Source organism: Pseudomonas sp. GW821-FHT03C07 (genome assembly GCF_059420925.1).
Genome location: NZ_JBWKUQ010000003.1, coordinates 508,967 through 564,300 on the forward strand (window position 1 = coordinate 508,967; position 55,334 = coordinate 564,300).

Annotated in this window: 57 protein-coding genes and 3 pseudogenes (2 of these 60 running past the window's edge); 27 read left to right on the plus strand and 33 right to left on the minus strand. The window is 61.1% G+C overall.

Translation table 11 applies throughout. The annotated features are described in order from the left end of the window. The 3 genes from AC07VG_RS08680 to AC07VG_RS08690 all read left to right on the plus strand — a co-directional run. Positions 1-476: the 3' portion of an efflux RND transporter permease subunit gene (locus AC07VG_RS08680; protein ID WP_494999511.1), read on the plus strand. 2,677 nt of this gene lie to the left of the window's left edge; only the last 476 of its 3,153 coding nucleotides appear in the window; its start codon lies beyond the left edge, outside the window; its stop codon occupies positions 474-476. After that, positions 473-1,924, plus strand: a complete 1,452-nt coding sequence (gene adeC, locus AC07VG_RS08685; protein ID WP_495020873.1) for an AdeC/AdeK/OprM family multidrug efflux complex outer membrane factor — start codon at positions 473-475, stop codon at positions 1,922-1,924. Before AC07VG_RS08680 ends, adeC begins: the two co-directional genes overlap by 4 nt. A 290-nt stretch (positions 1,925-2,214) precedes the next feature. Next, positions 2,215-3,477, plus strand: coding sequence for an OprD family porin (locus AC07VG_RS08690; RefSeq protein ID WP_494999509.1), 1,263 nt, complete (start codon positions 2,215-2,217; stop codon positions 3,475-3,477). Positions 3,478-3,489: 12 nt separating this feature from the next. Here AC07VG_RS08690 and AC07VG_RS08695 read toward each other — a convergent pair whose 3' ends face one another. The 7 genes from AC07VG_RS08695 to pcaR form a co-directional block, all read right to left on the minus strand. Then, on the minus strand, positions 3,490-4,389 hold the full coding sequence (locus AC07VG_RS08695) for a polysaccharide deacetylase family protein (protein ID WP_494999508.1): 900 nt from the start codon (positions 4,387-4,389) through the stop codon (positions 3,490-3,492). Positions 4,390-4,518: 129 nt separating this feature from the next. Continuing rightward, positions 4,519-5,313, minus strand: coding sequence for a 3-oxoadipate enol-lactonase (gene pcaD / locus AC07VG_RS08700; protein WP_495020874.1), 795 nt, complete (start codon positions 5,311-5,313; stop codon positions 4,519-4,521). Between the two features lie 83 nt (positions 5,314-5,396). Beyond that, positions 5,397-6,692, minus strand: coding sequence for an MFS family transporter (locus AC07VG_RS08705; protein ID WP_494999506.1), 1,296 nt, complete (start codon positions 6,690-6,692; stop codon positions 5,397-5,399). A 128-nt stretch (positions 6,693-6,820) separates the two neighbouring features. Next, positions 6,821-8,026: a 3-oxoadipyl-CoA thiolase gene (pcaF, locus tag AC07VG_RS08710; RefSeq protein ID WP_494999505.1), complete on the minus strand. Its 1,206-nt coding sequence runs from the start codon at positions 8,024-8,026 to the stop codon at positions 6,821-6,823. Then, on the minus strand, positions 8,023-8,802 hold the full coding sequence (locus AC07VG_RS08715) for a CoA-transferase subunit beta (RefSeq protein ID WP_494999504.1): 780 nt from the start codon (positions 8,800-8,802) through the stop codon (positions 8,023-8,025). Before AC07VG_RS08715 ends, pcaF begins: the two co-directional genes overlap by 4 nt. Next, positions 8,802-9,659 carry a CoA transferase subunit A gene (locus tag AC07VG_RS08720; RefSeq protein WP_494999503.1) on the minus strand — a complete coding sequence of 286 codons (858 nt, stop codon included), beginning with the start codon at positions 9,657-9,659 and terminating at the stop codon, positions 8,802-8,804. The genes AC07VG_RS08715 and AC07VG_RS08720 overlap by 1 nt, the downstream gene beginning before the upstream one ends. A gap of 195 nt (positions 9,660-9,854) precedes the next feature. Continuing rightward, positions 9,855-10,697: a pca regulon transcriptional regulator PcaR gene (pcaR, locus tag AC07VG_RS08725; protein WP_494999502.1), complete on the minus strand. Its 843-nt coding sequence runs from the start codon at positions 10,695-10,697 to the stop codon at positions 9,855-9,857. A 625-nt stretch (positions 10,698-11,322) separates the two neighbouring features. Here pcaR and AC07VG_RS08730 point away from each other — a divergent pair. Together AC07VG_RS08730 and AC07VG_RS08735 are read left to right on the plus strand one after the other, a co-directional pair. Next, the gene (locus tag AC07VG_RS08730) at positions 11,323-11,523 is read left to right on the plus strand and encodes a hypothetical protein (RefSeq protein WP_494999501.1); all 201 of its coding nucleotides are present in this window, start codon (positions 11,323-11,325) and stop codon (positions 11,521-11,523) included. Between the two features lie 215 nt (positions 11,524-11,738). Further along, on the plus strand, positions 11,739-13,214 hold the full coding sequence (locus tag AC07VG_RS08735; RefSeq protein WP_494999500.1) for an inorganic phosphate transporter: 1,476 nt from the start codon (positions 11,739-11,741) through the stop codon (positions 13,212-13,214). Between the two features lie 172 nt (positions 13,215-13,386). Here AC07VG_RS08735 and ccoM read toward each other — a convergent pair whose 3' ends face one another. After that, entirely contained in the window at positions 13,387-13,503 is a 117-nt protein-coding gene (gene ccoM / locus AC07VG_RS08740) for a cytochrome c oxidase subunit CcoM (RefSeq protein WP_017127681.1), read from the minus strand. A 143-nt stretch (positions 13,504-13,646) separates the two neighbouring features. Further along, complete coding sequence (locus AC07VG_RS08745) at positions 13,647-13,808, minus strand: hypothetical protein (RefSeq protein WP_494999499.1); 162 nt, start codon at positions 13,806-13,808, stop codon at positions 13,647-13,649. 190 nt (positions 13,809-13,998) lie between these two features. Between AC07VG_RS08745 and AC07VG_RS08750 the strand changes: the two genes are divergently transcribed. From AC07VG_RS08750 to AC07VG_RS08760, 3 genes are all read left to right on the plus strand, one after another. Further along, positions 13,999-14,877 carry a LysR substrate-binding domain-containing protein gene (locus AC07VG_RS08750; RefSeq protein ID WP_495020875.1) on the plus strand — a complete coding sequence of 293 codons (879 nt, stop codon included), beginning with the start codon at positions 13,999-14,001 and terminating at the stop codon, positions 14,875-14,877. 88 nt (positions 14,878-14,965) lie between these two features. After that, positions 14,966-15,436 carry a RidA family protein gene (locus AC07VG_RS08755; RefSeq protein WP_495020876.1) on the plus strand — a complete coding sequence of 157 codons (471 nt, stop codon included), beginning with the start codon at positions 14,966-14,968 and terminating at the stop codon, positions 15,434-15,436. Beyond that, entirely contained in the window at positions 15,433-16,662 is a 1,230-nt protein-coding gene (locus AC07VG_RS08760) for an aminotransferase class V-fold PLP-dependent enzyme (protein ID WP_495020877.1), read from the plus strand. The genes AC07VG_RS08755 and AC07VG_RS08760 overlap by 4 nt, the downstream gene beginning before the upstream one ends. On the opposite strand, the gene AC07VG_RS08765 is transcribed toward AC07VG_RS08760, so the two are convergent. Beyond that, positions 16,632-16,973: an aspartate-semialdehyde dehydrogenase gene (locus tag AC07VG_RS08765; RefSeq protein ID WP_494999495.1), complete on the minus strand. Its 342-nt coding sequence runs from the start codon at positions 16,971-16,973 to the stop codon at positions 16,632-16,634. The two genes, AC07VG_RS08760 and AC07VG_RS08765, sit on opposite strands and share 31 nt — an antisense overlap. 245 nt (positions 16,974-17,218) lie before the next feature. On the opposite strand from AC07VG_RS08765, the gene rapA reads away from it, so the two are divergent. Then, complete coding sequence (rapA, locus tag AC07VG_RS08770) at positions 17,219-20,065, plus strand: RNA polymerase-associated protein RapA (protein WP_494999494.1); 2,847 nt, start codon at positions 17,219-17,221, stop codon at positions 20,063-20,065. A gap of 147 nt (positions 20,066-20,212) precedes the next feature. On the opposite strand, the gene AC07VG_RS08775 is transcribed toward rapA, so the two are convergent. Beyond that, the gene (locus AC07VG_RS08775; protein WP_495020878.1) at positions 20,213-21,559 is read right to left on the minus strand and encodes a spinster family MFS transporter; all 1,347 of its coding nucleotides are present in this window, start codon (positions 21,557-21,559) and stop codon (positions 20,213-20,215) included. A gap of 256 nt (positions 21,560-21,815) precedes the next feature. Between AC07VG_RS08775 and AC07VG_RS08780 the strand changes: the two genes are divergently transcribed. Together AC07VG_RS08780 and AC07VG_RS08785 are read left to right on the plus strand one after the other, a co-directional pair. Further along, a complete protein-coding gene (locus tag AC07VG_RS08780; RefSeq protein WP_494999492.1) occupies positions 21,816-22,184 on the plus strand; it encodes a YkgJ family cysteine cluster protein in 369 nt (122 codons plus the stop codon). Positions 22,185-22,515: 331 nt separating this feature from the next. Then, a complete protein-coding gene (locus AC07VG_RS08785; RefSeq protein WP_494999491.1) occupies positions 22,516-24,690 on the plus strand; it encodes a hypothetical protein in 2,175 nt (724 codons plus the stop codon). A gap of 237 nt (positions 24,691-24,927) precedes the next feature. Here AC07VG_RS08785 and AC07VG_RS08790 read toward each other — a convergent pair whose 3' ends face one another. Beyond that, positions 24,928-25,233: a DUF2288 domain-containing protein gene (locus AC07VG_RS08790; protein WP_494999490.1), complete on the minus strand. Its 306-nt coding sequence runs from the start codon at positions 25,231-25,233 to the stop codon at positions 24,928-24,930. 361 nt (positions 25,234-25,594) lie between these two features. On the opposite strand from AC07VG_RS08790, the gene AC07VG_RS08795 reads away from it, so the two are divergent. The 9 genes from AC07VG_RS08795 (at position 25,595) to AC07VG_RS08835 (ending at position 33,271) form a co-directional block, all read left to right on the plus strand. Next, positions 25,595-26,713: a branched-chain amino acid ABC transporter substrate-binding protein gene (locus tag AC07VG_RS08795; protein ID WP_494999489.1), complete on the plus strand. Its 1,119-nt coding sequence runs from the start codon at positions 25,595-25,597 to the stop codon at positions 26,711-26,713. Between the two features lie 227 nt (positions 26,714-26,940). Next, positions 26,941-27,864, plus strand: coding sequence for a high-affinity branched-chain amino acid ABC transporter permease LivH (gene livH, locus AC07VG_RS08800; RefSeq protein ID WP_495020879.1), 924 nt, complete (start codon positions 26,941-26,943; stop codon positions 27,862-27,864). Next, positions 27,861-29,114 carry a high-affinity branched-chain amino acid ABC transporter permease LivM gene (locus tag AC07VG_RS08805; RefSeq protein WP_494999487.1) on the plus strand — a complete coding sequence of 418 codons (1,254 nt, stop codon included), beginning with the start codon at positions 27,861-27,863 and terminating at the stop codon, positions 29,112-29,114. Before livH ends, AC07VG_RS08805 begins: the two co-directional genes overlap by 4 nt. Next, positions 29,111-29,878 (plus strand): high-affinity branched-chain amino acid ABC transporter ATP-binding protein LivG, encoded by a 768-nt coding sequence (gene livG / locus AC07VG_RS08810; RefSeq protein WP_494999486.1) that lies wholly within the window; start codon positions 29,111-29,113, stop codon positions 29,876-29,878. Before AC07VG_RS08805 ends, livG begins: the two co-directional genes overlap by 4 nt. Next, complete coding sequence (locus AC07VG_RS08815; RefSeq protein WP_494999485.1) at positions 29,879-30,580, plus strand: ABC transporter ATP-binding protein; 702 nt, start codon at positions 29,879-29,881, stop codon at positions 30,578-30,580. A 181-nt stretch (positions 30,581-30,761) separates the two neighbouring features. Further along, positions 30,762-31,067, plus strand: a complete 306-nt coding sequence (locus AC07VG_RS08820) for a BufA1 family periplasmic bufferin-type metallophore (protein WP_494999484.1) — start codon at positions 30,762-30,764, stop codon at positions 31,065-31,067. Positions 31,068-31,113: 46 nt separating this feature from the next. Next, entirely contained in the window at positions 31,114-31,998 is an 885-nt protein-coding gene (gene bufB / locus AC07VG_RS08825) for an MNIO family bufferin maturase (protein ID WP_495020880.1), read from the plus strand. After that, positions 31,995-32,771, plus strand: a complete 777-nt coding sequence (locus AC07VG_RS08830) for an HvfC/BufC N-terminal domain-containing protein (RefSeq protein WP_495020881.1) — start codon at positions 31,995-31,997, stop codon at positions 32,769-32,771. Before bufB ends, AC07VG_RS08830 begins: the two co-directional genes overlap by 4 nt. Then, entirely contained in the window at positions 32,768-33,271 is a 504-nt protein-coding gene (locus AC07VG_RS08835; protein WP_495020882.1) for a DoxX family protein, read from the plus strand. Before AC07VG_RS08830 ends, AC07VG_RS08835 begins: the two co-directional genes overlap by 4 nt. On the opposite strand, the gene AC07VG_RS08840 is transcribed toward AC07VG_RS08835, so the two are convergent. Then, on the minus strand, positions 33,262-34,176 hold the full coding sequence (locus tag AC07VG_RS08840; protein ID WP_494999480.1) for a LysR family transcriptional regulator: 915 nt from the start codon (positions 34,174-34,176) through the stop codon (positions 33,262-33,264). The two genes, AC07VG_RS08835 and AC07VG_RS08840, sit on opposite strands and share 10 nt — an antisense overlap. A 104-nt stretch (positions 34,177-34,280) precedes the next feature. On the opposite strand from AC07VG_RS08840, the gene AC07VG_RS08845 reads away from it, so the two are divergent. From AC07VG_RS08845 to tsaA, 4 genes are all read left to right on the plus strand, one after another. Then, the gene (locus AC07VG_RS08845; protein WP_494999479.1) at positions 34,281-34,880 is read left to right on the plus strand and encodes a short chain dehydrogenase; all 600 of its coding nucleotides are present in this window, start codon (positions 34,281-34,283) and stop codon (positions 34,878-34,880) included. A gap of 223 nt (positions 34,881-35,103) precedes the next feature. After that, positions 35,104-35,778, plus strand: coding sequence for a COG3650 family protein (locus AC07VG_RS08850; protein WP_494999478.1), 675 nt, complete (start codon positions 35,104-35,106; stop codon positions 35,776-35,778). A gap of 108 nt (positions 35,779-35,886) precedes the next feature. Continuing rightward, a complete protein-coding gene (locus AC07VG_RS08855; RefSeq protein WP_494999477.1) occupies positions 35,887-37,500 on the plus strand; it encodes an NAD(P)/FAD-dependent oxidoreductase in 1,614 nt (537 codons plus the stop codon). Positions 37,501-37,511: 11 nt separating this feature from the next. Beyond that, complete coding sequence (gene tsaA / locus AC07VG_RS08860) at positions 37,512-38,207, plus strand: tRNA (N6-threonylcarbamoyladenosine(37)-N6)-methyltransferase TrmO (protein WP_494999476.1); 696 nt, start codon at positions 37,512-37,514, stop codon at positions 38,205-38,207. A gap of 178 nt (positions 38,208-38,385) precedes the next feature. Here tsaA and fpr read toward each other — a convergent pair whose 3' ends face one another. Further along, the gene (gene fpr, locus AC07VG_RS08865) at positions 38,386-39,165 is read right to left on the minus strand and encodes a ferredoxin-NADP reductase (RefSeq protein ID WP_019827846.1); all 780 of its coding nucleotides are present in this window, start codon (positions 39,163-39,165) and stop codon (positions 38,386-38,388) included. A gap of 122 nt (positions 39,166-39,287) precedes the next feature. Here fpr and AC07VG_RS08870 point away from each other — a divergent pair, with 122 nt between their 5' ends. Continuing rightward, positions 39,288-40,214 (plus strand): LysR family transcriptional regulator, encoded by a 927-nt coding sequence (locus AC07VG_RS08870; protein WP_494999475.1) that lies wholly within the window; start codon positions 39,288-39,290, stop codon positions 40,212-40,214. A 12-nt stretch (positions 40,215-40,226) separates the two neighbouring features. Here AC07VG_RS08870 and AC07VG_RS08875 read toward each other — a convergent pair whose 3' ends face one another. The 3 genes from AC07VG_RS08875 to AC07VG_RS08885 form a co-directional block, all read right to left on the minus strand. Then, positions 40,227-40,592 (minus strand): diacylglycerol kinase, encoded by a 366-nt coding sequence (locus AC07VG_RS08875; protein WP_494999474.1) that lies wholly within the window; start codon positions 40,590-40,592, stop codon positions 40,227-40,229. A 74-nt stretch (positions 40,593-40,666) separates the two neighbouring features. Continuing rightward, positions 40,667-41,317 (minus strand): response regulator transcription factor ErdR, encoded by a 651-nt coding sequence (gene erdR / locus AC07VG_RS08880; protein ID WP_494999473.1) that lies wholly within the window; start codon positions 41,315-41,317, stop codon positions 40,667-40,669. A 53-nt stretch (positions 41,318-41,370) separates the two neighbouring features. Continuing rightward, positions 41,371-42,081, minus strand: coding sequence for a tRNA-uridine aminocarboxypropyltransferase (locus AC07VG_RS08885; RefSeq protein ID WP_494999472.1), 711 nt, complete (start codon positions 42,079-42,081; stop codon positions 41,371-41,373). Positions 42,082-42,310: 229 nt separating this feature from the next. On the opposite strand from AC07VG_RS08885, the gene AC07VG_RS08890 reads away from it, so the two are divergent. Then, positions 42,311-42,736, plus strand: a complete 426-nt coding sequence (locus AC07VG_RS08890; RefSeq protein WP_494999471.1) for a PA3611 family quorum-sensing-regulated virulence factor — start codon at positions 42,311-42,313, stop codon at positions 42,734-42,736. 240 nt (positions 42,737-42,976) lie between these two features. Further along, entirely contained in the window at positions 42,977-44,092 is a 1,116-nt protein-coding gene (locus AC07VG_RS08895) for an LOG family protein (protein ID WP_494999470.1), read from the plus strand. 13 nt (positions 44,093-44,105) lie between these two features. On the opposite strand, the gene recX is transcribed toward AC07VG_RS08895, so the two are convergent. From recX to AC07VG_RS08975, 16 genes and pseudogenes are all read right to left on the minus strand, one after another. After that, entirely contained in the window at positions 44,106-44,573 is a 468-nt protein-coding gene (recX, locus tag AC07VG_RS08900) for a recombination regulator RecX (protein ID WP_494999469.1), read from the minus strand. A gap of 8 nt (positions 44,574-44,581) precedes the next feature. Continuing rightward, the gene (gene recA, locus AC07VG_RS08905) at positions 44,582-45,646 is read right to left on the minus strand and encodes a recombinase RecA (protein ID WP_103499726.1); all 1,065 of its coding nucleotides are present in this window, start codon (positions 45,644-45,646) and stop codon (positions 44,582-44,584) included. A gap of 83 nt (positions 45,647-45,729) precedes the next feature. After that, the gene (locus AC07VG_RS08910; RefSeq protein WP_494999468.1) at positions 45,730-46,230 is read right to left on the minus strand and encodes a CinA family protein; all 501 of its coding nucleotides are present in this window, start codon (positions 46,228-46,230) and stop codon (positions 45,730-45,732) included. Positions 46,231-46,453: 223 nt separating this feature from the next. Then, on the minus strand, positions 46,454-46,990 hold the full coding sequence (locus tag AC07VG_RS08915) for a lysis system i-spanin subunit Rz (protein WP_495020883.1): 537 nt from the start codon (positions 46,988-46,990) through the stop codon (positions 46,454-46,456). Further along, complete coding sequence (locus tag AC07VG_RS08920; protein ID WP_495020884.1) at positions 46,972-47,601, minus strand: glycoside hydrolase family 19 protein; 630 nt, start codon at positions 47,599-47,601, stop codon at positions 46,972-46,974. The genes AC07VG_RS08915 and AC07VG_RS08920 overlap by 19 nt, the downstream gene beginning before the upstream one ends. A 114-nt stretch (positions 47,602-47,715) precedes the next feature. After that, on the minus strand, positions 47,716-48,303 hold the full coding sequence (locus AC07VG_RS08925) for a DUF4376 domain-containing protein (RefSeq protein ID WP_495020885.1): 588 nt from the start codon (positions 48,301-48,303) through the stop codon (positions 47,716-47,718). A 9-nt stretch (positions 48,304-48,312) separates the two neighbouring features. Further along, positions 48,313-49,914 (minus strand): tail fiber protein, encoded by a 1,602-nt coding sequence (locus tag AC07VG_RS08930; RefSeq protein ID WP_495020886.1) that lies wholly within the window; start codon positions 49,912-49,914, stop codon positions 48,313-48,315. A gap of 11 nt (positions 49,915-49,925) precedes the next feature. Next, positions 49,926-50,212: pseudogene (locus AC07VG_RS08935) on the minus strand (phage tail protein); the annotation flags it as partial. Positions 50,213-50,257: 45 nt separating this feature from the next. Beyond that, positions 50,258-50,528: pseudogene (locus AC07VG_RS08940) on the minus strand (IS66 family transposase zinc-finger binding domain-containing protein); the annotation flags it as partial. A gap of 1 nt (position 50,529) precedes the next feature. After that, positions 50,530-50,695, minus strand: a pseudogene (locus tag AC07VG_RS08945) (glycoside hydrolase family 19 protein); the annotation flags it as partial. A 160-nt stretch (positions 50,696-50,855) separates the two neighbouring features. After that, positions 50,856-52,412: a hypothetical protein gene (locus AC07VG_RS08950; RefSeq protein ID WP_495020887.1), complete on the minus strand. Its 1,557-nt coding sequence runs from the start codon at positions 52,410-52,412 to the stop codon at positions 50,856-50,858. Positions 52,413-52,423: 11 nt separating this feature from the next. Beyond that, complete coding sequence (locus AC07VG_RS08955; protein ID WP_494999463.1) at positions 52,424-53,023, minus strand: YmfQ family protein; 600 nt, start codon at positions 53,021-53,023, stop codon at positions 52,424-52,426. Continuing rightward, positions 53,011-54,051 (minus strand): baseplate J/gp47 family protein, encoded by a 1,041-nt coding sequence (locus tag AC07VG_RS08960; protein ID WP_495020888.1) that lies wholly within the window; start codon positions 54,049-54,051, stop codon positions 53,011-53,013. The genes AC07VG_RS08955 and AC07VG_RS08960 overlap by 13 nt, the downstream gene beginning before the upstream one ends. Then, entirely contained in the window at positions 54,041-54,439 is a 399-nt protein-coding gene (locus AC07VG_RS08965) for a phage GP46 family protein (protein WP_494999461.1), read from the minus strand. Before AC07VG_RS08965 ends, AC07VG_RS08960 begins: the two co-directional genes overlap by 11 nt. Continuing rightward, entirely contained in the window at positions 54,439-54,948 is a 510-nt protein-coding gene (locus tag AC07VG_RS08970) for a phage baseplate assembly protein V (RefSeq protein WP_494999460.1), read from the minus strand. The genes AC07VG_RS08965 and AC07VG_RS08970 overlap by 1 nt, the downstream gene beginning before the upstream one ends. A gap of 166 nt (positions 54,949-55,114) precedes the next feature. Next, positions 55,115-55,334, minus strand: the end of a protein-coding gene (locus AC07VG_RS08975) for a phage baseplate assembly protein (protein ID WP_494999459.1). It continues 827 nt past the right edge of the window; only the last 220 of its 1,047 coding nucleotides appear in the window; the start codon falls outside the window, past its right edge; the stop codon is at positions 55,115-55,117.

Consider the following 55,334-nt stretch of genomic DNA (forward strand, 5'->3'; position numbering starts at 1 on the left):
GGTCGATTCCAATCGCCGTGGTCCTGGTGGTACCGCTGGGGATCATCGGTGCGCTGTTGGCGACGACCTTCCGCGGGCTGTCCAACGACGTGTACTTCCAGGTGGGCTTGCTGACGACCATCGGCCTGGCGGCGAAGAACGCTATCCTGATCGTCGAGTTCGCCAAGGAACTGCATGAACAGGGTCGCAGCCTGATCGACGCCGCCGTCGAGGCGTGCCGGATGCGTCTGCGGCCGATCATCATGACCTCCCTGGCATTCATCCTCGGCGTGGTGCCGCTGGCGATTTCCACCGGTGCCGGCTCAGGTAGCCAGCACGCCATCGGTACGGGCGTGATTGGCGGTATGATCACCGCAACGATTCTGGCGATTTTCTGGGTTCCGCTGTTCTTCGTGTCGGTGTCGTCCATCGGCGGTGAGAAAAAGCACAAGAAGTCAGACACTACTGAAACTCCAAGCAACGAGGCTGGCCAATGAGCAAGTCCCTTCTCAGTGTAGCGGTCGCGGCCTTCGTGCTCAGCGGTTGCTCGTTGATCCCCGACTACCAGCGCCCCGCAGCCCCGGTAGCGGCGCAGTACCCGCAAGGACCGGCCTACTCGCCGGCCCAGTCGGCGAACGTCGCGGCCGCCGAACAGGGCTGGCGCCAGTTCTTCAACGACCCGGCGCTGCAACAGCTGATCCAGGTGGCCCTGGAAAACAACCGCGACCTGCGGGTCGCGGCGCTGAACATCGACGCCTACCGCGCCCAGTACCAGATCCAGCGCGCCGACCTGTTCCCGGCGGTCAGCGCCACGGGCAGCGGCAGTCGTCAACGGGTGCCGGCCAACGTCTCGAGTACCGGCAAAGCAACGATCAATAGTCAGTACTCGGCGACCCTCGGGGTCAGCGCCTATGAGCTGGATCTGTTCGGCCGTGTCCGCAGCCTCAGCGAAAAAGCGCTGCAGACCTATTTCGCCAGCGAAGAAGCGCGCCGTACCACCCAGATCAGCCTGGTGGCCAGTGTGGCCAACGCCTACCTGACCTGGCAGGCCGACAAGGAACTGCTCAAGCTGACCCAGGACACCCTGACGGCCTACGAGGAAAGCTACAAGCTGACCGCCCGCAGCAATGAAGTCGGCGTGGCGTCCGCCCTGGACCTGAGCCAGTCGCGGACCTCGGTGGAAGGTGCGCGGGTCAAACTGGCACAGTTCACCCGCCAGGTGGCCGAAGACCAGAACAGCCTGACCTTGCTGCTCGGTAGCGGTTTGCCGGCCAACCTGCCGGCAGCCCAACCGCTGTCGGCCAAGCTGCTCAGCGAGATGCCGGCCGGCCTGCCGTCCGAGTTGCTGCAACGGCGTCCGGACATTCTCGGCGCCGAGCACCAACTGCTGGCGGCCAATGCCAATATCGGCGCCGCCCGCGCGGCGTTCTTCCCGAGCATCAGCCTGACCGCCAATGCCGGGACCTTGAGCCCGGACATGGGAGGTCTGTTCAAGGGCGGTTCGGGAACCTGGTCGTTCGCGCCGAGCATCAACATTCCGATCTTCAACGCCGGTAGCCTGAAAGCCAGCCTGGATTACTCGAAAATCCAGAAAGACATCAGCGTCGCCAACTACGAGAAAGCCATTCAGACCGGCTTCCAGGAAGTCTCCGATGGCCTGGCGGCACGCCAGACTTTCAACCAGCAGCTGCAGGCCCAGCGTGACCTGGTCGCCGCCAACCAGGATTACTACCGCCTGGCCGAGCGTCGCTATCGCATTGGTGTCGACAGCAACCTGACCTTCCTCGATGCTCAACGCTCGTTGTTCAGTGCTCAGCAATCGCTGATCAGCGATCGCCTGTCGCAGCTCACCAGCGAGGTCAACCTGTACAAGGCCCTCGGCGGCGGCTGGTACGAGCAGAGCGGTCAGGCCCATCCGATCGACGAAACACCACCGAAGGGCTGAGACCTTTCACGCACCACGAAAAACCCGCCGCTGGCGGGTTTTTTTATGCTGGCATTGTTCTGTTCGATAATCGCCCAAAACCCACAAACGTCAATTGAACTACCTGGTTAATTCACCGCACCATTCTCCGCACTGACCCATAGCCATAACAACAGGTTCGCCCACCATGTCTCGATACCCCGCGCTCAGCGGCTGATCACACTCGCCCGTTCCTCGTTCGAATCGCTTGTCTGCAACCAACGGTTGCAGCTGCGCCCTGCTTCACCCCTAACAATTAGAGAGACCGATCCATGAAGCCACTGAACCCGAGCAAGCTGTCCTCCCACGCCCTGCTGGCCATCGCCATGGCCAGCGCGACCCTGCCGGTGCTGGCCGAAGAGCATGGTTTTGTGGAAGATGCCCAGGCCAACCTGAACCTGCGTAACTTTTTCATCAACCGCAACTTCATCAATCCAGCCTTCCCTCAGAGCAAGGCTCAGGAATGGACGCAGAGTTTTATCCTGGATGCCCGATCGGGTTTCACCCAGGGCACCGTAGGCTTCGGCGCCGATGTGCTCGGCACATTCTCGGAGAAGCTCGACGGCGGTAAAGGCACCGGCGGTACCCAGTTGCTGCCGCTGGACGGCAACGGACGCCCGGCCAGCAACTTCGGGCGCCTGGATGTGGCCTTGAAAGCGAGGATTTCCAAGACGGAATTGAAAGTCGGCGAATGGATGCCGGTGCTGCCGATCCTGCGCTCGGACGATGGTCGTTCGCTGCCGCAGACCTTTCGTGGCGGCCAGATCACCTCGAAGGAAATCGATGGCCTGACCCTTTACGGCGGCCAGTTCCAGAACAACAGCCCACGCAACGACTCGAGCATGACGGCCATGTTCATGAACGGTAAGCCGGGCATCACCTCCGACCGCTTCAACTTCCAGGGCGGCGAATACAGCTTCAACGACAAGCGCACCCTGATCGGGGTGTGGAATGCCCAGCTCAAGGATATCTACAGCCAGCAGTACCTCAACCTGGTGCACAGCCAACCGCTGGGCGACTGGACCCTGGGCGCCAACCTCGGCTACTTCTACGGCAAGGACGACGGCAGCGCCAAGGCCGGCGAGCTGGACAACAAGACCTGGTCCGGACTGTTCTCAGCCAAATATGGTGGCAACACCTTCTATGTCGGCTTGCAGAAACTCACCGGCAACAGCGTCTGGATGCGCGTCAACGGCACCAGCGGCGGCACCCTGGCCAACGATAGCTACAACAACAGTTACGACAATGCCCGCGAGAAGTCCTGGCAGTTGCGCCATGACTACAACTTCGCCGCGCTCGGCATTCCGGGGCTGACCCTGATGAACCGCTATATCAGCGGCGACAACGTGCACACCGGGGCCATTACCAACGGCAAGGAGTGGGGTCGCGAATCGGAACTGGGCTACACCCTGCAAAGCGGCACCTTCAAAAATCTCAGCGTGCGCTGGCGCAATTCGAGTATCCGCAAAAGCTTCAGCACCAATGAGTTCGATGAGAACCGGCTGATCGTCAGCTATCCGATTTCGTTGCTATAGGCGTCCGCCGCCTTAGTGTGAATTCTTATCCCACCACCAGTTCCAGAACCCGGGCAACTGCACGGGCATGGAACTGTCCTGAACCGTACGGGCCATCACGGCCCGCAACAATGCCGAGCGATCCGTATAGAAGGGTTGCTCGGCCGTCGGCACGCCGGTGTCCCGTGCGCAGTCCATCAGGATCTGCAAATACTCCTGCATATGCCGGGCGGTGTAGCGGTTGAGGTCGTGGAAAGTCACCACCACCGGAATTACTCCATCGACCACCGGCATCTTCCCCTGGGCAATCTGCTCACGCACTTCGGCCAGGTGCTTGAGCAGGTTGGCCCGCCGTTGTGGACTGGCGGTGATGCCCCAGACCTTGCCGTCATTGGCACTCAGGTCCGTCAACAAAACGTGCATATCATGACGCTGGTAGGCGGCGAAGGTGCGCTTGTCGTAATTCCAGAACGGTGGGCGCAGGATCGTCGGTGGCGCGCCAGTGATCGCCGCAATATCCGCGCTACCGTCGGTGAGCGACTGTTCCAGCTCCTCCGGGCTCAGCGAGCGGTGATTGGTGTGCCAGGGAGTCGCGGTATGAAAGCCGAGGATATGTCCCTCGGCATACTCACGGCGCATCAGCGCACGACCTATGTCACTGTTGCCGGCTCGGGGGGCACGGGTCTGGACAAAGAACACGGCCTTGATACCCGGCTGGATCGGGTTGTGGGCCAGGTCATCGAGCACCGATGCCGTCGGGTTCCAGAAACTCGAGGCGCTGGGTCCGTCATCGTAGGTCAGCAGGAAACGAATCGGTGGTTGCGAGCGCAGGGCTTGCTCGGTCTTCGGGGTCAGGGGCATCGGCGGACCGATGCAGCCGCCAAGGCTCGCGACAATCACGAGCCCTGACAACAGTGCGGCAAACGACTTCATGGGATTGGGCAAGTCCGGATCAAGGTAATGGCAAAAGGGTCATCACGTTAATCAGAGCACAACCGCAAGGCAGCGTTCAGGCCATCGCGAAAGTTTCATCTAAAAGAGAAAAGTTTCACTCGCACTGCCTTACACACTGGCGGACAGGAAATCCAGCACCCGCAGGCTGAAATCATCGCCAGCCTGCACATTGGACAGGTGCGCGGCATGGAATTCGGCGTATTCGGCACCCTCGACATGCTGCTGGATAAAGATCCCTCCCGAAGGCGGTGTCACCGCATCCTCGGTGCCGGAAATCACCAGCAGCGGCAGCTGAATCTGCGCCAACTGCTCACGGAAATCCGCATCGCGCACCGCGCAGCAGTTGGCCGCGTAGCCCTCGGGCGAGGTGGCGGCGAGCATCTCGGTAATCGGCTTGACCCGATCCGGGTGCGCCTCGGCGAACGCCGGGGTGAACCAGCGGGAAACCGCCCCATCGCGTAGCGCCAGCATGGCCGTCTGGCCGCCCGTCGAAACGGCTTCGATCCGCGGATTCCAGCCAGCCGCATCACCGATCTTCGCCGCCGTGTTGCAGACAATCAGCCGGTGCAGACGATGACCGGCATGGATGCCCAGCCACTGACCGATCAGCCCGCCCATGGACAGGCCGCAGAAGTGCGCCCGATCAATCTCCAGCGCATCGAGCAACGCCAGGACGTCGCGCCCCAGTTGCTCGATGCTGTAAGGCCCCGGTGTCACCAGCGAACGGCCATGACCGCGGGTGTCGTAACGCAATACTCGAAAGTGCTCGGCAAACGCCGGTATCTGGGTGTCCCACATCCCCAGGTCGGTGCCCAACGAGTTGGACAACACCAGTACCGGAGCCCCTGGCGGACCCTCCAGTTGGTAATGCAGTTCACCTTCGGCAAGTCGTACGAAACCCACGTTCATCCCCTTCAAGTAAAAAACCCATGTATTGCCCGCTGGTTACAGCGCTCAGGCGCGCCCCTCAAGGGCGCGCGAAGCGATCAATGATCGTGCTGCAGGTAGGCCGCTTCTTTCGGCAGGCGCAAGCTGAACAGGAAGGCGACGGCCATCATCACCGTCACATACCAGTAGAAGACGTTTTCCATCCCGACCGACTTCAGGTTCAGGGCCACATATTCCGCCGAGCCACCAAAGAGCGCATTCGCCACCGCGTAGGCCAGGCCCACGCCCAGTGCCCGCACATGGACCGGGAACATCTCGGCTTTGACCAGGCCGCTGATGGAGGTGTAGAAACTGACGATCGCCAGCGCCAGGGTGATCAGCACGAAGGCCAGGAACGGGCTGGTCACGGTCTTCAGGGTCAGCAGGATCGGCACGGTGCACAGGGTCCCCAGAGCGCCGAACCAGAGCATGCTGTTACGCCGGCCGATGCGGTCCGAGAGCATGCCGAACAACGGCTGCATGCACATATAAAGGAACAGCACGGCGGTCATGATGAAACTGGCGGTCTTGGCCGTCATGCCGGCGGTATTCACCAGGTATTTCTGCATGTAGGTGGTGAAGGTGTAGAAAATCAGCGAGCCGCCGGCGGTATAGCCGAGCACGGTGATAAAGGCGGCCTTGTGATCGCGAAACAACGCCCGCATGCTGCCGGCGTCCTTGTCCTGGCGGGTTTCCTTGCTGGTGGTTTCCTTCAGGGCCCGGCGCAGGAACAGCGAAATCAGTGCCGCGATGGCGCCGATCACGAACGGAATCCGCCAGCCCCAGGCCTTGAGCTCCGGTTCGCTGAGGAACTGCTGCAGGATCACTACCACCAACACCGCCAGCAACTGGCCGCCGATCAGGGTCACGTACTGGAACGAAGCGAAGAAACCGCGCTGGCCGCGCAGGGCCACTTCACTCATGTAGGTCGCGGTGGTGCCATATTCACCGCCCACCGACACGCCCTGAAACAGTCGTGCCACCAGCAACAGCGCCGGCGCCCAGGCGCCGATAGTCGCGTAGCCAGGCAGGAAGGCAATGACCAGGGAGCCGCCGCACATCATCAGCACCGAGATCATCATGGAGTTCTTGCGGCCGTGCTTGTCGGCCACGCGACCGAACAACCAGCCACCGATGGGACGCATCAGGAAGCCGGCGGCGAATACCCCGGCAGTGTTGAGCAACTGCACCGTGGGGTCGTCGGAGGGAAAAAACGCCGGGGCGAAGTAGATGGCGCAGAAGGCATAGACGTAGAAGTCGAACCACTCGACCAGGTTGCCGGAAGAGGCACCGACAATCGCAAAAATTCTCTTGTTACGTTCTTCGGAGGTGTACGGCATCGTTGTTGTTGTCATGTCTCATCACTCGAAGGAGGTAAGTTGCAGTCTAGACATACTTTGCAACAGGCCTGTTTTGCAAGAACAATCGCCCGAATGACCGTGCGTGGCAGTCATCCGGGCGCCTGTTTTGTTGCCTGTGGTTCTCAGACGCGCTCAATCGCCAGTGCCAGCCCCTGCCCGACGCCGACACACATAGTCGCCAGGCCCTTGCCGCCGCCGGTTTTTTCCAACTGGTGGAGCGCTGTCAGCACCAGGCGTGCGCCACTCATGCCCAGCGGATGACCGAGGGCGATGGCGCCACCGTTCGGGTTGACCTGCGGCGCATCGTCAGCGATGCCCAGTTCACGCAGTACCGCCAGACCCTGGCTGGCGAAGGCTTCGTTCAGTTCGATGACGTCGAAGTCGCTGACCGCCAGCCCCAGACGCTCGATCAACTTGCGCACCGCCGGTACCGGGCCGATCCCCATGACCCGGGGCTCGACACCCGCACTGGCCATGCCGAGCACCCGGGCACGGGCGGTCAGGCCATGTTTCTTCACCGCCTCGGCAGACGCCAGGATCAGCGCAGCGGCACCATCGTTGACACCGGAGGCATTGCCGGCGGTCACGGTCTTGTCCGGGCCGTTGACCGGTTTGAGCCTGGCCAGAGTCTCCAGCGTCGTGTCCGCTCGAGGATGTTCATCGTGCTCGACCACGGTTTCGCCTTTTTTGTGGGCGATACGCACCGGCACGATTTCTTCAGTGAAAAAACCGCCGGCCTGGGCCGCTGCCGCCCGTTGCTGGCTGCGCAGGGCAAAAGCATCCTGGTCGGCGCGGGACACCTGATAATCGTCCGCCACGTTGTCAGCGGTCTGCGGCATCGCATCGACACCGTACTGGGCCTTCATCAGCGGGTTGATAAAGCGCCAGCCGATGGTGGTGTCTTCCAGTTTCATGTTGCGGGAAAACGCCGCGTCCGCCTTGCCCATCACGAACGGAGCACGGGACATGGACTCCACGCCGCCAGCAATCGCCAGCTCCATCTCGCCGCTGGCGATGGCCCGGAACGCGGTGCCGATTGCGTCCATGCCCGAGGCGCAGAGACGGTTGAGGGTTACCCCGGGAATACTCGAAGGCAATCCCGCCAACAACAGCGCCATGCGTGCGACGTTGCGGTTGTCTTCACCGGCCTGGTTGGCGCAGCCAAAAAACACTTCATCGACCTCGCCCCAGTTCACCGACGGATTGCGCTCCATCAGCGCCTTGATCGGCACGGCCGCCAGGTCATCGGCGCGCACACCGGCCAGGCCACCGCCGAAGCGACCGATGGGGGTACGAATGGCATCACAGATAAAGACGTCGCGCATCATGCTTCTCCGGGGGCTTGGCCGTGGGCCGCGGCGGTACGAGCTTCGAGGTCACGCAGGGCAGTCAGTTCAAGCTCGGTCGGCGCCGCCGTGCTGTCCACCTGCTCGGCGAAGCGCACGGCCCAGCCAGTGGCGGCGATCACTTGCTCACGGGTTACCCCCGGGTGCAGCGCGGTGACGATAAATTCGTTGCTGTGCGCTTCCGGCTCCATGATGCACAAGTCGGTGATGATCCCCACGGGACCGGCACCCGGCAGGCCCAGGCGCTTGCGCGAATCGCCGCCTTCGCCGTGACCGACCGAGGTGATGAAGTCCAGCTTGTCGACGAAGGAGCGCGCCGACTGCTTGAGGATGATCAGCACGCTTTTCGCCGAACCGGCGATTTCCGGGGCACCACCGGCACCGGGCAGGCGGACCTTGGGCGAGAAATAGTCGCCGACCACGGTGGTGTTGATATTGCCGAAACGGTCGACCTGGGCCGCGCCGAGAAAGCCGACATCAATACGCCCGCCTTGCAACCAGTAGCGGAAGATCTCGCCGGTGGGCACCACGCTGTCAGCGGTTTCCGCCAGTTCGCCGTCACCGATGGACAGCGGCAACACACTGGGCTTGGCGCCAATCGGGCCCGACTCGTAGATCAGTACCACGTCCGGCGAAGAGGTCAGCCGTGCCAGATTGGCGGCCTTGGACGGCAGGCCGATGCCGACGAAGCAGACCGAACCGTTCTTCAGCCGACGGGCGGCGGCCACCGTCATCATTTCATTGGTGGTGTAGGTCATTACTTAACCTCCGAAGCGTGGGCCAGTTTGCTCTGGAACTCGGCAAAGTTCGCGGTGCCATGGATGTACTCGTCGATCCAGGCGGTGAAGGTCGCGCGGTCGCGGGCAATCGGATCCCAGGCCTGGTAGAAGCGGTTATCGCGCTCGTTATAGCCATGGGCGTAGGACGGATGGGCACCGCCAGGGACATGACACACCGCGCTCAGGGCCCAGGTCGGCAAGACGCAGGCGTTCATTGGCGCCTGCAAGTCGTCGACAATTTCCTCGACCGTGACAATGCAGCGTTTCGCCGCCAGGGCCGCTTCCTTCTGCACACCGAGAATGCCCCAAAGCAGCACATTGCCCTTGCGGTCGGCTTTCTGCGCATGGATCACGGTGACATCCGGGCGTACCGAAGGCACGGCGGCCAGCACTTCACCGGTGAAGGGACAGGTGACCGTCTTGATCAGCGGATTGACCTTCGGCAGGTCGGAGCCGGCGTAGGCCCGCAGGACCGCGAACGGCAAGCCGGAGGCACCGGCCACATAGGCGTTGGCCAGGTCGGCATGGCTGTGTTCTTCGATTTCCAGGGGGTGTGGCCAGTGTTTCTCGACGGCATCGCGCAGACGGTGCAACGAACCTACACCGGGGTTTCCGCCCCAGGAAAAAATCAGTTTGCGGGCGCAACCGGCACCGATGAGCTGGTCATAGACCAGGTCGGGGGTCATGCGCACCAGCGTCAGGTCTTTCTTGCCCTGACGAATGATTTCATGACCCGCCGCGGTCGGAATCAGATGGGTAAAGCCTTCGAGCGCGACGGTATCGCCGTCGTTGACGAACTGCTTCACCGCTTCATGCAGCGAAAGGATTTCAGCCATGGGTGCAGACTCCCGGGTTCAACCTGCCTGAGGGGCGGCGCGAAGTTCAGCGCCGTGATGAGCTCAGGGTAAGCCGGGGATCGGCGGCCAAACAATCCGATAATCGATTAACTGTTCGATAATCGAACGAATTGTTTGCAAGCTACCGTTTTATCCGACAAGCATTTTGCCCTGGAAAGCAGCGCCGCGTGTGGCTCAGGAAAACAACTGCGCACTCAGCTCGCGACTGGCCTTGAGCATGCTCGGCAGGAAACGCTGCTCCAGCTCGGTACAACTGACACGTCCGGCATGGGCACTGACGTTCAACGCCGCCAGCACTTGCCCGGAGGCGTCATAGACCGGCACGGCAATCGAGCGCAAGCCTTGCTCCAGTTCCTGGTCGACAATGCACCAGCCCTGCTGGCGCACCTGCTGCAGACATTCGAGCAGCGCTTCGGGGGTATGCAGGGTCCGGCTGGTCTTGGCGTGCAGGTCGGCGTGTTCGAGGTACTCATGCAAGGAAGCATCGTCCAGCGCCGCCAAGAGGATTCGGCCCATGGACGTGCAATAGGCCGGCAACCGGCCGCCTACCGAGAGATCAACCGAGATCAGCCGCCGGGTGGTGGCGGAACGGGCGATATAGAGGATGTCGTCACCTTCCAGGGTCGCCATGTTGCAGGCTTCGTGCAGTTGCTCGCTCATGCGGTCGAGATAGGGTTGCGCCGACACCGCCAGGGGCGTGGATGACAGGTAGGCGTGGCCCAGGGTCAGTACCTTGGGCAGCAGCGAATAGGTCCGTCCGTCGGTGGTGGCGTAGCCGAGCTTGATCAGGGTATGCAGGCAACGGCGCACCGCCGCGCGGGGAATTTCCGTGCGGTGGCTGATCTGCGCAATGGTCAGGTGCCGCTTGCGCTCCTGGAACGCCTGCACCACCGCCAGGCCACGGGCCAGCGACGTCATGAAGTCAGGGTCGCCGGTCAACGCCTGGATACGTTTGGCCGGCGAGGCCACGATGGGCGGCGCCACGGAGGCGAAGGCATCACGCAATTGGTCGTTCATTACAAATTCCTTGTCTGCCGTGGAAACCCATTACAAGCCGGGCCCAGGCGATTAGACAAGCCAGGGCCGCGCGACTTTGTGCGATTATCGAACCAACGACCGATAATCGCAATTGACCCTGATCGTCGTAGCTTATACCTTGGCGCGCCGCTGCGGTTTTCCCGGGATACTGGTCAGGTACCCACCGGGAACTCCGTCGGTCCGGCCTCACCCACGAAGTGAGGCCGTTTTTTTTACCTCCTTGCAGGGTGGTCATCGCAAGGCGTGCCGATCCAGAAGTTGAACAGCCATTCTGCAACTGCATCAGCAGACCACTTCCAAGTATCAGGCTTATTGCAATGCAACTTGAGTTGATAACTGTCGTCAAAAAACAGGCAGCGGTTAGCCCGCCCTCAAGTTACAGTTAAAAACTCCTACATCACAAAACTCACCGACAAAGTTGACGAACTCCCTTATCTTCGCGATAGTGTCAGTCAAACCGACCGCTATAATTCCCTGTGCGACCTCAAGGCCGTCTGGCCCGACTGGGGTTCCGACTGTCAGCGCTCAATCACGAAATTGAACGTCTCGTCAGGGCGGTTGTGTTTAATGGAATACAATCACTCAACTCAAATTAGGTAGTACTGTGACGAAAGACGAACTGCGCGCGGAACTTGAGCGCCAGGAGCAACGTTACAAGGATGTTTACGGCGGGGCTGTCACCACCTACGCCGCCCAACCCGATCCAGAACGCAAACCCTGGCGCAAACGAGCCAGTCTTCTGGACCAGGCGTTTACCCAGGAACTGCAAAAGATGGAAAAGGAACTCAAGACCGAAGAGCCTTAGGCTTATCGGTATTGAACCTTGCCGAGCCCTGCCCTTCGCCACCAGACCTTTCCTACCCGGATAACGCCTGGCCCGCTGGACGCCAAGACCTACGCCATCCGCGTGTCAACCGTCGGCCCTGAGCACCTGCTCAGGTCAAATGGCGTCAGGCAGGCCCTCACCTGAAAGTTTTCTGGCATAATCGCGCCCCCTTATGACCGGGTCAGAAAACCTTCATGATCGATTTATTCAGCGGACTGGATGCCTGGGTGCTTGTGAGCCTGGTGCTCGCCCTGGCCTTTGTCCTCAGCTTCGAGTTCATCAACGGCTTTCATGACACCGCTAACGCGGTGGCCACTGTGATCTACACCAAAGCCATGCCGCCGCACCTGGCGGTATTCTTTTCCGGGGTGTTCAACTTCCTCGGCGTGCTGCTGGGCGGGGTCGGGGTTGCCTACGCCATCGTTCACCTGTTGCCGGTCGAGCTGCTGATCAACGTCAACACCGGACATGGTCTGGCCATGGTGTTTTCGCTGCTGGCGGCGGCCATCGCCTGGAACCTGGGCACCTGGTATTTCGGCATTCCGGCCTCCAGTTCCCACACCCTGATCGGCTCGATCCTCGGTGTCGGCCTGGCCAACGCCCTGCTCAATGGCATTCCCGTGAGCGAAGGCGTGAACTGGCAGAAAGCGGTCGATATCGGCGCCTCGCTGATCTTCTCGCCGATTGCCGGCCTGGTGCTGGCGGGCCTGATACTGGTTGGCCTGAAATGGTGGCGTCCGGAGTCCAAGATGCACAAGACCCCGGAACAACGGCGCAAGATCGACGACAAGAAGCACCCGCCGTTCTGGAACCGTCTGGTGCTGGTGCTCTCCGCCATGGCCGTGAGCTTCGTGCACGGTTCCAACGATGGCCAGAAAGGTATCGGCCTGATCATGCTGGTGCTGATCGGTATCGTCCCGGCGCAGTTCGTCCTTGACCTGAGCACCACCACGTACCAGATCGAACGCACCCGCGACGCGACCCTGCACCTGAGCCAGTTCTATCAGCGTAATAACGCCACCCTGAGCGAATTCCTCGCCCTGGGTAAAAACGTGGCCGACGATATGCCGGGCAAATTCCGCTGCAACCCGCAACGGACCGAACCCACCATCAACGCCTTGATGAGCAACCTCACGGGCGTGACCGACTACCATTCGCTGTCGGCGGAAAAACGCATTGAAGTGCGTCGCGGCCTGCTCTGCCTGGATGACACCGCCAAGCAGGTCAGCAAGTTGCCAGGCCTGGATTCCCGTGAAAAGGCCGACCTGGAAAAACTGCGCAAGGACCTGACCGCCACCACCGAATACGCGCCGTTCTGGGTGATCATCGCGGTGGCGCTGGCCCTCGGCCTGGGCACCATGATCGGCTGGAAACGCGTGGTCCTGACCATCGGCGAGAAGATCGGCAAGCAGGGCATGACCTATGCCCAGGGCATGTCGGCACAAATCACCACCGCCGGCTTGATCGCCCTGGCGAACATCGTCGCCCTGCCCGTCTCGACCACCCACGTCTTGTCGTCGGGTGTGGCCGGGACCATGATTGCCAGCAAAAGCGGCCTGCAAGGCAGCACCATCAAGACCATCCTGCTGGCCTGGCTGCTGACCCTGCCAATGACCATCGGCTTGTCCGCCGGTCTGTTCTGGCTGGCGACGAAAGTGCTCGGCAACTGATCCCGGGCGAATAACGAAAAAAGGTACGCTCCCGCCGGGACCGCACCTTTTTTATTTCCCGGTATGACCGGGATCCAATGCCAATAGCCGATTCGACACCGGCAAAAAAAGAGCAAAAAAAAGGGCGACCGAAGTCGCCCAAAATGCCTTGCGTGCTCGTTCCCTGGAAGCTCTACGGTTTTTTCCGTTTATGTGAGTCTTTCCAGATAAAAAATCCAAAACCGGCGAAGAACATCACCATGAGGCCGACAGTCAGCACTCCGGCGATCACCACGTTATCGAAGAACATGACTGGCCTCCTGCACTTGCCTTGTTGCGATGGAGCTAAGTTAGCCCAGCAGGCACAGTGAAAAATTGACCAGGGTCAATGCCGCCCAAGGCAGGGCGCGGGAGAAGGGGAATAACTGATCCATATCAAGAATCAGTGGGCTATCAGCGCTTTTTCGGCTTGTTCTTCGGTTTTTTCTTGCCTTTGCCCAGCGGCAGGGCCTGTTCGAACGCCTGACGAACTTCATTCAAGCGCTTTTCATTGAGATCATGGACACGCTTGGCCCGTTCAGTATCAAGGTCGATCAACTTGTCATCTTGGTTCATGGTCAGATTACATCGCTATCCGTCGAGTTCCATCGAAGGGTCACTGTCGGCCACCTTCGACACGCGCTATGGACTCATAATGCGGGCAAGTCGGCCGCTTATCCAGACCTCCCGCGCAACAAGACCTGGGCAGTCGCCCGATTTCCCAGCACAATCCCCTGACCCCGATTGCCCGCCAAGGAGCGCTGAAGTGGCGTTGCACCAAGATCTGCCGCCCTTGATGGCCCTGCGCGCGTTCGAGGCCGTGGCCCGTCATCTGAGCTTCATCAAGGCCGCCGACGAGCTGTGCGTCAGTCAAAGTGCGATCAGCCACCAAGTGCAGAAACTCGAACAGCATCTGGGCCAGCGACTGTTTGTCCGACGCACTCGCGCCATCGATCTCACAGAAGAAGGTGGTCGGTACTACCAACAAATCCGCCCGGCCCTGGAACAGATCGCCCAGGCCAGCCGTCAGCTCAGCCTGCCCCGGCAAAACCAGGTGCTACGCATCGGCTTGCTCGCCTCCTTCGCCACCCTCTGGCTGGCCCCGCGCCTGGCCGGCTTTATCCGTCGTTACCCGCAGATCAAGGTCGAACTGGAGCCCTCGATTCAACTGGCCGATGTGGCGGGCGCCGAGGTGGACCTGGCGATCCGCTATGGCAAAGGCGGCTGGCCCCATGTCAACGCCGTGCGCCTGATGGGCGAACGCCTTTTCCCGGTTTGCAGCCCGTCCTTCAAGGCCGATGGCGTCGAACAAGGCCCGCGGCTCATGTCACAGGCGCAGCAACCCTTCGAATGGATCGACTGGTCCCGCCATCATCGCCTTGATCTCCAGCACTACCCCAGCGTCATGCTCCACGACTACAACATCGTGGTCGAGGCGGCTATCGCCGGGCAGGGCATCGCCATGGGTCGCCAACATTTGATCGGCCGACATCTCAAGGAAGGTACGCTGGTGAATGCCTTCGACCTGCCGGCCTATGAAGGCGAGATCGGCTACTGGCTGGTCAAGCCCAACGCGGCGCTGAGTCCCGCCGCCGAATCCTTCTGCGAGTGGTTGCGGGAGCAGTGCTGCGCCGCCGACGCATGAATTATCTCGATACGTCGGATTGAATCTATGCGTTTGTCGGGTCATGGCGCGCCCAGCATGCTCAAGCCTCTTTCCCGGAGGTTTACCCATGAATGATTCCCTGTCCGACCGAGTGGCCCAACTGGGCCTGAACCTGCCGCAGCCGGGGCAGCCGATCGCCAACTATGTGAACTACGTCATCAGCCAGCACCAGCTGTTCATTTCCGGGCAGATCCCCCTGCAAGACGGCAAGCCGGCCTTTATCGGTCGCCTGGGTGACACCCTGGACGAAGCAGAAGGCGCGCAGGCCGCGGAGCTCGCCGCACTTGGTCTGCTGGCCCAACTGGGCCACGCCCTTGACGATGATCTCTCACGCCTGCTGCGGATTGTCCGGCTCGGGGTCTTTGTCGCCAGCAGCCCCGACTTCCAGCGCCAGGGGGTCGTGGCCAACGGCGCCTCCAATCTGCTGGTCAATGCCCTGGGCGACAAGGGCCGCCACGCGCGTACCGCCGTCGGTGTCGCCAGCCTGCCCAGCGGTGTGGCCGTGGAGATCGACGCGATTTTCGAGCTGCGGCCATGAACGATTCACTTGCGCACCAGATCGCCCACCTGCGGGCCGCGACGCCCGGCTGCTCCCGGGTGATCCATTTCAATCACGCCGGCGCCTCCCTGCCCAGCCAGGCCACGCTGGACGCCATCACCACGCAACTGCTGAGGGAAGCGACAATAGGCCCCATGGAAGCCGGCGTTGAAGGTGCCAGATTGCAGGAGCAAGCTCGTCACTGGGCGGCCAGACTGCTCGGCACCGACAGCGCCGCCATTGCCTTTACCAGCAGCGGCTCGGCGGCCTGGGGCATGGCGTTCAGTGCCCTGGGCGGCTGGCGGGCGGGCGACCGGATCCTGGTGGGACGGCATGAATGGGCTGGCAACCTGGCCTGCATGAGCCAGGCCCTGCAGTCCGGGGCCCGGCTCGAGGTGATCCCCTGTGACGAGAGCGGCGCGGTGTCGGTGTCCGCCCTGGAGCGGATGATCGACTCACGCGTGAAGCTGATCGCCCTGACCTGGCTCCCGGCCAACGGTGGCCTGATCAATCCGGCACAGGCCATCGGCGAAGTGGCGCGGCGGCATGGTATTGCCTACTTCATCGATGCCGGACAGGCCCTGGGCCAGCTGCCCTGTGATGTCCAGGCCCTGGGCTGCGACGTACTCAAGGGCGCCGCCCGCAAGTTCCTGCGCGGCCCGCGGGGCACGGCGCTGCTGTATGTACGCCCGGCATTCATGGCGCAGCTGCAGCCAGTCCAGCTCGATGTGCTCTCGGCGCCCTGGGACGGCCACGCCTTTACCCCGCGGGCCGATGCCCGCTGCTTTGAAACCAGCGAAGTCTCCCTGGCGCTGCTGGCCGGACTGGCGAATGCACTGAAAGAGGCCGTGGAGTTGGGGATCCAGCGAATTCATCGGCGAATCCAGGCGTTGAGCCAGCCCCTGCGCCAGGCACTGGGGCAGATCAATGGCCTGGAACTGCACGACCTGGGCCGGCCCGGACAACAATCAGGGCTGATTGCGTTCACGCTGGAAGGTTGGGATGTGTTTGAACTGAAACAGCGGCTGGCCGAAAGCGGCATCAACCTGGGGGCCAACGGTACGGCTTACACGCCACTGGATATGCGCGCGCGGAACCTGCCGGCTGTCGCACGGATCGCCGTCAGCCACCTCAATACCGGGGAAGAAATCGACACCCTGCTCCAGGCCCTGCGGACCCTGGCCAACGAGCGCCGTCAGACTTCGACATCCACCAACAGGCCCTGACGCGGCTGATCTTCCATCAGCGCCACCACGGGTACAGTGTTGTCGGCATTCAACTCATCGCCCGGGACGGCCAGGTGCAACTCGGGGTCATCGTCGGCTTCACGCCGGCGTTGCTGTTGTTCCTGCTGGCGCCGCTGTTCCTCGCGCAGCAGCCAGCCGGCCTCGTCCGGGTCACGCTTTTGCAGGTCGATGGTGCTCTCATTGGAGCTTTCCTGCACCGGCACCACGGGGGGGATGTCCGGTCGCGGTCGAATCGGATCGGTCTGGGACGTAATCGGTACGACACTCAGGGGCAGTATCGGTGGCAGCATGATGGCATTCTCCTGTCGTCAGGCTGTCGGCGGCGAGCTCGGCGACTTGAGCCCAGGAGGGTCAAAGTGTGACCGGATTAACACACAAAGGTGCCCGACATGCCGATGAGCTACCCTTTCTTCCAGGTCTCGCACCTGCAAAGGCAGGGTGCTCGCTAAAAGCGCGGTATTTGTGAGCTTCTTTTGGCCTGAAAGCGTCGATTCCGTTAACATAGTCGGCTTTTTCAAGGCGGGAGTCAGGCAGCATGGCGCAGCAGTATCAACCGGGGCAACGCTGGATCAGTGACAGCGAAGCGGAGTTGGGTTTAGGCACCGTTCTGGCACAGGACGGCCGCTTGTTGACCGTGCTCTACCCGGCCACTGGCGACACTCGCCAGTATGCGCTACGGAATGCGCCCCTGACCCGCGTGCGATTCTCACCGGGCGACACCATCACCCACTTCGAAGGCTGGAAGATGACCGTGCGGGAAGTCGACGATGTCGACGGATTGCTGGTCTACCACGGTCTCAACGCGCAGAACGAAGCCGTCACGCTGCCGGAAACCCAGCTGTCGAACTTCATCCAGTTCCGCCTGGCCAGCGACCGCCTGTTCGCCGGGCAGATCGACCCATTGGCCTGGTTCTCGCTGCGCTACCACACCCTGGAACACACCAGCCGGCAATTGCAGTCCTCGCTCTGGGGCCTGGGCGGCGTGCGCGCGCAACCGATCGCCCACCAGTTGCATATTGCCCGGGAAGTTGCCGACCGCATCGCGCCACGGGTCTTGCTGGCCGACGAAGTGGGCCTCGGCAAGACCATCGAAGCCGGTCTGGTGATCCATCGCCAGCTGCTCTCGGGGCGCGCCAACCGTGTGCTGATCCTGGTCCCGGAAAACCTGCAACACCAGTGGCTGGTGGAAATGCGCCGGCGCTTCAACCTGCAGGTCGCGCTGTTCGACGCCGAACGCTTTATCGAAAGCGATGCCAGCAACCCGTTCGAAGACACCCAGTTGGCCCTGGTGGCCCTGGAGTGGCTGGTGGAAGACGAGAAGGCCCAGGATGCGCTGTTCGCCGCCGACTGGGACCTGCTGGTGGTCGACGAAGCCCACCACCTGGTCTGGCATGAAGACCAGGTCAGCCCGCAATATGCCCTGGTCGAACAGTTGGCCGAAACCATTCCCGGCGTCCTGCTGCTGACCGCGACCCCGGAACAACTGGGCCAGGACAGCCACTTCGCCCGCCTGCGCCTGCTTGATCCGAACCGTTTCCATGACCTCAAGGCCTTCCGCGCCGAGAGCGAGAACTATCGCCCGGTGGCCGAAGCCGTCCAGGAACTGCTGGACAAAGGCCGCCTGTCGCCTGCCGCGCACAAAACCATCCAGGGTTTCCTGGGTGACGAAGGCGAAGCCCTGCTGACCGCCGTCAACGCTGGCGACAGCGATGCCAGCGCCCGCCTGGTGCGTGAACTGCTCGACCGTCACGGCACCGGCCGCGTGCTGTTCCGCAACACCCGCGCCGCAGTGCAGGGTTTCCCGGAGCGCAAGCTGCACGCCTACCCGCTGCCATGCCCGGACGAGTACCTCGAACTGCCGTTGGGCGAACACGCCGAGTTGTACCCGGAAGTCAGCTTCCAGGCCCAGCCGGACACCGACGACGAAGCCCGCTGGTGGCGCTTCGATCCGCGCGTCGAGTGGCTGATCGACCAATTGAAAATGCTCAAGCGCACCAAGGTCCTGGTGATCTGCGCCCACGCCGAAACCGCCATGGACCTGGAGGACGCCCTGCGCGTGCGCTCCGGCATTCCGGCCACGGTCTTCCACGAAGGCATGAACATCCTCGAGCGTGACCGCGCCGCCGCCTACTTCGCCGATGAAGAGTTCGGCGCCCAGGTGCTGATCTGCTCGGAAATCGGCAGTGAAGGTCGCAACTTCCAGTTCTCTCACCACCTGGTGCTGTTCGACCTGCCGTCCCACCCGGACCTGCTGGAGCAGCGCATTGGCCGTCTCGACCGGATCGGCCAGAAACACGTGATCGAACTGCATGTGCCGTACCTGCAGACCAGCCCGCAAGAGCGCCTGTTCCAGTGGTACCACGAAGCGCTGAACGCCTTCCTCAACACCTGCCCGACCGGCAACGCCCTGCAGCACCAGTTCGGCCCACGCCTGCTACCGCTGCTGGAAAACGCCGATGACGGCCAGTGGCAAGCGCTGATCGACGAAGCCCGCGGTGAGCGTGAACGCCTCGAAGCCGAACTGCACACCGGTCGCGACCGCCTGCTGGAACTCAACTCCGGGGGTGCCGGCGAAGGTGACGCGCTGGTCGAGGCGATCCATGAGCAGGATGACCAGTTCGCCCTGCCTATCTATATGGAAACCCTGTTCGATGCCTTCGGTATCGACAGCGAAGACCATTCGGAAAACGCCCTGATCCTCAAGCCGAGCGAGAAGATGCTCGACGCCAGCTTCCCGCTGGGCGACGACGAAGGCGTGACCATCACCTACGACCGCAACCAGGCGCTGTCACGCGAAGACATGCAGTTCATCACCTGGGAACACCCGATGGTGCAAGGCGGCATGGACCTGGTGCTGTCCGGCTCGATGGGCAACACCGCCGTGGCGCTGATCAAGAACAAGGCGCTCAAGCCCGGCACCGTGTTGCTGGAACTGCTTTATGTCAGCGAAGTGGTCGCACCGCGCTCGCTGCAACTGGGCCGCTACCTGCCGCCGGCGGCGCTGCGCTGCCTGCTGGATGCCAATGGCAACGACCTGTCGACCCGGGTGGCGTTCGAAACCCTGAACGACCAGTTGGAAAGCGTGCCACGGGCCAGTGCCAACAAATTCATCCAGGCCCAGCGCGACAGCCTGACGCCGAAGATCAACGCCGGCGAAGCCAAGATCGCACCGCGTCACGCCGAGCGCGTGGCCGAGGCCCAACGGCGCCTGGCGGCGGATACCGATGAAGAGCTGGCACGCCTGACCGCGTTGCAGGCGGTCAATCCGAGTGTGCGTGACAGTGAACTGCTGGCCTTGCGTCAACAGCGTGAACAAGGCCTGGCCATGCTGGAAAAAGCCGCGCTACGCCTGGAAGCGATTCGGGTGCTGGTGGCTGGTTGATGTAATCCGTCGCTGTGGGAGTCGGTGCTCTTAAGCGCCCCTTCGCGGGCAAGCTCCGCTCCCACAGGGTCTGTGTCGTGCACAAATTCCAGGTTTGACACAGGCCTTGTGGGAGCGGAGCTTGCCCGCGAAGAAGGCGCCTCGCTCTCAAGCAGTAACCGGCACCACCGCCGGCGCATCCGCCAGCATCCCCTCGCGCATACGCTGCGCATCCTTGCTGAAACAGCGCGCCGCCTGGAACAGGAACGCCAGCGTCAGCAACAAGGCGCCCGGAATCAGGTACATCGCGTCATGCAGCCCGACGGCCTTGAACGCCTCGCTCATCTGCTCGGCTCCCGCCGCCAGCATCGCCGCATGGGCGAAATGATCGGACAGCAAACCCACCACCACCGGCCCCAGACCACCCCCCAATAGATACAGGCCGGCAAAGTACACGGCCATGGCCGTCGCCCGCAGCCGCGGCTCGACCACGTCCTGAATCGCCGTATAAACACAGGTGTAGAAGTTGTAGGCAAACAGCCAACCGACACTGAACACCGCGACGAACCCCCCGATCTCGATCCGCCCGGCATGCAGTGCCCAGGCCGTGGTCAGCGTCGAGATCACCAGGCTCACGGCGGCGAACAACAGCCGGCCATTGGCAATGCGCTGGTGCAATTTGTCCGCGACCCAACCGCCCAGCGTCAATCCAAGCAAGCCGGTGACCCCGACGATCAAACCGGTCGCCACCGCGGCTTCCTGCAACGGCATGAGGAAGTAGCGCTGCAGCATCGGCACCAGAAACGAGTTACAAGCGTAGGTGGCAAAATTGAAAGTCAGCCCCGCCAGTACCAGCCAGAGAAACGTCGGGATCGCCATCAACCGACGCACCGGACGGTCGACCTTCTCCTGGGACACCTTCACCGTTTCCGCCGCACCGCGTTTCGGCTCCTTGATAAAGAACATGAACCCCGCCAGCAACAACCCTGGCACCGCCGCGATAAAGAACGGTGCACGCCAGCTGTCGAAGGCCTTGACCATGGCGCCGGTGGTAAAGAATGCCAACACCAGTCCCAGCGGCAAGCCAAGCATGAAGATGCCCATGGCCCGCGCCCGACGATGCGCCGGGAACAGGTCGCCGATCAGCGAGTTGGCCGCGGGTGCATAAGCGGCCTCGCCGATCCCCACCCCCATGCGCACCAGCAGGAAGGTCGCGAAACTGCCCACCAGGCCGTTCGCCGCCGTCAGCCCACTCCAGACCGCCAGCCCCCAACCCATCAGCTTGCTGCGCGAACCGTTGTCGGCCATCCGCCCCAAAGGCAGGCCGGCAATGGCATAGACAATGGTGAACGCTGTGCCGATGATGCCGATCTGGAAATCGCTCAGGTGCCATTCCATGCGGATCGGCTCGATGATGATCGCCGGCAGGGTGCGGTCGTAGAAATTGAAGAGGTTGGCGAGGAACAACAGGAACAGAATGCGCCAGGCATTCGCCGCTTGGGTCGAGTTCTGCATGGGGGTCCGTCTCTTTTATTGTTATAGGGGCTTGCCCGCCAGACGCGTTGAGCCCGGAACCTTCAATCTAGTGAGCGGCGCCTGGACTGTCTGCCACCATTCGTGGCGCTGATACCCGGCAATGCCCTGCCCAGGCACCTGATCGCGGCGACACAGGCGACCGCGGCGAAGGTTATGCAAAAAATACCCTCCAAAGCCCGGGCCGAAGCCTAGAATAGCCGCCGATGACCTCCCCCCACTTCCTCCGTGACCTTCCATGCCCGACGCTAATCCGTGTCTGAATTGTGGTGCCTGCTGTGCGTACTTCCGCGTGTCCTTCTATTGGGGAGAATGCGCCTCGGCCGGTGGCCTGGTGCCCGACGAACTGGTCACCCAGGTCGGCCCCAACCATGTGGCCATGCTCGGTACCGAATGCAGCTCGCCGCGCTGCACCGCACTTGAGGGCGAAGTCGGCCAGCAGGTCAGTTGCTCGATCTACCACCAACGCTCAAGCACCTGCCGGGAATTCGAGGCTTCGTGGGTCGACGGCGTGCACAACGAGTACTGCGACAAAGCCCGCGCGGCTGCCGGACTGCCACCGCTGGAGCCGGAACAGGCCGAGCGCTTAATACCCATCGCTATTTAGATCATTTCCAAATCATCGGCCTCACTCTGCCAGGCCCCCCTTGCAGCCTGGGGTGAGCGTCTATAGTCCAACTCAACCAGCGCCGGCAATTCCCCAGCACTGCGTTCAGTGCGCTGATAGTACAAAATTCATAAAAAGTTCCCCGCCAATTAAAGAACGCCATTTTTTGGCCGATGCTTCGGTAATACAAGCAAGGCTCTCCCCTAGGAGCGCCTAGGGATAGACCCTATCGCTCAGGCCCATATCGCGAGGTACAGTCGCGATCTCTCACTCCGTGATGGCGCGTTGATATCCTTTCGACCGCCGAACCAGACCAGGCAAATGGCGCACAATGACCTCTAAAAATACTCCAGCCAACGTAGTATCCGATCTGACGTTGCCACCGGTCGCGGAAAAAACCTACAAGGCCTACTCCACTCCCCGTCCGCTGTCGACTCAGCAGTACCTGTACTTCACCGAAACCAACACCGACCGCATCCTCGACAACCTCGACGGCCTGCGCGACATGGTGTTCCCCCGCTCGCCCCATACCGAAGGCGAAAGCGAGGCGCGCCGTGAGCAGGAATTCCCCTCCGTGTGCCTGATCGGCCTGGGTCGCTGCGGTTCGAACATTGCCCTGGACGTCGCGGAACTGGTGTACAACGCCCGCAAGTTCTACCTCAACGAGTTCAACAACGAAGACAAGGTCAGCGACAAGGGCTACCGCCCGGCGCAATGGATCCGCAACAACCTGCGCCTGGTGCAGAACAAATCCGCCAAGCCGGTGTTCCTGGTGGAACCCCTGGTGATGCTCGGCGACCTGGACAAGGACATCGCCGGGCGCATTCGTTTCTCGCGCAAGGGCGAAAAAAGCGGCTTTATCCGCGACTACAGCAAGATGAAGATCATGGACCTGTCGGAAGTCCATGCCGGTGGTGCGGGCAACGCGCCGATCCTCGGCCAGTACCTGGCCAAGATCATCCTGAACAAGGACACCCAGCGCTTCTCCAGCCCCGACTGGAAGATGATCCACTCCTACCTGATCGACTCCTGCGGCATCAAGGCCAACCAGTCGCGCCTGTACTTCTCGATCTTCAGCGCCGGCGGCGGTACCGGTTCAGGCATGGCCTCGGAATTCGGCCTGGCCCAGCAATACTCCTACATGAACAAAACCTTCGACACCAAGCCCGCCGACGAGCACGACAGCAAGAGCGGCCACTCCTTTGTGTTCGAACCGATCTTCACCAGCGGTATCTGCGTACTGCCGAACATTTCCGATCACCGCAGTGAAATGTCCGAAGCCCTGCACATCAACGCCGGTCGCCTGCTCTGCAAGTACCTGTCCGAAGAATGGGACTTCTCGTACAACTTCGACAATGACGACAGCAGCGAAGCCAGCGTCATGGGGCGCATTCGCCCGTGGAACGCGATGATGCTGATCTCCAACGACATCATGCGTTATGCCGAAGAGAGCGATGACGGCAACATCCAGAACATTGATGTCAATGCCATGGAGAAGCACGCCAACCAGTACATCTCCCAGCAGATCTTCAACATTCTCACTGCCCAGGCGGTGACCACCGACTACGACCAGAACTATTTCCGGCGGGCCGGCATCGACATCGGCGAGACCATTCGCCTGGATGCCAACGACCTGTTTATGAGCCTGGCTGGTCCCGTGGCCATTGCCTACGCCGAATCCGTGGTACCAGAACAGCCGACGCCCACCGGCGACAAGTTCAAAGTGTTCGAGAAAGAGCCCCAACGGCTGAACATCGACGACCTGTTCTTCCGCTCCATCGACCTGCCGCACTTCAACAAGGTGACCCAGGCAATCGAAGGCATCAGCCTGCTGCCCATCGAGTCCAAGCGCTATCGCGCGGCCCTGGATCAGTACAAGACCTCGGGTTACGACGCCGCGGCGCTGCACGACCTGCACTTCTTCAAAAACTGCTCATCGGTGGTCTCGATCGTCTCCCTGCCCAAGGACTACAAACTGTCCTATATGGACCTGAACCGGCTCAAGACCCACCTCAACAGCCTGTTCCCCAACACCACGCTCAAGCGCTACGCCCTGGTCATCGGCGCCTCGGCGAACCTCTCGCTGACCACCCTGATCGCCAAGAGCCCGTGCCTGTCGGACGACTTCCTGACGCTGATCGTGGCCTTTATCAAGCGCTGCTTCGCGCGTAACCCGTACCGTTTCGACGATACGCTGGACAACGCGATGCTGGACTTCATCACCCGTGATGAGTTCGATGAAGACAGCCTCGACGAATTGCTCAACGAATTCGAAAACCCGGCGAAGATCCTCGACACCAACTGGTACGCAATCAAGCCGATGTACGAGAAGAAGTACCGCGAGCTGATCAACGACAAGGAAAAGTTCGTCTCGATCAACGATATCCGTCTGTCCCGCGACTGCGTGAAGAAGGCCATCAAGTACCTGCGCGAGATCTACCGTCACCGCATTGGCAAGACCAAGGTCATTTCGCTGAATAACCACACGGGCAAGACCGAGTACTGAGCACAGCCCTAAGTGTAGGAGCCGGCTTGCCGGCGATTGCGATGTGATATTCACCACCGCTATCGCCGGCAAGCCGGCTCCTACAGGACAGCGTCGTATTCGAGAGAATCCGAAGTGACCGGACGATTGTAGATTTTCTCTACGGGCAAACTGCCATTACTGCGCAACGCAGTTACGGACCTACACACCGCCCGGCTATAAACGCACAAGGGTTATGCGCAATTACGGTGCACTGAATTATTTTGTTGCTCTTTCCTGGACCATCACCCAGGGCGAAACCACCACCGCCCACAGCGTCGGATCGCGCTCGAATAGATCCAGCGCCCGCGATTCAGACACCTTGCCCAGCTCCCCGCTGTCCAGCCATGCGGCGACTTTTGCGGCCTGGTTCTCGGCCACGGCCTCGGCGGCGGCGATCAGATCCAGTGCCGGCTCGACCCACAATAGGGCACCCCGGGCAAAGAACGGTTGCAGCTCTTCCCAGCGAATAGATGCGGTTTCACCAAGCAGTTTGGCATAGAGGGTGCTAGGTTCTTGAATCATGGGGGTCCACCTGAGAAAAAATCGGCGCAATGATAACGTCGAGACTCGCTTGGAAACACCCAGATGAAACTGAAGGGGTGATCGAGGGGATGGAAGGCGCCAGGGATTGCAGCTGAAAGCCAGCAACATCCAGATAAAAATCTGCATGACAATCTGCCGCTATTCTGTCTTTTTCTTTCACTTAGGCGACATATCTCGATTTTGCCTCCGGCTGCCCGCTATCCAATCGATGAGGGCGCACACTAAACTGTATCGGTACAGTTGCCGGAGCCAGAACCGGGATATCGGCGTTAAATCTGACCCGGTCCCACAGCCCCGGCCGTAGGACTCTAAAAACTACAACAGCAAGAGTGGAGCACTAATGACTAAGCAGATTTCCAAACTGTTCGCCGCTATGGTTCTGGCCGGTATTGCCAGCCATTCTTTCGCTGCAGACACCATCAAGATTGGTATCGCCGGCCCGAAAACCGGTCCTGTGACCCAGTACGGTGACATGCAGTTCATGGGCGCGAAACTGGCCATCGAACAGATCAACGCCAAGGGCGGCGTCGACGGCAAGATGCTCGAAGCCAAGGAATACGACGATGCGTGCGACCCTAAACAGGCCGTAGCCGTGGCCAACAAAGTGGTCAACGACGGCGTCAAGTTCGTAGTCGGTCACCTCTGCTCCAGCTCCACCCAACCGGCTTCGGATATCTACGAAGACGAAGGCGTGATCATGATCACTCCGGCCGCCACCAGCCCGGAAATCACTGCTCGCGGCTACAAAATGGTGTTCCGTACCATCGGCCTGGACAGCGCCCAGGGCCCTGCCGCCGGTAACTACATCGCCGATCACGTCAAACCGAAAATCGTTGCGGTCCTGCACGACAAGCAGCAATACGGTGAAGGCATCGCCACCGCGGTCAAGCAGACCCTCGAGAAGAAAGGCGTGAAAGTGGCCGTCTTCGAAGGCCTGAACGCTGGCGACAAGGACTTCTCCTCGATCATCCAGAAACTCAAGCAAGCCAACGTCGACTTCGTCTACTACGGCGGCTACCACCCGGAACTGGGCCTGATCCTGCGTCAGTCCAAGGAAAAAGGCCTGAACGCCAAGTTCATGGGTCCGGAAGGCGTCGGCAACGACTCCATCTCGCAGATCGCCCAGGACGCTTCCGAAGGTCTGCTGGTGACCCTGCCGAAGTCCTTCGACCAGGATCCGGCCAACAAGGCCCTGGTAGATGCATTCGCGGCCAAGAAACAAGACCCGACCGGCCCATTCGTGTTCCCGGCCTACTCGGCTGTGGAAGTCATCGCCGAAGGCATCAAGGCCGCGAAGAGCGAAGACACCGCCAAGGTGGCCGCCGCCATCCACGCCGGTACCTTCAAGACCCCGACCGGCGAGCTCTCCTTCAACGAGAAGGGCGACCTGAAGAACTTCAAGTTCGTGGTCTACCAGTGGCATTTCGGTAAACCGAAAACCGAAGTATCCCCTCAGTAAGTCAGGCCTGACCGGTCAAGAAGCCCACTGTGCAAGCAGTGGGCTTTGTTTTACGAGGTTTATGGGCCTGACACCCGCGATCCGGGAGCTGGCTCACCTGAAAATCTTAAAACCGTCACCAGCGGTTCGCTGGCAAACGCTCGTGCCGACGTGGCCACAGACCACGGCAGCGGGCCGGAATATGACTCCACCAGTGAAATGCGTATCGGGTTTTTAGGAGCGCTGTAATGCCTGAGATCTATCACTTCTTCCAACAGCTGGTTAATGGTCTGACCATTGGCAGCACCTATGCCTTGATTGCCATTGGCTACACAATGGTTTACGGCATTATTGGAATGATCAACTTCGCCCATGGCGAGGTGTACATGATTGGTTCCTACGTGGCCTTCATCGCCCTTGCCGGGCTGGCCATGGTGGGTATCCACTCCCTGCCGCTGTTGATGACCGCCGCGTTTATCGCAACGATCGTCGTGACCAGTGCCTATGGCTACAGTATCGAGCGCGTTGCCTATCGCCCCCTGCGTGGCAGCAACCGCCTGATCCCGCTGATTTCCGCCATCGGCATGTCGATTTTCCTGCAGAACACTGTACTGCTGTCCCAGGACTCCAAGGACAAGTCCATCCCCAACCTGATCCCGGGGAGTTTCTCCTTCGGTCCAGGCGGCGCAGAGGAAGTGCTGATTTCCTATATGCAGATCCTGGTATTCGTCGTCACCCTGGTGGCCATGACCGGACTGACGCTGTTCATCTCCCGTTCACGCCTGGGCCGCGCCTGTCGCGCCTGCGCCGAAGACATCAAGATGGCTAACCTGTTGGGCATCAACACCAACAACATCATCGCCCTGACCTTCGTCATCGGCGCCGCCCTCGCGGCGGTCGCAGCCGTGCTGCTGAGCATGCAATACGGCGTGATCAACCCCAACGCCGGTTTCCTGGTGGGCCTCAAAGCCTTTACCGCGGCAGTCCTGGGCGGCATCGGCAGTATTCCGGGCGCCATGCTCGGCGGGCTGGTGCTGGGGGTGGCCGAAGCCTTTGGCGCCGATATCTTCGGCGACCAGTACAAGGACGTGGTGGCATTCGGTCTTTTGGTTCTGGTGCTGTTGTTCCGGCCGACCGGCATCCTGGGCCGTCCGGAGGTTGAGAAAGTATGAGCAAATATCTCAAATCGGCGCTGTTCAGCGCCTTGCTGGTCTGGGCCGTGGCCTTTCCGGTGCTCGGGCTCAAGCTGAGCATCGTCGGGATCAACCTCGAGGTGGAGGGTACGGGTCCCGTCACCCTCGGCGTCATCGCCCTGTGCTCGGTCCTGATGTTCCTGCGGGTGCTGTTCAGCCGGCAGTTCAATGCACTGTTCAAGTCATCCCGTGGCCCGCTGGTCTCGCCCAAGGTCGGCCAGTTCCTGACCCTGCCGAGCACCCAGCGCTGGATCATCATCGCGCTGATCGCGACCGCGTTGATCTGGCCGTTCTTCGGCTCGCGCGGCGCGGTCGACATCGCCACCCTGATCCTGATCTACGTGCTGCTGGGCCTGGGCCTGAACATCGTGGTCGGCCTGGCCGGCCTGCTCGACCTGGGTTATGTCGGCTTCTATGCGGTGGGTGCCTACACCTACGCGCTGCTGTCGCACTACTTCGGCTTGAGCTTCTGGATCTGCCTGCCGCTCGCCGGCCTGATGTCGGCCAGCTTCGGCTTCCTGCTGGGCTTCCCGGTCTTGCGCTTGCGTGGTGACTACCTGGCCATCGTGACCCTGGGCTTCGGTGAAATCATCCGGCTGTTCCTGCGTAACCTCACCGGCCTCACCGGCGGTCCCAACGGCATCAGCAACATTCCCAAGCCGACCTTCTTCGGACTGTCGTTTGAGCGCACTGCCGCCGAAGGCATGCAGACCTTCCACGAGTTTTTCGGGCTGACGTACAACCCGGTGAGCAAGGTGGTGTTCCTGTACCTGGTGGCCCTGTTGCTGGCATTGTTCGCACTGTTCGTGATCAACCGCCTGCTGCGCATGCCCATTGGCCGTGCCTGGGAAGCGCTGCGCGAAGATGAAATCGCCTGCCGGGCACTGGGTCTGAATCCCACCGTGATCAAACTCACGGCCTTCACCCTGGGCGCCTGCTTCGCCGGTTTCGCCGGCAGCTTCTTCGCCGCGCGCCAAGGCCTGGTGACGCCGGAGTCGTTCACCTTCATCGAGTCGGCGATCATTCTCGCCATCGTCGTGCTGGGTGGCATGGGCTCGCAACTGGGGGTGATCCTCGCCGCCGTGGTGATGATCCTGCTGCCGGAACTGATGCGTGACTTCAGCGAATACCGCATGTTGATGTTCGGCGCCCTGATGGTGCTGATGATGATCTGGCGTCCACAAGGTCTGCTGCCCATGCAACGTCCTCACATGGAGCTGCGTAAATGAGCCGTGAGATCCTCAAAGTAACCGACCTGAGCATGCGCTTCGGTGGCCTGTTGGCGGTCAACAGCGTGGCCCTGACCGTCCAGGAAAAACAAGTAGTGGCCTTGATCGGCCCGAACGGCGCCGGCAAGACCACGGTGTTCAACTGCCTGACCGGTTTCTACAAGCCGAGTGCCGGCAGCATCCTGCTCGACGGCCAGCCGATCCAGGGCCTGGCCGGCCATGAGATTGCCCGCAAGGGCGTGGTGCGGACCTTCCAGAACGTGCGTCTGTTCAAGGACATGACCGCAGTGGAAAACCTGCTGATTGCCCAGCACCGGCACCTGAACACCAACTTCCTCGCCGGCCTGTTCAAGACCCCGGCGTTCCGCAAGAGCGAACGCGAAGCCATGGAGTACGCCGCGTATTGGCTGGACAAGGTCAACCTGACCGAGTTCGCCAACCGCCCGGCGGGCACCCTGGCCTATGGTCAGCAACGTCGCCTGGAAATCGCCCGCTGCATGATGACCCGCCCGCGGATCCTCATGCTCGACGAGCCCGCGGCCGGTCTGAACCCGCGGGAAACCGACGACCTCAAGGCGCTGATCAGTGTGCTGCGTGAAGAACACAACGTCACGGTGCTGCTGATCGAGCACGACATGAAGCTGGTCATGAGCATTTCCGACCATATCGTCGTGATCAACCAGGGCACACCGTTGGCCGACGGCACGCCACAACAGATCCGCGACAATCCCGAAGTGATCAAAGCCTACCTGGGGGAAGCGTAAATGCTGCAATTCGAAAACGTTTCCACCTTCTACGGCAAGATCCAGGCCCTGCACAGTGTCAATGTGGAGGTTCGCCAGGGTGAAATCGTCACCCTGATCGGTGCCAACGGCGCGGGTAAGTCGACCCTGCTGATGACACTCTGCGGTTCGCCGCAGGCCCACAGCGGCAGTATCCGCTACATGGGCGAAGAGTTGGTGGGGCAGGAATCTTCGCAGATCATGCGCAAGAGCATCGCGGTGGTGCCGGAAGGCCGTCGGGTGTTCTCGCGCCTGACCGTGGAAGAGAACCTCTCCATGGGTGGTTTTTTCACCGACAAGGGCGATTACCAGGCGCAGATGGACAAGGTCCTGGGACTGTTCCCACGCCTCAAGGAACGTTTCAACCAGCGCGGCGGCACCATGTCCGGCGGTGAACAGCAGATGCTCGCCATTGGCCGGGCGCTGATGAGCAAGCCGAAACTGTTGCTGCTGGACGAACCGTCCCTGGGCCTGGCCCCGATCATCATCCAGCAGATCTTCGATATCATCGAACAGCTGCGCAAGGACGGTGTGACGGTGTTCCTGGTGGAACAGAACGCCAACCAGGCGCTGAAAATCGCCGACCGTGCCTACGTGCTGGAAAACGGCCGAGTGGTGATGGAAGGCAGCGGCAACGACCTGCTGACCGACCCGAAAGTGCGTGAGGCGTATCTGGGCGGTTGATCCGCCCAGCGGCCAAAAAAAAGAAGCCCCGACCTGTTCGGGGCTTTTTCTTTTTAAAGAAACCTTAATTTTTTTCCAACAGGCTGTAACAAATCCTGCCGATGCCGCTCAAGTAAGGCAGGAAGGCAATGAAACCCACCCCACAACTGCTTCCCAACCTGACAACAACTGGAGATCTACCATGAGCGCCACTACCCGCACCCTGTCCGCCGCCACCCTGGCCCTGGCCCTCGGTTCCGCCCTGAGCATCGCCGCATTGCCGATGACCGCCCATGCCGCCGATGATATGGAAAAATGCTTCGGCGTCGCCATGAAAGGCAAGAACGACTGCGCCGCGGGCGCCGGCACCACCTGCGCCGGCACTTCGACCAAAGACTTCCAGGCCAACTCCTGGAAGTCCGTGCCAAAAGGCACCTGCTTGAACACGAAAAGCGAGACCTCGCCTACCGGCAAAGGTCAGTTGCAAGCCTTCACCCCCAAGGCCTGATCAACCAGAACCCCGTCACCCGCCAGCCTGAGCGCCGAAGATGCCCATGTCACTGCGACCCGCCCCCCTTCACCGCGCTCAGGCCGTAGTACCTGGGCTCCCGCCCCGCGCCGGGCTGGGGCTCAAGACCGAACACTTTCAAGTCGTACTCGAAACGCGTCCCGACCTCGGTTTTTTCGAGGTCCATGCCGAAAACTACATGGTCGCCGGCGGGCCGTTTCATCATTACCTGGGTTTGATCCGTGAACAGTATCCGCTGTCGCTGCACGGGGTCGGCTTGTCCATTGGCGCCGAAGGCCCGCTGGACCACGAACACCTCAAGCGCCTGGCGACACTGATCGAACGCTATCAACCCCAGTCCTTTTCCGAACACCTGGCCTGGTCGACCCACGGCCCGGTGTTTCTCAACGACCTGCTGCCGCTGGCCTACGACCAGGCCACCTTGCAACGGGTCTGCGAACATGTCGACCAGGTGCAAAGCGCCTTGAAGCGGCCAATGCTGCTGGAGAATCCGGCGACTTACCTGCAATTCCAGCGCTCGACCCTGGATGAGGCGGATTTCATCAGCCAAATCATCCGTCGCACCGGTTGCGGGCTGCTGCTGGACGTGAACAATATCTACGTCTCCAGCATCAACCACCAACGCGATCCGCTGGCCTACATCGAGGCGCTGCCACTGCACGCCGTGGGAGAGATCCATCTGGCCGGTTTTGCCGAAGATGCCGACAACCTCGGCGACCGGCTGCTGATCGATGATCACGGCGCGCCGATCGATCAGGCGGTCTGGGCCCTGTATCAGCAGGTGTTGGCGAAAATCGGGCCCATGGCGACCCTGATCGAACGGGACAACCAACTCCCCGCCTTCGCCGTGCTTCTGGCTGAAGCCGGGCAAGCCCAGGGGCTGCTGGACCGGAACGAGGTGCCAGCATGAGCGACCAAACCACCTTCAGTGCCGCGCTGCTCGACCCACAACGGCCCTGTCCACCCGGCCTGTGCAGCCGCAATGGGGCCGATCCGGCCAGCCGCTTCGCGGTGTATCGCAACAATGTCCAGAGTTCGCTGATCAATGCCCTGGCGGACAGCTACCCGGTGATCAGGGTCCTGGTCGGCGATGAGTTCTTCCGCGACATGGCCGGCCTCTATATCCGCGATTTTCCGCCCATCAGCCCGATCCTCAACGACTACGGCCAGGACTTCGGCAGTTTTATCCAGGGATTTTCGCCTGCGGCGAGCGTGCCTTACCTGGCCGACGTAGCCCGCCTGGAGCGGCTGCGGATCAATGCCTATCACGCCGCCGATGCGATCCCCTTGAGCCCGGAGCAGATTGGCCTCCACCTCGCCGACCCCGAAGCCCTCAGCCGCCTGCGGGTTCGCCTGCATCCCAGCCTCGCCGTGCTCGATTCACCCTATGCCGTCGTGTCGTTATGGGAAGCCCATCAAGGTGAAGGCCAGCTGGAACAGATCGACCCGACACAGGGCGAAGCCGCGCTGGTCCTGCGCCAACACTGGCAAGTCGAGGTATTCAGGATCGATATCGGCACCCTGGTATTTATCCAAAGCCTGCAAAACGACTGTCCGCTGGAGTTGGCCATTGCCTACGCTTATGACGCCAGCGAAACGTTCGATCCGAGCCATGCCCTTGCCCTGTTGATTCGCTACAGCGCCATCATCCACCTGTACTCAGAAGAAAAGGCCCGCCCATGAACATCCGCACTGAACCGCAGAACCCCGTTGCGCGCCTGATCGGGCGGATCATCCAGCTCTTCGAGATGATTCCCTACAGCCTGATTGCCTTTGTCGCCCGCTTCTCCATCGCGGCCGTGTTCTGGAAATCCGGCCAGACCAAGGTCGAGGGCTTTGCCGTTGACCTGATCTCCGGCACTTTCGATATCGGCGTGCCGCGCCTGGCCGACTCCACCATCCCGTTGTTCGTCAGCGAGTACAAGGTGCCGCTGCTGTCGCCGGAGATTGCCGCCCATCTGTCCGCGTTTGGCGAACACTTTTTCCCGGTACTGATCCTGCTCGGTTTCGCCACGCGCTTCTCGGCACTGGCGCTGTTCGGCATGACCCTGACCATCCAGCTGTTCGTCTACCCGGGCGCCTACCCGACCCATGGCACCTGGATGGCGATCCTGTTGCTGTTGATGGCCAAGGGGCCGGGGGTGTTTTCCATTGATCAACTGATTGCCAGGCGTTATCGCTGAAGCCGCGCCAGCGCCTCGCTGCTGCGCTTGAACCAGCCGACCAGATAGTCGGCGAGTACTTGCGTACGCCGAGGCAGGCCACCCTGGTAAGGGTGCACCAGGTACAACGGCATATCGCGAGTGCGGTAGTCGCGCAACAGCCAACGTAGACGCCCGTCGGCCAGTTCCGCGGGCAGGACGTAGGACGGCAGGCGGGCGATGCCCGCGCCCACCAGCGCCGCCTTCTTCAGCAGATTGTAGTGATTGCTGGCGAAGGGGCCCGCCACCCGCACCCGCAGGAGCTCATGTTCACGGTGGTATTGCCACTCCTCACGACCGCTGTAGTGGCTGTTGAGCAGACAACGGTGGTTCGCCAGTTCCTGGGGCGTCTGCGGTTCACCGTAACGCTCCAGATAGGCCGGACTGGCGCAGGTCAGTTCGTTCATCACCAGCAATGGCCGCGCCACCAGCCGTTCGTCACTGCCGACCTCGGTACGAATGGCCAGGTCGAAGCCCTCCCGTGCCAGATCGCGGAAACCATTGTTCAGGTCCAGTTCGATCTGGACATCGGGATAATCCCGGGAAAACTCCAGCAGCAGACCATCAAAGAAGGTTTCCCCGAGGGACACCGGCACGGTCATGCGCACGGGCCCGGCGATGTCGTCCTTGAGCCGGGCCAGGGCCTGATGCGCCCGCTCCACTTGTATCACCAACGCCTGGGCCTGGGGCAACAAGGCCGCACCGGCGGCGGTAAGGCTCAGGCGCCGGGTGGTGCGGTGCAACAACACCACGGCAAACTGTGCCTCCAATTGACTGATGCGCTTGGACAACTGCCCCTTGCTGCAACCTAATTGCTGGGCGGCCAGGGTAAAACTGCCCGCCTCGACCAACACGGCAAAAGCCGCCAGATCATCCATATCACTCATGGATTGTTTCCAAAAGAAAACCAAAGGTTGCCTATTAGTGCGCTTATCAGCAGGAAAATCCACTCTAGACTGAAGGCTCAATCACCCACTGGAGGAACCGCATCATGAAAATCCTATTGATTGGCGCCCACGGCACCATTGGCTCGGCCGTGGCAGAGGAACTCGGCCAGCGTCACCAGATCATCAAGATCGGTCGCAGCAGCGGTGACCTGCACGTGGACATCAGCGACAGCACATCGATTCGCCAGCTGTTCGAACAGACCGGCAAGTTCGATGCGCTGATCTGCGCCGCCGGCAACGTAAACTTTGTCCCCTTGGCCGACATGAGCGAAAAGGACTTCGCCCTCGGCCTGCAAGACAAACTGATGGGCCAGGTCAACCTGGTGTTGATCGGGCGGGAATATGCCAATGACGGTGCCTCGTTCACCCTGACCAGCGGCATTCTGAACCGCGACCCGATCCGCACCGGCGCCTCGGCAAGCCTGGTCAACGGCGCCATCGACGGCTTCGTCAAGGCAGCGGCAATCGAACTGCCACGCGGTCTGCGGGTGAACTCGGTAAGCCCGAACGTGCTGGTGGAAGCCATGGGCAGCTATGCGCCGTACTTCCGTGGATTCAAACCGGTACCAGCGGCGGACGTGGCCTTGGCCTACGCCAAGAGTGTGGAAGGCTTGCAGACCGGTCAGACCTACTACGTCGGTTGAGTGCCCGCTTTTTTTTGTCGGCCTTCAGGGCCCTTTCGCGGGCAAGCTCCGCTCCCACGGATTCTCGGTCGTACACAGACTTGAGGTTCGACACGAATGACTGTGGGAGCGGAGCTTGCCCGCGAAGAGGCCCCTAAAGACGCCACAAAACCTGGAGACTGGCGCCAAGGCTTGTGCAGCCCTCCCGGCCTGAGTAACGTGGCGGCACTTGCCTGGAGACCCCATGATGCGCGCCGCCCGTTCCTTGATGATTTTCGCCCTGCCGCTGTTCGCCGCCGGTTGCCAGATGCTTGCGCCAGCCACCTCGCCATCCACGGCGGGCCTGAGCCGGATGCAAGGTGAACTCGCCAGCGTCAACGGCAAGCTGATGTTCCAGCCCTGCCAGGAACAACGCCGCTATGTCGTCAGCGACAGCGGCAACACCAGCGTCCTGCAGCAGGCCGCAAGCCTCTCCGGCCCCTCGGGCAAGCTGTTCGCCGACCTGCGCGGACGGTTTTCCTCCAGCACCGCCGATGGCAGCGACGGCCAGTTGAACCTGCAACAGTACTACCGCCTGGAACGCGGCACCGGCAGTTGCAACGATCCCGACTTCAAATTCCAGACCGTGATTGCCAGCGGTCACAACCCGGACTGGAGCCTGAAGGTCGGCGGCAACGGCATGATCCTGCAACGCGAAAACCAGCCGCCCCTGGCCCTGCCTTACCTGGAAGAACAACTGGGTGACGGACGTTTCAGCCTGAGCAGCGAAGCCAATTCCCAGCGCATCGAGTTGTGGGTCGCGCCGCAGTCCTGCGTCGACAGCAGCACCGGCAGTGTGCGCCACCTGAGCGCCGAACTGCGGGTCAACGGCCAGGTCCAGCGCGGCTGCGGCTATTTCGGCGGCGCGCGTAACGACTGATTCGACGAGCTGCTGTTTTAGCCTCACGGAATCTGGCCGTTGGGGCTTATAATCGCCGGTTTGATGTAAAGCCGGCGCGCCCGCGTGGCCCGCACACTGGACCCTGTCATGTTACGAATCACCGAACTCAAGCTGCCAATCGACCATCCCGACGAAGACCTGCGCCCGGCCATCGTCCAGCGCCTGGGCATCGCCAGCGATGACCTGCTCGATTTCACCTTGTTCAAGCGCAGCTACGACGCCCGCAAGAAATCTTCCGAACTCTGCTTCATCTACACCATCGACCTCTCGGCCCGTGGCGAAGACGCCCTGCTGAAAAAGTTCGCCGAGGACCGCAACATCAACCCGGCCCCGGACGTCAGCTACAAGGTGGTCGGCCAGGCCCCGTCTGATCTGCAGGAGCGTCCGCTGGTCGTGGGCTTCGGCCCCTGCGGGATCTTCGCCGGGCTGCTGCTGGCGCAGATGGGCTTCAAGCCGATCATCCTCGAACGCGGCAAGGAAGTCCGCGAGCGCACCAAGGACACCTGGGGCCTGTGGCGCAAAGGCGTGCTCAACCCCGAGTCCAACGTGCAGTTCGGCGAAGGCGGCGCCGGGACCTTCTCCGACGGCAAGCTCTACAGCCAGATCAAAGACCCGAACCACCACGGCCGCAAGGTCCTGCACGAGTTCGTCAAGGCCGGCGCGCCGGAAGAAATCCTCTACGTCAGCAAACCGCATATCGGCACCTTCCGCCTCACCGGCGTGGTGGAGAACATGCGCCAGCAGATCGAGGCCCTGGGCGGTGAAGTGCGCTTCCAGCAGCGAGTCACCGATGTGCTGATCGACGCAGGCCAACTGACCGGCGTACAACTCGACAGCGGTGAACAGATCAACTCCCGGCACGTGGTCATGGCCCTGGGCCATAGCGCCCGCGACACTTTCCGCATGCTCCACGGCCGTGGCGTGTACATGGAAGCCAAGCCATTCTCGGTGGGTTTCCGCATCGAACACCCGCAATCGCTGATCGACCGCGCGCGCCTGGGCAAGTACGCCGGGCACCCGAAACTCGGCGCGGCCGACTACAAGCTGGTGCACCACGCCAAGAACGGGCGTTCGGTCTACAGCTTCTGCATGTGCCCGGGCGGCACCGTGGTGGCAGCGACCTCCGAACCGAACCGGGTGGTCACCAACGGCATGAGCCAATACTCGCGCAACGAGCGCAACGCCAACTCCGGGATCGTCGTCGGCATCACCCCGGAAGTCGACTATCCGGGCGGTCCGCTGGCCGGTATCGAGTTGCAGGAGCGCCTGGAGTCCCACGCCTTTATCCTCGGTGGCAGCAACTATGAGGCTCCGGCGCAACTGGTCGGTGACTTTATCGCCGGCAAGCCTTCCACCGCCTTGGGCAGTGTGGAGCCTTCCTACAAGCCGGGGGTGGCCCTGGGCGACCTGGCCCTGGCCCTGCCGGACTTCGCCATTGAAGCCATTCGCGAAGCCTTGCCGGCGTTCGAGCGGCAGATCAAGGGCTATTCCCTACATGACGCGGTGCTGACCGGGATTGAAACCCGCACCTCCTCGCCCCTGCGCATGACCCGTAACGAGTCGATGCAGAGCCTGAACGTCAAGGGCCTGTTCCCGGCGGGTGAAGGCGCCGGTTATGCCGGCGGAATCCTCTCGGCCGGTGTCGACGGTATCCGCATTGCCGAAGCCGTGGCCCGGGATATGCTGGGGATCGGGGCCTGAGGGGCCGGACCATGACCTACAACGTGTCGCCCATCGGTTTCGTGCGCTCCTGCTTCAAGGAGAAATTCGCCATCCCGCGCCAGCCACAGCTGGCGCCGGCCGCGCGCGGCGTACTGGAACTGGTCGCGCCATTCGACCAAGGCGAGGCCGTGCAAGGACTGGAACAGGTCAGCCATGTCTGGCTGTTGTTCCTGTTCCATCAGGCCCTGGAAGACAAGCCACGGTTGAAGGTGCGCCCGCCACGCCTGGGTGGCAACCAGTCCATGGGCGTCTTCGCCACCCGGGCGACGCACCGGCCGAACGGTATCGGTCAGTCGGTGGTCAAGCTGGACCGGGTCGAAGCCCAGCGCCTGTGGATTTCCGGAATAGACCTGCTGGATGGCACGCCGATTCTCGATATCAAGCCGTACGTGCCCTACGCGGACATCATTCCCGGCGCCGTCAATGGTATTGCCAGTGCCGCGCCGGCGCTGATTCCCGTGCTCTGGACGGACAACGCCCGGCAACAGGCCCATGGCCACGCACAGCGCCTTGAAGAGCCCCTGGTCGAACTGATCGAGCAATGTCTGGCCCAGGACCCGCGTCCGGCCTACCAGACACCGACACCCGATCGGGAATACGGCGCCCAGTTCTGGGACCTGGATGTGCGCTGGCATTACCCCGAAACCGGGACGATACGGGTACTGGAAGTGATCCCCGTCCGATAGAAACGCCAGAAACGCAAAAGCCCGCGTTGCCTTCTCAGGCAACGCGGGCTTTTTGTTTCAACGCGGACGCTTTTTTCTGTGGGAGCAAGCTTGCTCACGATGAACGATAACGCGGTGTACCTGATAAACCGCGTTGTCTGCATCGCCAGCAAGCCGGCTCCTACAAATAAACCGAGGCTTATTTCTCGACGAACGCGCGCTCGATCAGGTAATCACCCGGCTCACGCATACGCGGCGAAACCTTCAGGCCGAAGCTGTTGAGCACTTCGCTGGTTTCGTCGAGCATGCTCGGGCTGCCGCAGAGCATGGCGCGATCGTCCTGCGGGTTGATCGGCGGCAGGCCGATGTCGCTGAACAACTTGCCGCTGCGCATCAGGTCGGTCAACCGGCCTTCGTTCTCGAACGGCTCGCGGGTCACGGTGGGGTAGTAGATCAGCTTCTCACGCAGGGCTTCACCAAAGAACTCGTTCTGCGGCAGATGCTCGGTGATGAACTCACGGTAAGCCACTTCATTGACGTAGCGCACGCCGTGGCACAGGATCACCTTCTCGAAACGCTCATAGGTTTCCGGGTCCTGGATCACGCTCATGAAAGGCGCGAGGCCGGTACCGGTGCTGAGCAGGTACAGGTGCTTGCCCGGCTTGAGGTCGTCGAGCACCAGCGTACCCGTAGGCTTCTTGCTGATGATGATCTCGTCGCCTTCCTTCAGGTGCTGCAACTGGGAGGTCAGCGGACCATCCGGCACCTTGATGCTGAAGAATTCGAGATGCTCTTCCCAATTCGGGCTGGCAATGGAATAAGCACGCATCAGTGGTCGGCCGTTGGGCTGCTGCAGACCGATCATCACGAACTGACCGTTTTCAAAGCGCAGGCCCGGGTCGCGGGTGCACTTGAAGCTGAACAGAGTGTCGTTCCAGTGGTGAACACTGAGGACGCGCTCGTGATTCATGTTGCTCATTGGGATAGGGCTCCTGGAAATTTGGCCTGCGCCGTCAGTGAGCGCAATTGCATAGCATTCTAATGGCGGCGACAATATCTGTTAACTGAATTATTAAGATAAGGGTTATCGGTTATATAGATATGCGATTTACTCTCCGTCAACTTCAGGTCTTCGTCGCCGTCGCCCAGCAGGAAAGCGTGTCCCGTGCTGCCGGGCTATTGGCCTTGTCACAATCCGCCGCGAGCACCTCGATCACCGAGCTGGAACGCCAGTCGAGCTGTCAATTGTTCGACCGCGCCGGCAAGCGCCTGAGCCTCAACGCCCTGGGCAAACAGCTGTTGCCCCAGGCCGTGGCGCTGCTCGACCAAGCCAAGGAAATCGAGGACCTGCTCAACGGCAAGTCCGGTTTCGGCTCACTCGCCGTGGGCGCCACCCTGACCATCGGCAACTACCTGGCAACCCTGCTGATCGGCAGCTTCATGCAGGCGCACCCGGAAAGCCAGGTCAAGCTCCATGTGCAGAACACTGCCAATATTGTGCAACAGGTCGCGCACTACGAAATTGACCTGGGTCTGATCGAAGGCGATTGCAGCCACCCGGACATCGAAGTGCAAACCTGGGTCGAGGACGAACTGGTGGTGTTCTGCGCGCCTCGGCACCCGCTGGCCCAGCGCGGCCAGGCCAGCCTGGAAGAGCTGACCCATGAGGCCTGGATCCTCCGCGAACAGGGTTCCGGCACGCGCCTGACCTTCGATCAGGCGATGCGCCACCATCGTAGCGCCCTGAACATCCGCCTGGAGCTAGAGCACACCGAAGCGATCAAGCGCGCGGTGGAGTCCGGCCTGGGGATCGGTTGCATTTCGCGCCTGGCCCTGCGCGATGCGTTCCGTCGGGGCAGCCTGGTGCCAGTGGAAACCCCGGACCTGGACCTGTCGCGACAGTTCTATTTCATCTGGCACAAACAGAAATACCAGACCTCGGCCATGCGTGAGTTTCTCGAACTGTGCCGTTCCTTCACCGCCGGGGTTCAGCGCAGCGATGAAATCGTCCTGCCGACCATTGCCTGACGCCCGCGGCGTTTAAAGCAGAATCACCGCCCAGACCAGGGCAATCATGCTCAGGGCCACGAATTGCGCGGCACTGCCCATGTCCTTGGCATTCTTGGACAAGGGATGACGGTCGAGGGAGATGCGGTCAATGGCCGCTTCAACCGCCGAATTGAGCAATTCGACGATCAACGCCAGCAGGCACACGGCAATCAACAACGCGCGCTCGACCCGACTGACGTGGAACAGGAACGTCAGTGGGATCAGCACCACGTTGAGCCAGACCAGTTGGCGAAACGCCGCTTCGCCGGTAAAGGCCGCCCGCAAGCCATCGAAAGAGTAACCCGCTGCGTTAAGCATGCGCTTGAAACCGGTTTGACCTTTGAAAGGCGACGGCATAAGTAGGCAACTGCGTGAAATGGAGTAGGAAAGCTAACTCAACCAGCGTCAAACAAAGATGAATAAGCCCGCGATTACGGGCTCGAAATTGACTCAAGTTGTTGCAGCAACAGCGCCGCCTGGGTTCGGGTACGCACGCCCAGCTTGCGAAAAATCGCCGTGACGTGGGCCTTGATGGTCGCCTCCGAAACGCTCAACTCATAGGCAATCTGTTTATTCAACAAACCTTCGCAGACCATGGTCAACACCCGAAACTGCTGCGGCGTCAAACTGGCCAGGCCGGCACTGGCGGCCTTGGCTTCGGCGGACACGCTGACCGCTTCGAACGCCTGGGGCGGCCACCAGACATCGCCGTCGAGGACACTGCGCACCGCTTGCTGGATCACTTCCAGGGAACTGGACTTGGGGATAAAGCCGCTGGCGCCAAACTCACGGGAGCGCACCACCACCGAGGCCTCTTCCTGGGCCGAGACCATCACCACCGGAATCTGCGGGTATTGCCCGCGCAGCAGCACCAGGCCGGAAAATCCGTAGGCCCCCGGCATGTTCAGGTCCAGCAGGACCAGGTCCCAGTCGGCTTTCTCGGTAAGGCGGGTTTCCAGCTCGGCAATGCTGGCCACCTCCACCAGTCGTACGTCGGGCCCCAGGCCCAGGGTCAGCGCCTGATGCAAGGCACTGCGAAAGAGAGGATGGTCGTCGGCAATCAGGATGTCGTACGTGGTCATTTTTCCAATGATCCTGTTTTATGCGTCAGGCTCGACGCTGTGCGGCCACTAGATTACAGGAAAGTCTTCAGATGCTCGTGGGCTTCGTCTTCAGTGTTGATCGGCAGCTGAAACTTGGCGCCCAGGTAATGCGCGGTAAACACGTCCAGCAATGCATCCAAGCCTTGGGCCGCCCGGGTGTCCCCGGCCAGTTCCAGGCACAACGCCGCGACTTCCGCGGTACAGAAATGATCATCGCGCTTGGAACGACGCAGCTTGTAGCGGGACAACTGTTCGGATTCCAGGCTCAGCACCGGAAAACGCTCCAGGTAAGGGCTCTTGCGAAACATCTTGCGCGCCTCGGTCCAGGTCGCGTCCAAGAGGATGAACAGCGGGCGCTTGCCTGGCGCCGAGCGCACCTGTGTCACCACCCGTTCCGGCGCCACGAACTCACCCGGAAACACAATAAATGGCTGCCATTGCGGGTCGTCCAACAAGGCCAACAAGTGCGGATCGACTTCGGTCCGTGACCAACTGAAGGCGCTGGTGTCGGCGATCACATCGGCAATCAGCCAGCCGGTATTGCTTGGTTTCATCGGTTCGACGTCGTGCATCAGCAAGCACATGGCCGAATGCGCAGCCACCCGGGGACGCCAGGCGCACAGGCAATATTCGGGAATCACCCGGCAGCCCGGACAACGCTCGGCTCGCGAGCCGCGTGCGAGGAAAGGCGTTTTGGCACGGGCCAGGCGCTCGGCACGCAAGCGGGATACGGCGTGGCTCATCGCAAAAAAACGCTGGCAGGAGGAAGGGCTGAACACGAAAAATACGACTCGCGAGGGCAAAAGTGCGCGGAGTCTACCAGAGAGCCCTGCCACGTTTGAGCGTTCATCCGTCGACATTTCCGTCACTCTCACCCTAGTAGGGCCTACAACCGCCCTCTATACTTCGGGACCACTGAACGTACGCCCCGGTAACAGGTCGAAGCACCAATTACCGAATCAGGAGAGTTGCATGCTACGCCTTATCGTACCGTCCCTGGCCCTTTTACTGGCCCTGCCCTTCAGTGCCCAGGCGGCGTCGCTGAAGGATTTCGAACTGAACAAGATGCTCAAGGACGTCGCCGAGCAGAGCAACGAAGGCCTGCCCCGCGAACTCGACGAGCACATCCTCGACGTCGGCTACACCGTTGAAGGCGCCGAACTGATCGACCATCTGAGCGTCCAGGCCGATTACGCGCAAAATATGCGCGATAACGCCAAGGCGGCTTACCTGCAACTGGGGGCCAGCGTCTGCCGCAACGCCAACTACCGCAAGTTGATGGCCAAGGGCGCGGTGATGCGCTACGAATTCACCGAGAACAAGACCAACCGCCCCGTCACCTCCGCCCGGTTCGTGGAAAGCGACTGCCCGAAAGAAGCACAGGTGAAGAAAAAGTAACCCCTCTTGCCTCGCGCGCCTTTCTTCAGCATCGGCGCGCCGTTGCACCAGGAACGCCCACGCGGCGCTCCTGACAAGCCGCTAAAGTCCTTTGCAAAAGGGCAATAAGCGGTTGCCAGCCATGACTTTATAGGCTCATCATCAAATCGACATGGCACACATGCGACACATGCAGTGACGCGGCCTTGGCGAACGTTTCTTTCGGCCAAGCCAAGGGTTCCGTGCAGAAGGAGACGTTGAATGCCTTACGAACCGAATGACTTGCTGTCCCGTCATTTCCAGAGCAACGGTATCGACCTGACCCGGGTCGAAGAACAACTCAACCAGGTTGCTCCCGGTAGTCCGAATCTTGCGCTGTACCGAGACATGATGCTGACCGTCCTGCGCATGGCCCAGGATGACCGCAACCGCTGGAATGCCAAGATCGTCCTGCAGACCCTGCGTGAACTGGAGAACGCCTTTCGCGTACTCGACCAGTTCAAGGGGCGGCGCAAGGTCACCGTGTTCGGCTCGGCGCGAACGCCCACCGAACACCCGCTTTATGCACAGGCCCGGGCACTGGGAACGGCCCTGGCACGCTCCAACCTGATGGTCATCACCGGTGGTGGCGGCGGCATCATGGCCGCGGCCCACGAAGGGGCCGGCCTGGAACACAGTCTCGGCTTCAACATCACCCTGCCCTTCGAACAACATGCCAATTCAACCGTGGAAGGCACGCAGAACCTGCTGTCCTTCCACTTCTTCTTTACCCGCAAGCTGTTCTTCGTCAAGGAAGCTGACGCGCTGGTGCTCTGCCCCGGTGGTTTTGGCACCCTCGATGAAGCGCTGGAAGTGCTGACGCTGATCCAGACCGGCAAAAGCCCGCTGGTTCCGGTGATTCTGCTGGATGCCCCTGGGGGCAGCTTCTGGCAGGGCGCGCTGGACTTTATCCGCAATCAGCTGGAGGCCAATCACTACATTCTGCCCAACGACCTGAAACTGATGCGCCTGGTCTACAGTGCCGATGAGGCCGTGGAAGAGATCAAGCAGTTCTACAGCAACTTCCACTCCAGCCGCTGGCTGAAAAAGCAGTTCGTGATCCGCATAAATCATCCCCTCAGTGAGCGGGCGCTGGAGCAGGTACAAAGGGAATTCGCCGACCTGTGTCTCAGTGGCCACTTTCAGCAAAGTGCCCATGTCGACCTGGAACACAATGAGCCGCAGTTCAGTCATTTGACCTGTTTGTCGTTCGCCTTCACGGCCCGGGACCAGGGGCGCCTGCGAGCGCTGGTGGACTTTATCAACCGGACGGAAAACTGGAGCAAGGCCAAGGCATCAACCCAGGAACGCACACGCGAGACGATCAAGACGACGTGATTATCGCCTGACGTCAGTCATCCAGACCACGGCCGCTGAACAGGCGGCCGATCATTTCCATGGAATAACCCCGATAACTCAGAAAGCGTCCCTGCTGGGCACGTTCACGGCCATCGATGGGTAAATGTCCGGCGAATTTTCGGCGCCAGGTGTCTTCCAACTGGGCTTGCCAGTCAAAGCCGCTTTCACGCAAGGCCAGGTCGATATCGGCACGTTGCAGGCCGCGCTGGCTCAGCTCTTCGCGAATACGCAAAGGGCCGTAGCCGGAACGGGCACGGTAGGAAACAAAGCTTTCGAGGTAGCGGGATTCGGACAGCAGTCCCTCTTCCGTCAAGCGGTCGAGTTCTGTGTCGATCATTTCAGGCGGGGCGCCGCGCTGACGCAGTTTACGCGTCAGCTCGACTCGACCGTGCTCGCGCCGCGCGAGCAGGTCCATGGCCGTGCGCCGTACGGCGACCGGGGTATCCAGTACGGCGGTCATCGCTTTACTCAGAGATCAGCGTCAGCCAGGTCGTCTTCGGTGGCGACGACAGCGGCAGCGCCGGAGTTGGCCTTGGTGTCCACACCTGGAGTCAGCAGCTTGTCACGCAGTTGCTTCTCGAGGGTCGCGGCGATTTCCGGGTTGTCCGCCAGGAACTTGGCCGAGTTGGCCTTGCCCTGACCGATCTTGCTGCCATTGTAGCTGTACCAGGCGCCGGATTTTTCGACGAAACCGTGCAACACACCCAGGTCGATCATCTCGCCATTGAGGTAGATGCCCTTGCCGTAAAGGATCTGGAACTCGGCCTGACGGAACGGCGAAGCCACCTTGTTCTTCACGACCTTGACGCGGGTTTCGCTGCCGACCACTTCGTCGCCTTCCTTCACCGCGCCGGTACGACGGATGTCCAGGCGCACCGAAGCGTAGAACTTCAGCGCGTTACCACCGGTGGTGGTTTCCGGGCTGCCGAACATCACGCCAATCTTCATGCGGATCTGGTTGATGAAGATCACCAGGCAGTTGGCGTTCTTGATGTTACCGGTGATCTTGCGCAGGGCCTGGGACATCAGACGGGCTTGCAGGCCGACGTGCATGTCGCCCATTTCGCCTTCGATTTCTGCTTTTGGCACCAGGGCGGCCACGGAGTCGACGATGATCACGTCCACCGCGTTGGAGCGCACCAGCATGTCGGTGATTTCCAGGGCCTGCTCGCCGGTGTCCGGCTGGGATACCAGCAGGTCGTCGACATTGACGCCCAGCTTGCCGGCGTATTCAGGGTCCAGGGCGTGTTCGGCGTCGACGAAGGCGCAGGTCGCACCGGCTTTTTGCGCCTGGGCGATGACGGAAAGCGTCAGGGTGGTCTTACCCGAGGATTCCGGACCGTAGATCTCTACGATACGGCCTTTTGGCAGACCGCCGATGCCCAGGGCGATGTCCAGGCCCAGGGAACCGGTGGAGATCGAAGGGATCGCCTGACGGTCATGATCGCCCATGCGCATTACGGCACCCTTGCCGAATTGACGTTCGATCTGACCCAAGGCCGCAGCCAAGGCTTTCTTCTTGTTGTCGTCCATTAAAGTCCTCACGTAATCAATAAGGCCTGACGGCCAACACCTGTATAAGTAGCCAGTATTATTCCACAGCGTTGGCGGATCGCCTACCCCTGATTTGCGATTTCTGCTTCCGCCCGTCGTAACAGCCCTTCCAGCGCGACCAGAACCGTTTGTCGGCGGACCGCGTCGCGGTCGCCGGGGAAGCGCCGGAGCTCGGCGCTCACCTCGTCGCCGACCCCCCAGGCCAGCCAGACGGTGCCCACCGGTTTCTCGACGGAGCCGCCATCCGGCCCGGCCACGCCGCTGACCGCCACGGCGAAGCGCGCGTTACTGTGGGCCTGGGCACCACGGACCATGGCTTCGACCACTTCCTGGCTGACCGCACCGACCTGGCTGAACAAGGTCTCTGGTACCTTCAGTTGGAGGCTCTTCTGTCGATTGGAGTAGGTGACATAGCCGGCTTCGAACCAGGCCGAGCTGCCGGGAATCCGGGTGATCGCCTCGGCGATGCCGCCGCCGGTACAGGACTCGGCGGTGGTGACATCGGCCTTGAGGGTCTGCAAGCGCTTGCCGAGTTCGGCGGCAAGCCGGGTGATTTCGTCCATGTTTCTCTCCGGGTTAGGCAGCCCTCACCCCCCTGTAGGAGCGAGCTTGCTCGCGATGGTAGCCCAGGCACAGCGGGGTATCAGGTCCCCCGCGTTATCGTTGACGACCATCGCGAGCAAGCTCGCTCCTACAGGGAAGAGATGCCAGCCGATCAGTATTGGGTCAAAGGAACACCCTACACGAGCGGACTACGCTTTCAAGACACGAGATTGCATCAGGATGTCAGCGAGAAACCGCCCCGGCATACGCCTGACAGGCCTTCAAGGCAATCAGGGCGCGGTCGCCGTCGTCGGTGATGGCGATAATTCGTTGAGCATGCGCCGGGTCAAGTCGGGCACTTGTGGCTGCATGAACCACGCCGCTGGCGGCGGTGGCGGCTGGCACGTTGCAGCCACTGGCAGGATCGTTGGCGTCGAGGAGGACTGACAACCGCAGATCAGCAGTGGCAATACGATCACGCAGACGAGCTTGATCCTGTTGCACATCGTTCAGTTCCTTGGAATGGGTTTGGTCGCTGACCTGGAGCCGTTGCTCCAGGGCCAGGCGTTTGTCCTGCTCGGCTCGCTGTTGCGCGGCCGCGGCGAGGGAAAATTGGTTGAGCGTGTCGGCCTGCAACCGGGCTTGATGCTCCAGTTGCTGACCGTAACGCCAGTCTTGAATATGCCAGGCGCTGGCCGCCGCACCACCGGCCAACAAGGCCAGCAGTGCGACGACAATGCCCAGGCGCCAGGGTGCGGGGATCAGGTCGAGGAGGCGCATAGCACCGCCCTCGCCCGGGCCCAGATTTGCAGTCGATCCTCGAGGCCGTTCAGGCCGCCATTGATCTTGCGGGTGATGCTGTTGAACTGATCGGCGTCGGCCAATTCGTTCAACCCTTGCTGCTCCCAGAACCAGGCCGCCGACTCAGCGGCCCATTGCGGTTGTTCCAGCAGTTCCGGTTGCTGCAACAGGCGTTCGTCGCCGAACAGCCCGAGGCTGCATTGGCGATAGTTGCTGCGACCAGTGATCTGGATTAGCCCGCGACCGCGATAGTTCCAGCCATCGCCAGACGATGCATCGCCATTATCCATACGCGATGCGTAGACGATGTTCGCAATCTGCTCCGGCTGCCGGGCCACCTGCGCGGCCAGGGCCGGAGTAAATCGGTTTGGCCAGGTGGCGACCAGAGCCGGCGCGCCATAGTTCAGGTTCTCGACCACGGACTGCAGTTGGCCAGACTCGTGACCAGCTTGCGCCAGGAACGCTGCAACGCGTTGCGTGGTGACGATCTGATAAGCGTTCATTGCTGTGTTGAGCACAGGAACAAAAACGCCGGCTTGGTCGCCGGCGTTGGGGAGGATCTGCAGCAACTGCTGCGCAGTGATGGGCATGGCTTTCTCCAGGCGTAAAAAAGCCCGCGCTGGGCGGGTTCGGGTGATCGGCATCAAGAAGCAGGTGGCGTTGGGCAGGCCGGATTGGCCACGGTCACATCGATGGCTATCAACTCACGGTAGTACGCCTGCCACGTCTCCGACGGTGGTGGCGGCGTTGACCTGTGCCTTCAACGTCTGAAGCTTTTGGAAGGCCGCCCATCCCTGCGCAAGCATCTCGGCATACAGCCCCTTAAGATCTTCCAGCGCAAAAGGCACTTGGACGTTGTCCGATGAAACCCAATAAAATCCACTAGGCACTCTGCCGTCCAGCATGTAGCCCTGAGTGGCCTGCACGAGGAAGTTTTGGCTGTTCTGGTCCGTTTGAAAGACCTTGCTGACACCTGCTGCCGTGGTGTAGGCGATTGGCTGGGTGATGGCAGAGATGTAGGCAGCATATAGCGTAGAGAGAGCCAGGTCTTGGGCCTGTTGCACCGTCAATGGGGCCGATTCTGGAGTAACCGGGACCGGAGTATTTTGCAGCGACCAGGCCCCATTACTGAAAACAGCCTGCTGATTGGCGACGACGGTCGGAGGGGGGACAATGGTTGCGTAGGGAGGCAGAAGGAAGTTATCAGGATCCAGCGGATCTTCCTGAGCGATGGTTTCTCCCAGATAAACACCCAGGTCATTGCACTGGTAAGCAACGGTAGTGTTAGGCATGTCGCCTCTCTAGTATTTAATGATCAGATTTACGGCAAGGTTCTTCATACGGGTTTCCGTTCCGCCTGCGGAATTGTTGATGGTGATGCCCGTGGTATTCGTGCCCGTGTTGTTCGCTACGTTGTTGAATTGCGTTCCCGGGGTGCCACTCTGAATCGCACCACCCCCGCCTCCAACATATGATGCACTGTGGTAGTGGCCGGGGTCGTTGATGGTGTGATTGTGAGCCAGAAGCTGGTCGGCCTGATACGTACCTAGTACCCGACTGGAATCCAGCCCGCGCCCATTGTCTAGACCACGCAGGACTACGCCTCGCCCATCCGGTAGGTTAAAAGTTGTAGAGCCATCTCCAACCCCATATGGCGCCACCACAAGCACCACCCCCGCCGCTGTCACTGTCGCATTCTGGGACAGCGTGAACGTGCCGGAACCGATCGCCAAAATGGTTGTTCCTGTCGGGATCCCAGGCCCGCCGATCGTCATCCCAACGGCCATGTTGGATGTCGAACCTACCGAGGTTACTGACGCTGAACCGCTGGTCGTACTGCCCGTGGTCTGGACCGTTAGCGCATTGAATAGGTTGGCGTAGGAGCTTCGGCTGACGGCCGCACCATTGGCAAGCAGGTACCCGCTGGGAATAGATACGCCAGCAAAATACAAAAGGGTCCCAGACGGATCCTGACTTGCTGAAATCAGCGTTTGTGCTTGCCCGAGTGGTAGTGCGTGCTGGCTTTGCGTGGCCGGCGCCACCTGCTCCGCCGCTCCGGTGCAGAACAGCAGGATGTACGAACCACCGCTAATCGAGGCGTTCCACTGAATCCAGGCATCACCGTTGACAACCAGCTCGCCGCCCTGGAGCGCCACGTGCGCACCGCCGACTAGCGGGACCACACCAACCCCATCATTGATCGTGCTCGCCCCCGTGTTGGCTGTTTTGACCTTGAAGCGCAGCACCTGGCCCTCGACACGCGCGGTGATCGCAGGGGTAAAGGCACAGACGTAAGTGTTGGCCGCGCCACCGTCTACAGCGAAAGCCAAGGCTCCGGCCTGGAACTGTCCGGCGCTGATGGCATGCTGGCTCTTTGTTGCCGAGGCAACCTGGAGCGCGCCGCCGGTGCTATCGACCAGTACCCAGGCTCCGCTGCCGACTGAGCTATTCCACTGCACCCATACATCACCATTGGCAACAATCTCGCCGCCCTGGAGCCCGGAGTGCGCAGTGCCGACAATCGGCGCTGCGGTCAGTCCGTTCGGACTAAAGGTGCTTGCCCCCGTGTTGCCATTCTGGGCCTTGAAACGTAACACCACGCCGTCTAAAAGTGCCTTGACGGCAGGAACATAATTCGCACTATAAGTGCCAGCCTGCCCTGTATCCAAAGCATACTTAACCGAGTCTGATTGATTCATCTTTTGAATAGACAGTAACAGTTGTCCAAGATCAGCCTCATCAGGAACCAGACCCGAGGCTTTTACTACATTTACAACTTCGTCAGTGATCGAATTACCCCATGCCGCGGGTATCAATGAACCGGGGGCTCCTGTTACAGGGTTTTCATCTACAAACTTACCGTTCACCAGCCCTATATTGGGCACACTATTTGGATAATCCATATTCCTATTCCCTAATCATAATTGATGTGCACCAGCGTATGAGCAGGAGCACTGTGGTGTATCAAGCACTCAAGAGTACTACCGGGATTGACACCGAAACGCTTCCCCCAGTGGCTCACACTGAAAGCCGCCTCGTGAGTTGGCGACCACTGGCATTAAACGTCCACATGAATTTCGTATTCCAGGCTCCAAACCGGGCACCGCCCATCCGTGCTGTCCGTAGTTTATTAACGCTGGCATCGGGATAACCTTGGCTTCAAGAAATCTCAATAAAGTAGGCCGTACTCTGATTGCCCATCACACTTTTTTAGCACTCATAACTGCTGCCTCTATTGTTGCTCTGAAGCACAACCAGCGCGCGAGGGCTGGCCATATTTTTTCGATTAACTGCGCCGGCTTGTCGGCGTGACTGGCGCGGCTTCACAGCCGCGGCAAACATAGATTTTGCGAATGTGTTTGATCACGCGGACCTGCATCGGCATAGATGTCCAGCTGTTCGCTGGTATCTTCGCCAAGCTGTGTTTGCGGCAACTGCAGACACAATTCAGTTCGCGTTCGGGAAGCTCGTGGATGACTTCGGTGCGCGGTAAATCAGCCGACAGTAGACGACGCTCTTAGCCCGAGGCTGCATAGGCGATAGTTGCTGCGACCAGCGATCTGGATCAGCCCGCGACCGCTATAGTTCCAACCGTCGCCAGACGATGCATTGCCATTCCCCATACGCGATGCGTAGACGGATGTTCGCGATATGTTGCGGCTGTCGGGCGACCTGCGCGATCAGAACCGGAGTAAACCGGTAAGGATCTGCAGCTGCTGCTGGGTGATGAGCATGAATTTCTCCAGGCGAAAAAACCCGCGCTGAGCGGGCTGATTATTTTGGCTGAGTCGACCACTCCAGACTGGTCAGGGGCGGGTCGGTTACAACATAAGCCTTCATCAGATCACCACTCAAAAATTACAAGACCTGGAGTACCGGCAAGACCATTACCGCCGGAACCCGTCGCGCCATACGATCCGCCGCCACCTCCTCCACCACCACCAAAGCCAGCAGCCGCTTTGGCAAGGGCGCCCCCGCCAGAACCAGCCCTGCCACCACCTCCACCACCACCGAATGGAGACGAGCCCCCCATGCCACCCTGACCCGTACATTGGTTGTTTGTGCAGTCTCCACCATCAGAGCCACCTGGATAGCCGGCCCCACCACCGCCACCGGCTCCTCCGCTGATGCCGCCCTTGCCTTTTGATCCGCCGATAAGCGTGATCAGACTGCCTACAACAGTGCTGCCTCCATCGGTACCATCGCCACCGGTTGCGCCCCCGTAACCACCCGTTCCGCCAGTTCCCGCGACGCCAATAGTGATTGCAATAACCTGCCCAGGCGTGACCGCATAAGACGTCCGAATGCTTTGCTGACCAGCGCCACCACCGCCCCCTCCAGCCCCACTCGTAGGAACCCCCAAACTACTGCCGCCGCCCCCGCCGCCGCCGCCGCCAGCGGCACAACCGGAAAGATAAAGAGTGGAAACCCCGGCAGGGACAGTGAATGATCCCGAAGAGGCAATTCGCGCGACCCCTTTCAGACCGCCGAATAGCTGGCCCATGTTGACGGCATGGCTACTCTGCGTTGCCGGAGCCACCTGCTCGGCGGCGCCCGTGCAGAACAGCAGGATGTAAGAGCCAGTGCCGATTGAGGTAGTCCACTGAATCCAAGCATCTCCGTTGGCAATCAGCTCGCCACCTTGAAGGGCTGAATGCGCGCCACCGACCAGAGCGACTGCGCCCAGGCCGTCGTTGAAAGTCGAAGCGCCGGTGTTGGCCGTTTTGACCTTGAAGCGCAGTACCTGGCCCTCGGCACGCGCGGTGATCGCAGGGGTAAAGGCGCAGACGTAGGTGTTAGCCGCGCCAGAGTCTGCAGCGAAAGCCAAGGCTCCGGCTTGGAACTGTCCGGCGCTGATGGCATGCTGGCTCTTTGTTGCCGAGGCAACCTGGAGCGCGCCGCCGGTGCTATCGACCAGTACCCAGGCTCCGCTGCCGACTGAGCTATTCCACTGCACCCATACATCACCATTGGCAACAATCTCGCCGCCCTGGAGCCCGGAGTGCGCAGTGCCGACAATCGGCGCTGCGGTCAGTCCGTTCGGACTAAAGGTGCTTGCCCCCGTGTTACCATTCTGGGCCTTGAAACGTAACACCACGCCGTCTAAAAGTGCCTTGACGGCAGGAACATAATTCGCACTATAAGCGCCACCCTGCCCTGTATCTAAAGCGTACTTAACCGAGTCTGATTGATTCATCTTTTGAATAGACAGCAATAGCTGTCCAAGATCAGCCTCATCAGGAACCAGACCCGAGGCCTTTACTACATTTACAACTTCGTCAGTGATCGAATTACCCCATGCCGCGGGTATCAATGAACCGGGGACTCCTGTTACAGGGTTTTCATCTACAAACTTACCGTTCACCAGCCCTATATTGGGCACACTATTTGGATAATCCATATTCCTAATCCCTAATCATAATTGATGTGCACCAGCGTGTGCGCCGGTGCAGCACGATGTATCAGGCATTCCAGAGCACTACCGGGGTTGGCACCAAAACGCTCGCCCCAATAGCTCGCGCCAAAGCGCCGGCCCATAAGCAGCCGGCCACCGGTGTTGAGCGTCCACATGAACTGCGCCTGCCAGGTGCCAAAATGCGCCTTGCCGAACCGTGCCCGGCCCATGCGCGGGGTCTGCAGTTCGGTCACGCTGGCGTTCGGATAGCCCTGGCTGCGGGCGATATCGATGAAGTAACCGATGCTCTGATCACCCACCGCCAGCAACCGCCGACGCACCGCCACACGGCGATCGTCAAACAACGGATTGGGCCCCAGACACGGGTCGGGCAGGTTCATCACCCGCTCCCAATCCGGCACCAGTTCACTGACCGTCACCGGGTCGACTTCGTTGAGCAGGTCCACGGCCCGGGCATCAACCCGTGACAGTTCCTGGGCGATACCCAGCAACACCTGCTGGATCTCCGGCACTTGCTCCGTGTCCCAGGCCGGCCCCGCCGGCAACAGGCTGCGCAACTGCTCCTGGTATTGCGCGGCGGTTCTTACTCCAGCCATACGCAACCTCCGAAGGTCAGCAACTGGTTGGTGGCAGCCGGCACATCGGCGGACGGAGAGACCAGCAGGTGATCCTGCTCGCCGCTGGCACTGCTGATGGACTCGGCGATATGGGTCAGCAACAATGTTTCACCCAGGCCACCCTCACGGTCGTGCAGATCCTGCAACTGGGCCTCGACGGCAGCGCGGATGGCGCTGGTATCCGGGATCAGGCGCAAGGTGTAAGTCACCGGGACCAACACCGGCGCCAGCACATGCAACTCGGCAGTCACCGGGCGCAACGGATCGATATAGGCCTGGACCAATGCCAATTGCCCATCATCCGGCAGCGGCACGGGATCGTCGTCGCGCATCACGAACAAGCCCACGGTGCCCGGCCCCAGGTAGCTGCCGCGACACCAGGCCCGGGTGATCCCCGGGCACTCCAGTGCCCAGGTTTCGTAGTCGGCGGCCGAACCGCCATTGGGAATAATGCGATAAGAGCGAATCACCCGCGCCCGCAACGACTCGACACTTTCCGCCGCCACACCACCGCTCAAGCCCGGGTCCAGCACCGTGAAGGTATTGCCGATCCCTTGCACCGGCTGTACCGGAAACAAGGTCAGGCCGGCATCGCCGTTACCCAGGCTGCCCGCATCCAGCGCCTGGATCTGCGCGGTATTGGTCCCACCACTGGTGGTACCACCAAGGGTCACGGTGTAACTGCGCCCATCACTGGTCTGCAGCAAGGTCCCGGCATCCAGCACTGCCCCCGCCGCAGCGGTATAGCTGACGCTGCCACTGGCCGATTGCGCCGCCTTGCGTGGTTGATGCAAACGCAGCGCGGCAATGCGCTCCAGGGTGGTCTCATCGGCGGTGTCGGGCAGGATCTGCTCGGCGATCCAGTCGAGGTAACCGTAGAGGCCGAAGGCCGCGCCACTCAGGGTGCGGGCCAGGACCTGTGCATCGGACTGGCGCAGCGAGTCGCCGGCCAGGTCGCCTTGGGTGCGGTTGATCAACACCGGTAGCGAAGGGGTTTCAAACGGCATAAGTCACCTGCCAACTATGGTTCGGGTTGATATCCAGGCGCTCGCCGCTGGCCAGGGTCAGAACCGTGCGCAGGTTCAGTCGCTGGGCGTCGAGCCGTTCGGTTTGAATCTCGATGGCGCTGCAATGGCCATCGTCAAGCAGCCATTGCAAGGCTTCGCGGGCATAGAACTCGGCGTCGAGCTGGGTCTGCGCGGTGAGCTTGACCCGCCGCAACAGCCACAGCCGCGAGCCGATACGGTCGTCGGTCACCGAGGGAAAACTGTCGCCCCACCAACCGAAACGCTCATCGTCATCAAGCGGGTCGTCGCTGTTGGCGCGACGCCAGCTAAACAGGCTGATCAGCACCGAACGGGTCAGCGCCGTCTTCAGGTCGTTGGATACGAACATCAGGCACCTCCCGTCGGCGCGCCGGTCTGGCCGTTACCCGGCTGGATGCCGCCGTGCACATGTTTCATCTGGCTGATGCCACCAGCGACCTGATCGCCCTGGGAGACGATTTTGCCGGTCTGGGTCAGGCTCGGGCTGTCGATGTTCACCGCGGTACTGGCGCGAATGTTCAGGGTGCCGGTTTCGATATCGATGATCCGGCCACGCTTGAAGTGGATCTTGTCGCCTTCATCGGTGTAGAGGGCGATTTCGCCGGGGGCGAGGTTCTGCAGGCGGTAACGGCGGTCGGCGACCACCAGGACAATGGCGTGGGAACGGTCGCCGCCGAGAAAGGTGGCGATACCTTCGGCGCCGGCCAGCGGGTTGCTGGTGAACCCGTAGGGCTCGAAGTGCTCCATGTCGTCGCTCACTTCACCGGCGGTCAGGCGCATTTGCAGCGATTGCAGTTTGTTGGCCGAGTTGGCGAGCACGACAATGCCGCGCGCCAGCAGGCGTGTTAGTAGGCTCATGGGGATTCCTTGGGCAAGCGGTGTGTCAGGAAGGCCGCCTTCGCGGGCAAGCTCCGCTCCCACAGGGTTGATGTCACGCCGCGAACTTTCGGCCAAACACGGACATTGTGGGAGCGGAGCTTGCCCGCGAAGGCGGCGGAACAGCATCCGGGGAAGACGGGGATGACTACTTATTGGCCTTCGCAGGCGCCGATGTAGCCTCGAAAACCTGCGGCGGCGCCACTTCCAGGGTGGTGATCGAACCCTGCGCGGACAACGACCAGGTCACCTTGGAAATAAGCATGTCCTGGTCCACGTCCAGCACCGGATCCTTCACCCGCACGGTCAGGTTGTGTCGCCACAGATCACCGTTGGACTGTCGCCAGCCCTGCACGGTGTAGGTGGTC

What these genes read in the sequence shown, in the direction of transcription:
- adeC (WP_495020873.1), top strand. Translation starts at nt 473, where the DNA reads ATGAGCAAGTCCCTTCTCAGTGTAGCGGTCGCGGCCTTCGTGCTCAGC.
- AC07VG_RS08690 (WP_494999509.1), top strand. Translation starts at nt 2,215, where the DNA reads ATGAAGCCACTGAACCCGAGCAAGCTGTCCTCCCACGCCCTGCTGGCC.
- AC07VG_RS08695 (WP_494999508.1), bottom strand. Translation starts at nt 4,389, where the DNA reads ATGAAGTCGTTTGCCGCACTGTTGTCAGGGCTCGTGATTGTCGCGAGC.
- AC07VG_RS08705 (WP_494999506.1), bottom strand. Translation starts at nt 6,692, where the DNA reads ATGACAACAACAACGATGCCGTACACCTCCGAAGAACGTAACAAGAGA.
- pcaF (WP_494999505.1), bottom strand. Translation starts at nt 8,026, where the DNA reads ATGATGCGCGACGTCTTTATCTGTGATGCCATTCGTACCCCCATCGGT.
- AC07VG_RS08715 (WP_494999504.1), bottom strand. Translation starts at nt 8,802, where the DNA reads ATGACCTACACCACCAATGAAATGATGACGGTGGCCGCCGCCCGTCGG.
- AC07VG_RS08720 (WP_494999503.1), bottom strand. Translation starts at nt 9,659, where the DNA reads ATGGCTGAAATCCTTTCGCTGCATGAAGCGGTGAAGCAGTTCGTCAAC.
- pcaR (WP_494999502.1), bottom strand. Translation starts at nt 10,697, where the DNA reads ATGAACGACCAATTGCGTGATGCCTTCGCCTCCGTGGCGCCGCCCATC.
- AC07VG_RS08735 (WP_494999500.1), top strand. Translation starts at nt 11,739, where the DNA reads ATGATCGATTTATTCAGCGGACTGGATGCCTGGGTGCTTGTGAGCCTG.
- ccoM (WP_017127681.1), bottom strand. Translation starts at nt 13,503, where the DNA reads ATGTTCTTCGATAACGTGGTGATCGCCGGAGTGCTGACTGTCGGCCTC.
- AC07VG_RS08745 (WP_494999499.1), bottom strand. Translation starts at nt 13,808, where the DNA reads ATGAACCAAGATGACAAGTTGATCGACCTTGATACTGAACGGGCCAAG.
- AC07VG_RS08755 (WP_495020876.1), top strand. Translation starts at nt 14,966, where the DNA reads ATGAATGATTCCCTGTCCGACCGAGTGGCCCAACTGGGCCTGAACCTG.
- AC07VG_RS08760 (WP_495020877.1), top strand. Translation starts at nt 15,433, where the DNA reads ATGAACGATTCACTTGCGCACCAGATCGCCCACCTGCGGGCCGCGACG.
- AC07VG_RS08765 (WP_494999495.1), bottom strand. Translation starts at nt 16,973, where the DNA reads ATGCTGCCACCGATACTGCCCCTGAGTGTCGTACCGATTACGTCCCAG.
- rapA (WP_494999494.1), top strand. Translation starts at nt 17,219, where the DNA reads ATGGCGCAGCAGTATCAACCGGGGCAACGCTGGATCAGTGACAGCGAA.
- AC07VG_RS08775 (WP_495020878.1), bottom strand. Translation starts at nt 21,559, where the DNA reads ATGCAGAACTCGACCCAAGCGGCGAATGCCTGGCGCATTCTGTTCCTG.
- AC07VG_RS08780 (WP_494999492.1), top strand. Translation starts at nt 21,816, where the DNA reads ATGCCCGACGCTAATCCGTGTCTGAATTGTGGTGCCTGCTGTGCGTAC.
- AC07VG_RS08785 (WP_494999491.1), top strand. Translation starts at nt 22,516, where the DNA reads ATGACCTCTAAAAATACTCCAGCCAACGTAGTATCCGATCTGACGTTG.
- AC07VG_RS08790 (WP_494999490.1), bottom strand. Translation starts at nt 25,233, where the DNA reads ATGATTCAAGAACCTAGCACCCTCTATGCCAAACTGCTTGGTGAAACC.
- AC07VG_RS08795 (WP_494999489.1), top strand. Translation starts at nt 25,595, where the DNA reads ATGACTAAGCAGATTTCCAAACTGTTCGCCGCTATGGTTCTGGCCGGT.
- livH (WP_495020879.1), top strand. Translation starts at nt 26,941, where the DNA reads ATGCCTGAGATCTATCACTTCTTCCAACAGCTGGTTAATGGTCTGACC.
- AC07VG_RS08805 (WP_494999487.1), top strand. Translation starts at nt 27,861, where the DNA reads ATGAGCAAATATCTCAAATCGGCGCTGTTCAGCGCCTTGCTGGTCTGG.
- livG (WP_494999486.1), top strand. Translation starts at nt 29,111, where the DNA reads ATGAGCCGTGAGATCCTCAAAGTAACCGACCTGAGCATGCGCTTCGGT.
- AC07VG_RS08815 (WP_494999485.1), top strand. Translation starts at nt 29,879, where the DNA reads ATGCTGCAATTCGAAAACGTTTCCACCTTCTACGGCAAGATCCAGGCC.
- AC07VG_RS08820 (WP_494999484.1), top strand. Translation starts at nt 30,762, where the DNA reads ATGAGCGCCACTACCCGCACCCTGTCCGCCGCCACCCTGGCCCTGGCC.
- bufB (WP_495020880.1), top strand. Translation starts at nt 31,114, where the DNA reads ATGTCACTGCGACCCGCCCCCCTTCACCGCGCTCAGGCCGTAGTACCT.
- AC07VG_RS08830 (WP_495020881.1), top strand. Translation starts at nt 31,995, where the DNA reads ATGAGCGACCAAACCACCTTCAGTGCCGCGCTGCTCGACCCACAACGG.
- AC07VG_RS08835 (WP_495020882.1), top strand. Translation starts at nt 32,768, where the DNA reads ATGAACATCCGCACTGAACCGCAGAACCCCGTTGCGCGCCTGATCGGG.
- AC07VG_RS08840 (WP_494999480.1), bottom strand. Translation starts at nt 34,176, where the DNA reads ATGAGTGATATGGATGATCTGGCGGCTTTTGCCGTGTTGGTCGAGGCG.
- AC07VG_RS08845 (WP_494999479.1), top strand. Translation starts at nt 34,281, where the DNA reads ATGAAAATCCTATTGATTGGCGCCCACGGCACCATTGGCTCGGCCGTG.
- AC07VG_RS08850 (WP_494999478.1), top strand. Translation starts at nt 35,104, where the DNA reads ATGATGCGCGCCGCCCGTTCCTTGATGATTTTCGCCCTGCCGCTGTTC.
- AC07VG_RS08855 (WP_494999477.1), top strand. Translation starts at nt 35,887, where the DNA reads ATGTTACGAATCACCGAACTCAAGCTGCCAATCGACCATCCCGACGAA.
- tsaA (WP_494999476.1), top strand. Translation starts at nt 37,512, where the DNA reads ATGACCTACAACGTGTCGCCCATCGGTTTCGTGCGCTCCTGCTTCAAG.
- fpr (WP_019827846.1), bottom strand. Translation starts at nt 39,165, where the DNA reads ATGAGCAACATGAATCACGAGCGCGTCCTCAGTGTTCACCACTGGAAC.
- AC07VG_RS08870 (WP_494999475.1), top strand. Translation starts at nt 39,288, where the DNA reads ATGCGATTTACTCTCCGTCAACTTCAGGTCTTCGTCGCCGTCGCCCAG.
- AC07VG_RS08875 (WP_494999474.1), bottom strand. Translation starts at nt 40,592, where the DNA reads ATGCCGTCGCCTTTCAAAGGTCAAACCGGTTTCAAGCGCATGCTTAAC.
- erdR (WP_494999473.1), bottom strand. Translation starts at nt 41,317, where the DNA reads ATGACCACGTACGACATCCTGATTGCCGACGACCATCCTCTCTTTCGC.
- AC07VG_RS08885 (WP_494999472.1), bottom strand. Translation starts at nt 42,081, where the DNA reads ATGAGCCACGCCGTATCCCGCTTGCGTGCCGAGCGCCTGGCCCGTGCC.
- AC07VG_RS08890 (WP_494999471.1), top strand. Translation starts at nt 42,311, where the DNA reads ATGCTACGCCTTATCGTACCGTCCCTGGCCCTTTTACTGGCCCTGCCC.
- AC07VG_RS08895 (WP_494999470.1), top strand. Translation starts at nt 42,977, where the DNA reads ATGCCTTACGAACCGAATGACTTGCTGTCCCGTCATTTCCAGAGCAAC.
- recX (WP_494999469.1), bottom strand. Translation starts at nt 44,573, where the DNA reads ATGACCGCCGTACTGGATACCCCGGTCGCCGTACGGCGCACGGCCATG.
- recA (WP_103499726.1), bottom strand. Translation starts at nt 45,646, where the DNA reads ATGGACGACAACAAGAAGAAAGCCTTGGCTGCGGCCTTGGGTCAGATC.
- AC07VG_RS08910 (WP_494999468.1), bottom strand. Translation starts at nt 46,230, where the DNA reads ATGGACGAAATCACCCGGCTTGCCGCCGAACTCGGCAAGCGCTTGCAG.
- AC07VG_RS08915 (WP_495020883.1), bottom strand. Translation starts at nt 46,990, where the DNA reads ATGCGCCTCCTCGACCTGATCCCCGCACCCTGGCGCCTGGGCATTGTC.
- AC07VG_RS08920 (WP_495020884.1), bottom strand. Translation starts at nt 47,601, where the DNA reads ATGCCCATCACTGCGCAGCAGTTGCTGCAGATCCTCCCCAACGCCGGC.
- AC07VG_RS08925 (WP_495020885.1), bottom strand. Translation starts at nt 48,303, where the DNA reads ATGCCTAACACTACCGTTGCTTACCAGTGCAATGACCTGGGTGTTTAT.
- AC07VG_RS08930 (WP_495020886.1), bottom strand. Translation starts at nt 49,914, where the DNA reads ATGGATTATCCAAATAGTGTGCCCAATATAGGGCTGGTGAACGGTAAG.
- AC07VG_RS08950 (WP_495020887.1), bottom strand. Translation starts at nt 52,412, where the DNA reads ATGGATTATCCAAATAGTGTGCCCAATATAGGGCTGGTGAACGGTAAG.
- AC07VG_RS08955 (WP_494999463.1), bottom strand. Translation starts at nt 53,023, where the DNA reads ATGGCTGGAGTAAGAACCGCCGCGCAATACCAGGAGCAGTTGCGCAGC.
- AC07VG_RS08960 (WP_495020888.1), bottom strand. Translation starts at nt 54,051, where the DNA reads ATGCCGTTTGAAACCCCTTCGCTACCGGTGTTGATCAACCGCACCCAA.
- AC07VG_RS08965 (WP_494999461.1), bottom strand. Translation starts at nt 54,439, where the DNA reads ATGTTCGTATCCAACGACCTGAAGACGGCGCTGACCCGTTCGGTGCTG.
- AC07VG_RS08970 (WP_494999460.1), bottom strand. Translation starts at nt 54,948, where the DNA reads ATGAGCCTACTAACACGCCTGCTGGCGCGCGGCATTGTCGTGCTCGCC.